Annotated in this window: 42 protein-coding genes and 1 pseudogene; 37 read left to right on the forward strand and 6 right to left on the reverse strand. The window is 41.9% G+C overall.

Features of this window, described 5'->3' with window-relative positions; translation table 11 throughout:
- Positions 1-476 precede the first annotated feature (476 nt).
- The 14 genes from P343_RS34820 to P343_RS34885 all read left to right on the forward strand — a co-directional run bounded on the left by P343_RS34820 (position 477) and on the right by P343_RS34885 (position 16,125).
- Positions 477-2,297: an ABC transporter substrate-binding protein gene (locus P343_RS34820; RefSeq protein ID WP_023511545.1), complete on the forward strand. Its 1,821-nt coding sequence runs from the start codon at positions 477-479 to the stop codon at positions 2,295-2,297.
- 67 nt (positions 2,298-2,364) lie between these two features.
- The gene (locus tag P343_RS34825) at positions 2,365-3,357 is read left to right on the forward strand and encodes an ABC transporter permease (RefSeq protein ID WP_023511546.1); all 993 of its coding nucleotides are present in this window, start codon (positions 2,365-2,367) and stop codon (positions 3,355-3,357) included.
- Between the two features lie 7 nt (positions 3,358-3,364).
- The gene (locus P343_RS34830; RefSeq protein ID WP_023511547.1) at positions 3,365-4,282 is read left to right on the forward strand and encodes an ABC transporter permease; all 918 of its coding nucleotides are present in this window, start codon (positions 3,365-3,367) and stop codon (positions 4,280-4,282) included.
- A gap of 1 nt (position 4,283) precedes the next feature.
- Positions 4,284-5,309 (forward strand): ABC transporter ATP-binding protein, encoded by a 1,026-nt coding sequence (locus tag P343_RS34835; RefSeq protein ID WP_023511548.1) that lies wholly within the window; start codon positions 4,284-4,286, stop codon positions 5,307-5,309.
- Positions 5,302-6,312, forward strand: a complete 1,011-nt coding sequence (locus P343_RS34840; RefSeq protein WP_023511549.1) for an ABC transporter ATP-binding protein — start codon at positions 5,302-5,304, stop codon at positions 6,310-6,312. The genes P343_RS34835 and P343_RS34840 overlap by 8 nt, the downstream gene beginning before the upstream one ends.
- A 52-nt stretch (positions 6,313-6,364) precedes the next feature.
- Positions 6,365-7,228, forward strand: a complete 864-nt coding sequence (locus P343_RS34845; protein ID WP_236620372.1) for a MurR/RpiR family transcriptional regulator — start codon at positions 6,365-6,367, stop codon at positions 7,226-7,228.
- An 11-nt stretch (positions 7,229-7,239) separates the two neighbouring features.
- Complete coding sequence (locus P343_RS34850; protein WP_023511551.1) at positions 7,240-8,298, forward strand: serine hydrolase domain-containing protein; 1,059 nt, start codon at positions 7,240-7,242, stop codon at positions 8,296-8,298.
- Positions 8,299-8,346: 48 nt separating this feature from the next.
- Entirely contained in the window at positions 8,347-9,525 is a 1,179-nt protein-coding gene (gene anmK, locus P343_RS34855) for an anhydro-N-acetylmuramic acid kinase AnmK (RefSeq protein ID WP_023511552.1), read from the forward strand.
- 5 nt (positions 9,526-9,530) lie between these two features.
- Complete coding sequence (locus tag P343_RS34860; protein WP_023511553.1) at positions 9,531-10,505, forward strand: GNAT family N-acetyltransferase; 975 nt, start codon at positions 9,531-9,533, stop codon at positions 10,503-10,505.
- A 123-nt stretch (positions 10,506-10,628) separates the two neighbouring features.
- On the forward strand, positions 10,629-11,534 hold the full coding sequence (murQ, locus tag P343_RS34865) for an N-acetylmuramic acid 6-phosphate etherase (RefSeq protein WP_023511554.1): 906 nt from the start codon (positions 10,629-10,631) through the stop codon (positions 11,532-11,534).
- A 30-nt stretch (positions 11,535-11,564) separates the two neighbouring features.
- Positions 11,565-12,515 carry an N-acetylglucosamine kinase gene (locus tag P343_RS34870; protein WP_023511555.1) on the forward strand — a complete coding sequence of 317 codons (951 nt, stop codon included), beginning with the start codon at positions 11,565-11,567 and terminating at the stop codon, positions 12,513-12,515.
- Between the two features lie 32 nt (positions 12,516-12,547).
- Entirely contained in the window at positions 12,548-13,693 is a 1,146-nt protein-coding gene (locus tag P343_RS34875; protein ID WP_023511556.1) for an exo-beta-N-acetylmuramidase NamZ family protein, read from the forward strand.
- Entirely contained in the window at positions 13,617-15,347 is a 1,731-nt protein-coding gene (gene nagZ, locus P343_RS34880; RefSeq protein WP_152525328.1) for a beta-N-acetylhexosaminidase, read from the forward strand. Before P343_RS34875 ends, nagZ begins: the two co-directional genes overlap by 77 nt.
- Positions 15,348-15,555: 208 nt before the next feature.
- Positions 15,556-16,125, forward strand: a complete 570-nt coding sequence (locus P343_RS34885) for an LOG family protein (protein WP_023511558.1) — start codon at positions 15,556-15,558, stop codon at positions 16,123-16,125.
- 227 nt (positions 16,126-16,352) lie between these two features.
- Here P343_RS34885 and pflA read toward each other — a convergent pair whose 3' ends face one another.
- Both pflA and pflB read right to left on the reverse strand, forming a co-directional pair.
- Complete coding sequence (gene pflA / locus P343_RS34890; RefSeq protein WP_023511559.1) at positions 16,353-17,114, reverse strand: pyruvate formate-lyase-activating protein; 762 nt, start codon at positions 17,112-17,114, stop codon at positions 16,353-16,355.
- 53 nt (positions 17,115-17,167) lie between these two features.
- A complete protein-coding gene (gene pflB / locus P343_RS34895; protein ID WP_023511560.1) occupies positions 17,168-19,423 on the reverse strand; it encodes a formate C-acetyltransferase in 2,256 nt (751 codons plus the stop codon).
- 228 nt (positions 19,424-19,651) lie between these two features.
- Between pflB and P343_RS34900 the strand changes: the two genes are divergently transcribed.
- Entirely contained in the window at positions 19,652-19,963 is a 312-nt protein-coding gene (locus tag P343_RS34900; RefSeq protein WP_023511561.1) for a TFIIB-type zinc ribbon-containing protein, read from the forward strand.
- A gap of 138 nt (positions 19,964-20,101) precedes the next feature.
- Positions 20,102-20,803, forward strand: a complete 702-nt coding sequence (locus P343_RS34905; RefSeq protein ID WP_023511562.1) for a type 1 glutamine amidotransferase — start codon at positions 20,102-20,104, stop codon at positions 20,801-20,803.
- Here the strand turns inward: P343_RS34905 and P343_RS0119265 are convergent, their stop codons facing one another.
- Both P343_RS0119265 and P343_RS34910 read right to left on the reverse strand, forming a co-directional pair.
- Positions 20,804-21,640 (reverse strand): Cof-type HAD-IIB family hydrolase, encoded by an 837-nt coding sequence (locus P343_RS0119265; RefSeq protein ID WP_031264234.1) that lies wholly within the window; start codon positions 21,638-21,640, stop codon positions 20,804-20,806. It lies immediately after the preceding gene.
- Between the two features lie 50 nt (positions 21,641-21,690).
- The gene (locus P343_RS34910) at positions 21,691-22,452 is read right to left on the reverse strand and encodes a DeoR/GlpR family DNA-binding transcription regulator (protein WP_023511563.1); all 762 of its coding nucleotides are present in this window, start codon (positions 22,450-22,452) and stop codon (positions 21,691-21,693) included.
- 409 nt (positions 22,453-22,861) lie between these two features.
- On the opposite strand from P343_RS34910, the gene P343_RS34915 reads away from it, so the two are divergent.
- The 19 genes and pseudogenes from P343_RS34915 (at position 22,862) to P343_RS35000 (ending at position 45,063) form a co-directional block, all read left to right on the forward strand.
- Positions 22,862-25,693: a sigma-54-dependent transcriptional regulator gene (locus tag P343_RS34915; protein ID WP_023511564.1), complete on the forward strand. Its 2,832-nt coding sequence runs from the start codon at positions 22,862-22,864 to the stop codon at positions 25,691-25,693.
- A 219-nt stretch (positions 25,694-25,912) separates the two neighbouring features.
- A complete protein-coding gene (locus P343_RS34920) occupies positions 25,913-28,765 on the forward strand; it encodes a sigma-54-dependent transcriptional regulator (protein WP_023511565.1) in 2,853 nt (950 codons plus the stop codon).
- Between the two features lie 282 nt (positions 28,766-29,047).
- A complete protein-coding gene (locus tag P343_RS34925) occupies positions 29,048-29,545 on the forward strand; it encodes a PTS sugar transporter subunit IIB (RefSeq protein WP_023511566.1) in 498 nt (165 codons plus the stop codon).
- A gap of 187 nt (positions 29,546-29,732) precedes the next feature.
- Positions 29,733-30,704 carry a PTS sugar transporter subunit IIB gene (locus P343_RS34930; protein WP_023511567.1) on the forward strand — a complete coding sequence of 324 codons (972 nt, stop codon included), beginning with the start codon at positions 29,733-29,735 and terminating at the stop codon, positions 30,702-30,704.
- Positions 30,705-30,737: 33 nt separating this feature from the next.
- Complete coding sequence (locus P343_RS34935) at positions 30,738-31,544, forward strand: PTS mannose/fructose/sorbose transporter subunit IIC (RefSeq protein ID WP_023511568.1); 807 nt, start codon at positions 30,738-30,740, stop codon at positions 31,542-31,544.
- A 19-nt stretch (positions 31,545-31,563) separates the two neighbouring features.
- Complete coding sequence (locus P343_RS34940) at positions 31,564-32,475, forward strand: PTS system mannose/fructose/sorbose family transporter subunit IID (protein WP_023511569.1); 912 nt, start codon at positions 31,564-31,566, stop codon at positions 32,473-32,475.
- 237 nt (positions 32,476-32,712) lie between these two features.
- Positions 32,713-33,096: a DUF956 family protein gene (locus tag P343_RS34945; RefSeq protein WP_023511570.1), complete on the forward strand. Its 384-nt coding sequence runs from the start codon at positions 32,713-32,715 to the stop codon at positions 33,094-33,096.
- A 168-nt stretch (positions 33,097-33,264) separates the two neighbouring features.
- A pseudogene (locus tag P343_RS37845) lies at positions 33,265-33,393 on the forward strand (PTS mannose transporter subunit IID); the annotation flags it as partial.
- Between the two features lie 53 nt (positions 33,394-33,446).
- On the forward strand, positions 33,447-33,905 hold the full coding sequence (locus P343_RS34950) for a DUF986 family protein (RefSeq protein WP_023511571.1): 459 nt from the start codon (positions 33,447-33,449) through the stop codon (positions 33,903-33,905).
- Between the two features lie 609 nt (positions 33,906-34,514).
- Positions 34,515-34,715 (forward strand): cold-shock protein, encoded by a 201-nt coding sequence (locus P343_RS34955; protein WP_023511572.1) that lies wholly within the window; start codon positions 34,515-34,517, stop codon positions 34,713-34,715.
- 144 nt (positions 34,716-34,859) lie between these two features.
- On the forward strand, positions 34,860-35,405 hold the full coding sequence (locus P343_RS34960) for a beta-class carbonic anhydrase (RefSeq protein WP_023511573.1): 546 nt from the start codon (positions 34,860-34,862) through the stop codon (positions 35,403-35,405).
- A gap of 269 nt (positions 35,406-35,674) precedes the next feature.
- A complete protein-coding gene (locus P343_RS34965) occupies positions 35,675-35,869 on the forward strand; it encodes an alpha/beta-type small acid-soluble spore protein (RefSeq protein ID WP_023511575.1) in 195 nt (64 codons plus the stop codon).
- A 186-nt stretch (positions 35,870-36,055) separates the two neighbouring features.
- Complete coding sequence (locus P343_RS34970; RefSeq protein WP_023511576.1) at positions 36,056-36,892, forward strand: Cof-type HAD-IIB family hydrolase; 837 nt, start codon at positions 36,056-36,058, stop codon at positions 36,890-36,892.
- Between the two features lie 148 nt (positions 36,893-37,040).
- Positions 37,041-38,276: a metallophosphoesterase family protein gene (locus P343_RS34975; protein ID WP_023511577.1), complete on the forward strand. Its 1,236-nt coding sequence runs from the start codon at positions 37,041-37,043 to the stop codon at positions 38,274-38,276.
- A gap of 64 nt (positions 38,277-38,340) precedes the next feature.
- A complete protein-coding gene (locus tag P343_RS34980; RefSeq protein WP_023511578.1) occupies positions 38,341-41,145 on the forward strand; it encodes an ATP-binding protein in 2,805 nt (934 codons plus the stop codon).
- Positions 41,146-41,526: 381 nt separating this feature from the next.
- Positions 41,527-42,204, forward strand: a complete 678-nt coding sequence (locus tag P343_RS34985; RefSeq protein WP_023511579.1) for a response regulator transcription factor — start codon at positions 41,527-41,529, stop codon at positions 42,202-42,204.
- A complete protein-coding gene (locus tag P343_RS34990; protein ID WP_023511580.1) occupies positions 42,201-43,604 on the forward strand; it encodes a HAMP domain-containing sensor histidine kinase in 1,404 nt (467 codons plus the stop codon). Before P343_RS34985 ends, P343_RS34990 begins: the two co-directional genes overlap by 4 nt.
- A gap of 83 nt (positions 43,605-43,687) precedes the next feature.
- Positions 43,688-44,683, forward strand: a complete 996-nt coding sequence (yhaM, locus tag P343_RS34995) for a 3'-5' exoribonuclease YhaM (RefSeq protein ID WP_023511581.1) — start codon at positions 43,688-43,690, stop codon at positions 44,681-44,683.
- An 86-nt stretch (positions 44,684-44,769) separates the two neighbouring features.
- The gene (locus tag P343_RS35000; protein ID WP_023511582.1) at positions 44,770-45,063 is read left to right on the forward strand and encodes a sporulation YhaL family protein; all 294 of its coding nucleotides are present in this window, start codon (positions 44,770-44,772) and stop codon (positions 45,061-45,063) included.
- Positions 45,064-45,177: 114 nt separating this feature from the next.
- On the opposite strand, the gene P343_RS35005 is transcribed toward P343_RS35000, so the two are convergent.
- On the reverse strand, positions 45,178-46,059 hold the full coding sequence (locus tag P343_RS35005; protein ID WP_023511583.1) for a peptidylprolyl isomerase: 882 nt from the start codon (positions 46,057-46,059) through the stop codon (positions 45,178-45,180).
- A 506-nt stretch (positions 46,060-46,565) separates the two neighbouring features.
- Here P343_RS35005 and P343_RS35010 point away from each other — a divergent pair.
- Positions 46,566-47,162 (forward strand): YpmS family protein, encoded by a 597-nt coding sequence (locus P343_RS35010; protein WP_023511584.1) that lies wholly within the window; start codon positions 46,566-46,568, stop codon positions 47,160-47,162.
- A 121-nt stretch (positions 47,163-47,283) separates the two neighbouring features.
- Positions 47,284-48,516, forward strand: a complete 1,233-nt coding sequence (locus tag P343_RS35015; RefSeq protein WP_023511585.1) for an aminopeptidase — start codon at positions 47,284-47,286, stop codon at positions 48,514-48,516.
- Positions 48,517-48,588: 72 nt separating this feature from the next.
- Here the strand turns inward: P343_RS35015 and P343_RS35020 are convergent, their stop codons facing one another.
- The gene (locus P343_RS35020; RefSeq protein WP_023511586.1) at positions 48,589-48,993 is read right to left on the reverse strand and encodes a YtxH domain-containing protein; all 405 of its coding nucleotides are present in this window, start codon (positions 48,991-48,993) and stop codon (positions 48,589-48,591) included.
- Between the last annotated feature and the right edge of the window lie 178 nt (positions 48,994-49,171).

Genomic DNA, 49,171 nt, shown 5'->3' on the forward strand with positions numbered 1-49,171 from the left:
TTGGTCACTTTAATGATAACACCGGATTTTATAATGGTGTTTTATTCCTCCAACCTAGCTGGCTAATTTGATTTTACAACTGGCCATCTAATAACATATTGATAAATTTTATAGAATGTCAAATGGTTATCCTCCGAACTATTCTATTATAGTTTCGGAGGATTTTTTTTGTATAAAGGTATAAACTTTTTTGCGCGGTATAAAGTTTTAAGTGATTCTGATTAATTTAAAAAAATATGTCAGATAAAGTGACAATTTCATGGACAAAAAATTTTTAGAAAACTAAAATAAATTCATCGGATGAAATTATATTTTACAAATATTAATTTTATCTAGCATAAAATATTATCTATTTTTGCAATTTTTTTAGAATTCACAAGAGAAAAATTCAGTCATTTTCTTGGGGGTGATACATAATTTTTGTTGTTGACCGATCCATTGCACGGTGTCTTTAAAAAAAGGAGGATGAACAAGAATTGAAGGTAATTAAACGTCTTACTATTTTAATGCTTATAGCATTACTGGCTATCTCAATGACTGCATGTGGCGGTACGACTTCAAATATGAGTGGATCAAAATTCACGACTGTTTATTATTACCATCCAATTTCTCCCGGTGCACCTAAAAACCCTTATAATGCCACGGGAAATTCATTCACAAGTTTTGACAAAATGCAGCTAGCCTGGTCAGCAAATTCTGCCACAGACCTGAACAAATTCTATCCAGGTTTGGCAGAAAAATGGAGCGCGAATTCGGACGGAACAACTGCAACTGTCGAAATTCAGCCGAAAGCAAAGTGGTCCAATGGGAAGCCTGTAACTGCTAATGATGTTAAGACATCCATGGCTATTGCATTTACACAAGGCACTGCACAATCATTCTCATTGGGATCGGTTAAAGTCCTGTCTCAGAAAAAAGTAGAGCTAAGTCAATTGCCTGGAGCAAAATATAATATGTTCCTACATGATTTGCTACAGCAGACAGTTGTTCCCGACTTTCAGTACGGCAAACTACTGCCTAAGAATATCTGGGCATTGATTGATCAGTCTTTGTACAGTGGTAAAGATAAAGCCAAAGCCGCTCAGGCAAAGAAAGCTCAGGAACAGATTACAAAACTTGGAAAAAGTATTACTACATTCGCACCAAAAACAGATATTTCCGCAGGTCCTTTCGTTTTGAAACGCTTGAATCCCGGCGAAGCTTATTTGGTTAAAAATAAGTACTTCTACGCGAGTGAAAAAGTGAAAGTTGGCAGCGTTTCTCTAAGAAATTATACCGGAAACCAACAGATCTGGAATTACCTCACTTCCGGTCAGCTAGACGCAGCGCCGTTCACGGCAATGCCTCAAAACGTTCTGGACAATATTGTTAAGACAAAAGGTAACCAGAAAGTAGTCTCACCAACTTATGTTGCCGCGTCCCTGGCATTTGACCAGAAATTCTATCCTTACGGCAATGTCAATGTTCGCAAAGCTCTTGCTTACGTCATTGACCGAAAAGCTGTACAGAAAGTAGCAGAGCCAGTTGTTGGAAAGCCATCTAAATACACAGACGGCATTGTAGATAGTGTGGCTGGAAAATGGATCGATGCGTCAACGCGTTCGAAAATGGATACCTACGATCTTAATCTGAAAAAGGCAACAGCTATGCTTCAAAAAGAAGGATTTAAGAAAACCAATGGTAAATGGGTTATGCCTAATGGAAAGCCTTGGACGATGGATATCTATGTTGTTAACGGATTTAGTGACTGGATTCAAGGCGGTAAAGTAATTTCGAGTCAGCTGACCAATTTCGGAATTGATGCGAAACCGACGATCGTTAGCAGCTTTGCACAGTATCAGGCTGATTTGGCGGCTCAGAAATATGCAGTAGGTTTCTGGCTGGATTCACTTGGAGCAAGCATGTATACATCGTTTGGCAGAATTTATGGTATGCCAGACGGATATAACGTAGTCGGTGGAAAACTTACTTATTCCGATCAGAAAGATAAAACAAAGGGAAATTGGGTTGGTATTCCACAAAATCTTAAATTATCTGCAGGTGAAAAAGTCAATCCTGGTAAACTAACCTATCAGTTGAATCAGATGAAGGTTGACGAGCAGCGTCCGAATGTCCAGAAGCTGGCGCTAGCAACCAATGAATATGTTCCGCTCATCGAAATCTGGGATTATATCCATGTTCAATTCGTAAACAATAACAGATTTACCAACTTCCCAGTCAAAGACGAAGGCTTAATGAATAACATGCCAGGCGTGTGGATGTCGATGGGCTATGTCACACCCAAATCTTCAAAATAATCTCAAGTAAGGGATAGACGCGAAATATTGAAAAAAAGACTAGATGAAAAGGGGGGTGCAGGATTTCATGAAAGATTTTTTAATCCGCCTTGTATGGCGGATTTTTTCTGGCATTTTAATGGTTTTGGCCGTCGCTTCCTTAACTTTTTTCCTTGTACGTATGATGCCTGGTGATCCGGTTAATGCTCAATATAATCAGCTGATCATGCAGGGGATGACACCTGTCCAAGCGGAGAATCAGGTTAAGGTGATGTACGGTTTTATCCCTAAGGAGCCTGTTGGTCAGCAATTTGTCAACTATATTTTGAACCTTTTACACTTCGATTTTGGGCAGTCCATCTCCTATGAAGGCGTTAGTGTATCGCATATTATTGTGAGTGCGGCACCTTGGACACTGGTTCTCGTATTTACAGGCTTAATCGCAAGTTTCCTTATCGGAGTTTTGGCGGGAGTCATCGCTGCCATCAAACGTTCATCACCATTTGGCACATCATTAACGGTTTCCGGCTCCTTACTACATGGCATTCCCCAATTTGTTATGGGGCTGCTGCTTGCCTATTTGTTCACAACACTATGGCCGCTTCTGCCTTTTGGTGCACCATACGATTCATCAATTGATCCGGGATTTAACTGGCCGTTTATCTCGTCGCTTTTCAGTCACGCCGTTCTTCCGGTTTTTACTTATGCGTTATCTAGCTATGGAGGTTGGCTACTGACCATGAAATCGAGTGTTATAACAGTACTTGGTGATGATTTCATCCTGGCTTCGGAGATCAGGGGACTGAAGGCTTCGACACGAGTCGGTTATATCGCTCACAATGCAATCCTTCCGCTGTTCACACTATTTACTTTATCAATCGGATTTATGTTCGGTGGATCGGTTTTTATTGAAAATATCTTCGATTATCCTGGATTGGGAAATTTGCTACTTAAGTCTATTGATACAAGAGACTATCCATTAATGAGCGGAGCTTTCTTGTTGATCACCATTGCGGTTATTCTATCGAATATTATTACGGATTTTCTCTATTCGATTGTCGATCCCCGCATAAGGAGGTAAGTCCTGTATGGGAACAACGAGTACAATGAAATCTATTAAACAATTTAATCCTAAAGCCTATCAGAGGCAGTCTTTCTGGAGGGCTGCATGGAAGGCAATCTCTAGAAAGCCAGGTCGGTTGGTCGGCTTCATCATTATTGTTATCTTTACGTTGATGGCGATCGTTGGACCCTATCTTTTTCCAAAAGAGCTCCCGATCGATCCTAATGCAATTTATGCGCCGCTCAGCTGGAAATACCCGCTCGGAACGGATTTCGAGGGCACCAGCAATCTGGCACTGATCATTACCGGTGCAAGATATGTATTGCTAGCGGCAGCGCTCGGCGCACTGTTTACTGTCGTCTTTGGGACTGTTTTGGGTCTTGTTGCCGGCTATTTTCTCGGTTGGTCGGATTCAGTGATCATGCGCATCACAGACTTTTTTCTGACGGTTCCTTCTTTTCCGCTACTGGTCGTTCTGTCAACAGTCTGGAATTTCGGGCATCCGCTCGCAATGGGCTTTATTCTTGGAATAACGGGCTGGGGAGGAATGGCAAGAGCTGTACGATCACAGACACTGTCTCTTCGTGAACGGGGATTTATCGAGGCAGCCAGAGGTCTTGGCCTTTCACCCTTCTATATACTTTTCAGGGAGATCCTTCCTAATGTTAGTTCCTATATTGGCATGAACCTGCTGACATCAATCACCGGCTGCATTTACGCGGAAGTCGGACTGTTCTTCCTGGGTGTCGTGCCATTCCATGTTAATAATTGGGGGGTTATGCTGAATATGGCTGTTTTTTCCGCCGGGGCTATGTCTAGTCCAAGTGCATTGCCCTATCTGCTTTCCCCTCTTCTTGCCTTGCTGATTTTAACACTTGGCATTGTTCTATTCTTAGATGCGGTTGATGAAATGTTCAACCCACGTTTAAGGGAGGATGCTTAAAATGACAAATGCCTCATCGGCAAATATGGAGAACGTAATTGAAGAAAAAAATCAAGACATGGCAATCAGCGCTAGAAATATTAATGTCGTTTATTCGACCCCCACAGGTCAGATTCCAGCTGTCCGAAATGTTGACATCGATTTACCCAAGGGAAGCATTACCGGAATTATCGGAGAATCTGGTTCAGGTAAGTCGACTCTGATCATGGCGATTATGAATGCAGTGACGAAACCAGGGAAAATTGAGAGCGGGTCGGTCATTCTAGATGGCAAGGAAGATATGTTGAAATTGAGCACCGAGCAGCAGAGAAAAATCCGAGGAAAGAAAATCGGGTTTGTTTTTCAAGCGGCTCAAAATTCATTGAATCCGCTTCGAAGAGTTGGTCAGCAGATCCTAGACTTGGGACGATCGCATGATGTGAAAGATTTAAGAGCGCTGATAAAGTACGCAAAAGAATTATTGATGCGTCTAGGATTAGATGCAGATCGAGTGCTGGCTTCGTATCAGCATGAATTGTCTGGCGGGATGAGGCAACGTGTCGGAATCATGTTTGCACTTGTTCTGAATGCGGATATCGTATTCCTGGATGAATCGACGACAGCTCTGGATATGCTCTCTCAAGCATCAGTGCTCGAAATCATCCGTGAACTTCAAAAGGAAAAAAAACTAACGATTGCACTCGTTTCTCATGATATTGGTGTCATTGCTGACCTTTCCGAGCGAATTGAAATTTTCTACGCAGGGGAGATTGTAGAAGAAGGAAAAACGGATGATGTTTTAGCAAATCCTCAACATCCGTATACGAGAGGCTTGATTCGCGCTATTCCGAAAATCTCGGGAGATATCGACTCCGCAGAGCCTTTGAAAGGTGCATCACCAGATTACAAGACCTATCAGCAGCCCGGCTGTCTTTTCTATGATCGCTGTCCGATCAGAACGGATGAATGCCTGAAAAAAAGGCCGGATCTGACTCATATTGGCAAATCTCACAAGGTTGCCTGTTTTAGGGTGGGTGTCCATGATTGAAATTAAAAATCTAGAAAAGTATTTCACAATTAAAGCGAAATTTTCTGATCGAAAGATAGTGCACGCAGTTCGTCGCGCCAGCTTAACGATTCCCGATGGTGGGGCGGTTTCTCTAATTGGCGAATCAGGTTGCGGGAAAACAACAATAGGCCGGATGCTTTGCGGGATGGAAACGCCGAGTGAAGGAACCATTATCATTAATGGGCAGGACATTTCCAAATTGAGACGAGGGGCACGAGCTCGACTGCTTCAAAAAATACAACTGATTCATCAGGACCCCTATCAGGCCTTGAATCCAACACATACGATTCAGCAGATGATGTCTGCGACTTTGAAAAAAATGGCGAGACAAAAGAAGAAGGGAGCTGAATGGATCAGTCAGCGTACGAATGAGCTGCTCAAACTAGTGGGACTCGATCCTTCAACGATTTTGTTTAAATATCCGCACATGCTGTCCGGTGGGCAGAAACAGCGGGTGATCATCGCTAGAGCACTAACCGTTGAACCGGAAATGCTAGTCGCCGATGAAGTCGTTTCAATGATTGACGTGTCTTTGCGGCTTGGAATTTTAAAACTACTACGCAGTCTAAGAGAAAAGTTTAATATTTCTATATTATTTATTACACATGACATTGCATCGGCACGTTACCTGGGGAGCAATACAGAACTGTATGTGGTCTATAAAGGAATGATTATTGAAAAAGGTCTGACCGAGCAGGTAATTCGTCAACCTCACCATCCCTATACACAAGCATTATTAAGTGCAATGCCGATTCTGAAAGGCATCGAAAAGCCGGGGAAAGATCGCTTTGTTTTGACCTCGCAGTTCCGGCAAAGTGAAGAAGAGCAGGTAGGATGCCTTTTTGCCGATCGTTGTCCGTTCAGTCAACCGATTTGCAGTGAAAAACGGCCGGAACTCATCTCACAGGGAAACAGTACAGACGCTTATGCATGTTTCTTTCCAGAAATACGTGATGTAGCTGCAGTTTCGGTTGACCATTAAACATACTTTTATTCCTTTAAATACTGGTATGGAACATAAATAATAAAAGGTGATGACCATGTTAAGAGGCGGACTCTCAAGACTTAAGGAATCTTATCGGGCACTTAATCCATCAGAGCAAAAAGCGGCAAAATTTACTCTAGATTATCCTGACCAAATGGTTCAAATGACTGTGAGTGAGCTGGCAGCAGCGAGCGGATCAAGTCAGTCAGCGATCATTCGTTTATGCAAAACACTTAATTTAAAGGGCTATCAGGAGTTGAAATTATGTGTTGCCGGAGATTTACAGGATTCATCGTCCAATGGCGATGAATATAAAGAAATTAATCCGGGCAGTGATTTGAGCACCATCGTTACTTCTGTATCGAATAACAATATTTACTCAATTAACGAAACACTCAAAGTTCTCGATATTCAAAAGCTCCAAAAAGCAATTGACTTAATTGAGGGTGCGCGCCGCATAGATTTCTTTGGATCAGGCGCTTCTCAGCTCGTCGCATGTGATGCGCAGATAAAATTTATGCGAATTGGTAAAGCCTGCACAGCTTACGCTGACAATCATTTGCAGTTGACATCGGCCTGCACTTTGACAAGTGATGATGTCGCTGTCGCCTTTTCCAACTCTGGCGAAACTCTTCAAACAGTCGAATGCATTAAAGCTGCTAAGAATTCAGGTGCAATGACCATTGGCATCACACGTTACGGAAACAATACACTTGGACAGCTAGTCGATGTCCATATCGGAATTGCTTCTTCAGAATCTGATGTACGGAGTGCTGCGACTTCATCACGAATTGTCCAGTTGAACATTGTGGATATTATTTATCTCTCCATTGCCGGACATCAATATGAATCATCCTTGAAATATCTCAATCGATCATTGGGCGCGATCAAAAATAGTTTTCGGGTCAAGTAGGTGGCAAAAAGATGAGTGAGAACAACCGGTCTTTTAAATTACTAGATAAATTTTTACATGAGATGGTTGAAGCACATCAGATTCCCGGTGCTGTCTATGCCATACTCGATAAAAATGGAACACTCGTTGAAAATGCAGTGGGTTTTTCTCATAAAGATAAAAAAATACCGATGACGATGGACACGTTGTTTGATTTGGCTTCTCTTACCAAAGTCTGTGCAACTTTGCCGAGCATCTTTTTGTTGATTGAAAAAGGCAGAATCGATATTGATGATCCCATTCAGATGTTCTTTCCTGCATCAGTGAACAGTGAGCTTACTCTCAGAGATTTACTTACACATACTAGCGGATTTCCACCGTCGTTTCCGTTTTATCAATACAGATGGACGAAAGAAGAAATCTTGAATTACATTCTTTCAATAAATGCTGAACCCGGAAAGCACACTGTTTATAGTGATCTTAATTTTATTCTATTGGGCTTTCTTGTAGAAAAACTTACGTACCAGCCACTGGATGTTTTTACGGAGGAAAGTGTGTACCGACCATTGGGCATGACTCATACCTGCTTTAATCCCCAGGCGGATTTGCAGTACATTGCGCCAACGGAATGGCTTCCGGATGCTAATAAGTTTCAGTGGGGAGAGGTGCATGATGAAAATGCGCATTACATGGGAGGAGTATCCGGTCATGCAGGCCTGTTTTCAAATCTTCATGATTTGAAGATTTATGTTCACATGCTGATGAATGAAGGCAAGACGGAACACGGGAATTATTTTATATCACCCGCGACGCTTCTGGCTAGTCGTAAAAACTATACAAAGCATTTGGAATATAACCGTGGACTTGGCTGGCAGCTTGCCGATGACCGTTATTCTCCTGGAGGTTATTATGTTTCGGATCAAGGTTATGGCCACACTGGGTTTACCGGTACTTCTTTCTGGATCGATCCGGAAAGTGATCTTGGTTTTATTTTACTAAGTAACAGAGTGCACATCAGCCGTCAAATTAATATGAATCGCATCCGGAGAATAGTTAATAATCTCGCAATGTCTGAGTTGGCCAAAAAATAAAGCCTGAAATAGATAAATGTCTCTAAATCTAAGCACAGGGGTGTGAAAATGGTTGATAAATATGTTGTCGGCTTGATGTCCGGAACATCAGCTGATGGAATTGACTCGGTGCTCACAAGAATTAAAGATTCAGGAGATCAGACTGAGCTCGAGGTTCTGGATTTTGAGACGATACCATATACGCAGGAGATGCAGAAAAAAATATTTACAGCAATGGACCCTGACCGGTCGAGTTCTCCCTTGATCTGTAGCTTGAATTTCGAACTAGGGTATTGTTTTGCTGATGCGGTGAAGTCATTGTGCCGCCATGCTCACTTTTCAATCGACAGAGTGGATCTTATTGGTTCTCATGGCCAGACTATATATCATATTCCGGATTCAGACGAAACTTATCACGCCTCAACCTTGCAAATTGGTGAACCTGCTGTTATCTCATACGAGACGCGCACACCTGTAGCTTCAAACTTCCGCGTCATGGATATGGCGGCGGGAGGACAAGGCGCACCTCTGATTCCTTATGTGGACTATTTATTGTTCAGAAATCTTGAACGAACCATTGCCCTGTTGAATATTGGAGGTATTTCGAATATCACGGTTCTCCCAAAAAGAGGAAACTTGCGGAGTGTTCAGGCCTTTGATATGGGTCCTGGAAATATGATTATCGATGAACTTGTCCGAAAGTTCTATGGCAGACCCTATGACCGAAATGGAAACTTTGCGAAAAGGGGTAAAGTGATCAAGCAGATTTTGAAAACATTGATGAATGATTCGTATTTTGCAAAAAAACCGCCAAAATCCACTGGACGCGAACGTTATGGAAAACAGTATGCGGAATGGATGGTGGAGAATTGGCACGATCAAAATTCCGATGACTTGATTGCCACTGCAACCTGTTTTACCGCAAAGGCTATCTTCAAAAATTATCAGGATTTTATTCAATCTAAAAACCCAGTTGACGAGATATGGGTGAGTGGGGGAGGCAGTCATAATCCAGTCTTAATAGGGTGGCTGCAAACGATGTTACCAGATGTCACGATCAAAACCTTTGAAAGTAATCGGTTAAATGCTGATGCAAAAGAGGCAGCCGCTTTCGCTGTGCTGGCAAATGAAATGGTGCATCAGCAGCCAGCAAATGTTCCCACCGCGACCGGTGCAAAAGAACAATTGATATTGGGAAACTATACTCCCTTTACTGGAATGAAAAACAGAATACTAATCGGAGGATGAAATCGATGTATTATGTGCCGATCACGCGAAATCGCGCGAACGATATCGTGCATCTCTGGAATCAGGAAATAGGTGATGAATTTCCCTTAAGGAAGGAGCTTCTGATTCAGAACAGTTATGAAGACACCAATGTATTAGCTGCTGGTTCCTGCTTGGCAGTCGATGAAAGCGGCAATCTTATCGGATTTATCATTACAAAAAAATATCAGGAAGCCATTGACGTCGGATTTAATAGTGAGCTTGGATGGATTCAAGTCCTGCTCGTTAAGACTGAAAATAGGAACAGAGGAATCGGTACAGAACTTTTGAGAAGAGCCGAGGATGCACTTGAGAAGCGCGGTGCAAAGAAAATTATACTTGGCAAAGATGTCTGGCATTATTTTCCCGGCATTCCTGATCATTACGTTCAAGTCAAACAGTGGTTTGTTTCCAGAAATTATCATTTCGATGGAAGAGAATACGACCTATTGACTGAAACACCGGTTCTGCAGATTCCAGAGGTTAAGGAAGCACGGTTCTTGCTTTTAAATAATAAAAATGATCAAGGTTTGTTGCTTGATTTTCTGCATCGATGCTTTCCGGGACGTTGGGAATATGAAGCTATTAAATATTTTGAGATGGGCGGCGATGGGAGAGAATTTGTCATCCTGAAGAACGATGTACAAGTCATTGGTTTCTGTAGGATTAACGATCACCTCTCCCGTCAAATCGCCCAGAACGTCTATTGGTCTCCTCTATTTACAGATGGGCTAGGTGGAATGGGTCCTCTGGGAATTGACGCGGCAGAACGCGGAAAAGGATATGGCATTGCTCTTGTGCAAGCGGGAATCGCTTATCTCAGTAGACGCGGTCTGAAACATTTTATTATTGATTGGACACAGTTAATAGACTTTTACAAAAAAGTAGGCGCACATCCTTGGAAGTCCTATGCTACTTACTTCAAATCATTAGAGAATGAAAAAGTAGCAGGAGTCCGGTGAATCTGAGAAAAATATATTGATCAAGGTGATACTCAAATGCAGGACTTGTTTACAGGTTTTTGGCGTGATGATAAAGCAGTTATTCAATAATCGCAAATTGCAGTTTTAAAAAGGATGGTTTGAATGCTGGATAAACTGACGACAGAGGCACGAAATAAAAAAACAACCAATCTAGATATGATGACGGTTCATGAAATGTTAAGCAGCATGAATCAGGAAGATCAGAGTGTGCCTCAAGCAGTTTCAAGAGAATTGGGGAAAATTGAACAGGTTGTGAAATCTGCAATTCACGCTTTTCAATCTGGTGGACGACTCATCTATATGGGTGCGGGGACAAGTGGAAGGCTTGGCGTGTTGGATGCTGTTGAGTGTGTCCCAACTTTCAGTTCTTCTCCAGACAGAGTTGTCGGTCTGATTGCCGGAGGGAACAAGGCACTTACTGAAGCGGTTGAAGGGGCTGAGGATAATGAAACGATGGGTTCTGGAGATTTGGCTGCATTAGATCTTACCGAGAATGATTTGGTTGTGGGAGTCGCGGCTAGCGGAAGGACACCATACGTGATCGGCGGTTTGAAGTATGCTCAGAAAATTGGTGCTTCCACAGCAAGTCTTAGCTGCAATCGCTATGCCGAAATCAGCAAATATTCGAATATGGCGATCGAGATAGAAACAGGGCCGGAAGTACTGACTGGATCCACACGACTTAAAGCGGGTACTGCTCAAAAATTAGTTTTGAACATGATTTCTACTGCTTCTATGATCGGTCTAGGAAAAGCTTATGAAAATTTGATGGTAGATGTACAACCGAATAACGAAAAACTTGTTGAGCGTTCGAAAAAGATCATTATGGAAGCAACAGGTACGGATCTGAAGACTGCGGAGAATGTATATTTTAATGCACATCAGAATGTTAAAGCGGCGATCCTCATGATACTGCTTGGTTGCTCTCTAGATGAGGCACTGGAACGTTTAAAGCACGCGAATGGATTTATCAGGAAGGCAGTTGTCGCGAATAACAAATGCGAATAATCTCTTAATTTATCTGAAAGAGGTTTGGAAATGGATAATTATTATATAGCCATTGATGGCGGTGGGACAAAAACTGACGCGGTAATATTTTCAACTGGTGGGCAACTAATCAACAGAGTTATTGGTGCTGGAACCAATCCGAATGGAATGGATTTTAATCAGGTAACTGAGCATTTTCGGAAACTTTTCTCAGAACTCATGTCTGTGAAGAAGCCGGTATCGATTGCCGGTTGTTATGCCGGATTATCTGGTTCTGATCATCCGGCGTTAACCCGCAAATTGGCAAATGCTATAAAGGACGCTTGCCCTGTAAAAATCAGTCATCTGCAGGTTGGAAACGATGCGATGAACGCTTTGTGGAGCGGCACAGATGGGAGGCCAGGACTCGTTGTGATTGCAGGAACCGGTTCAATCGCTTTTGGTATTCTTGACAATGGAAAATATTTTCGAATGGGTGGCTGGGGCTATCTGTTCGGTGACGAAGGAAGCGGTTATGCGATCGGACGTGAAACAGTTCGGCGTGTGCTGATGGTCTATGATGGGCGTGAAAGAGAAACAACTTTAATTTCAGCGCTTACCCGGTATTTTCATGTGCAATCCATTAATGATATTGTGCCGATTGTCTACCAATCATCCAAAGATGTTATTGCTGGATTAGTTCCGATTGTGGCAAGTGAAGCGGAACAAGGGGATTGCTTGGCTGAACACATTCTATTTGAGGCAGCGCAAGACCTAATTTCTCTTATTCAAAACGGAATGTCCAAATTTGAATCAGTGCCTGAAACGGTGCTTGTCGGTGGTGTATGGAACAGCCGGATCATTCGTGAAAAAGTTTGTTCTGGAATCTCTGCCCCATTTATTTTTCCTGACTATCCTCCTGTGTACGGATCAATTGCGAAATGCGTTAATGAGTGGGAATATCAGAATGAAGGGCTTTTGGATTCGCTAAAAAAGCAGCTCATCAAAGGTAAACCTGCATAACTAAAAAAAATCAATAAATGAGAGGCGTAAAAATGATTCAATTAGGTATTGAAACATTGCTGCGGGACCAAATAGCACTGCTAAAGGGAAAGCGGGTCGGTTTGCTTACTAATATGACTGGACTGGACAGCAGACTGTGTCCGACCATCGATCTACTCATGGCTCAGCCGGATATTCATTTGTCGGCTTTATTTGGACCGGAACACGGTGTTCGAGGAGACGGTCAGGAAGGCTTGCCAATTGAATCATATACGGATCCGCTGACTCATCTACCAGTTTATAGCCTTTACGGTAATACCCGGAAACCAAGCAAAGCGATGCTGAAGAACATCGATTGCATCGTCATTGATTTGCAAGACATTGGTGTGCGATATTATACTTTTATTTCAACTATGAGTTTAGTAATGGAAGCATGTATGGAAGAATCAAAGGAGGTCGTGGTTCTCGACCGGCCTAATCCGGTAAACGGTCTAAACCGGGAAGGGAATATTCTTGATAAGTCACTTTCTTCATTTGTTGGAATGCATCCTCTCCCAAATCGTCATGGATTGACAATCGGCGAGCTCTCACTGCTTTATAAACATGAATTCGGAATTAACTGTTCGTTGACTGTAGTACCGATGAAGAGATGGAGTCGGACGATGTACTTCCGGGAGACCGGTTTATGCTGGGTTCAGCCTTCACCAAACGCTACGGGAGAAGCGATGGCTGTCCTCTATCCTGGGATGTGCCTTATTGAAGGCACGACGCTTTCTGAAGGAAGAGGAACGACACGTCCATTTGAAGTGATTGGTGCCCCGTATATGAATGGTTCGGAAATTGCTGACAAATTCAACCAACTCGGCTTGAAGGGAGTACTTGCACGGCCAACAAGTTTTGTACCCTATTATTCAAAATACAAAGGGAAGCTTTGCCGAGGAATTCAAATACATATTACTGATATTAGTAAGGTTCAGTCTTATAAGATAGGTCTTTACACATTAGGACTGGTCGCCGAAATGTATCCATCTGAGTTTTCGTTTCTCGGAAATGGTAATCGATGCACTTTCAATCTGTTGGCAGGAAATACGAAGATCAGGCAGAAAATATTGGAAAATAATTTTGACGATTTCTTTGAACAATGTCAAGCGGAATGCGATCAGTTCAGCGAACATGTCCTGCCTTATTTATTGTATTAGTTCCATTAAACAAAGACTATTTAAAAAGACACTTTTTAATGGGGTGATTCCAATTACTTTTCAAAATAGAGATCTCATTCAAAACATAGGTCAACTGATGGTTTTTGGCTTTTATGGAAAGAAGATGACACCTGAATTAAAGCAATTTATCAATAAAAACAAGTTAGGAAACATTATTCTTTTTTCAAGAAATATGGATGACCAGTTGCAGATCCGTCAGTTAACGATGGAACTTCAGGGGGAGGCAAAAAGGGCTGGGCATAAACATCCACTGTTAATTTGTACGGATCAGGAAAATGGCGCAGTACGGCGCCTGGGCTCTGGCTCGACTGAATTTCCCGGATCGATGCTTATCGGAGCTACATATTCAACAGCAAATGCATTCGAAATTTCTAGAATGACGGCGGAAGAATTAAAGAGTGTCGGCATTAACTGGAATCTAGCTCCTGTTGTAGATGTCAATAATAATCCCGCAAATCCAGTTATCTGCACGCGTTCGTTTGGAGAAGATCCTCAAGTGGTTGCTGAAATGGGAGAAGCATTTATGCGAGGAATGCAGTCAGAGGGTATCGTATCGACACTGAAACATTTTCCCGGACACGGAGATACGGGAGTTGATTCCCACTTGGATCTTCCTGTCATCCCCCATAATTTGGAAAGACTGGAATCGGTTGAACTCGTTCCGTTCAGAAAATGTATCAAGGCAGGTACTGATGTGATCATGAGCGCACATGTTTATTTTCCTGCTATTGAAAAACAATATGGACTACCGGCTACACTCTCCAAAGCAGTTCTGACTGGACTATTGAGAGAACGCCTTCACTTTCAGGGAGTTATAACGACGGATTGTTTGGAGATGAAAGCCATCGATGATCGGTTCGGTACCGCTCAGGGCGCCGTTATGGCATTCCAGGCCGGAGCAGATTTTGCCATGGTTTCACATACGTTTGAGAAGCAGAAGGAGACACTGGAAGCTGTAACTAGTGCTCTTGAAAACGGAAAAATCGATACACAATCAGTTAGAAATTCGATGGAAAGAATTGATAGACTGAAGGATAAATATCTAGATTGGGGTCAGGCCCTGAAAAAGGAGGTCATTTCAGTTGAAAAAGGAGAAGAACATTGGACGACTGCAGAAAAAGTGTACCATGAAGGGATCACATTATTAACTAACAAACAGGATCTGCTTCCTCTTTCAGACAGAAAAAATTCAAAAACTCTGTTTCTGTATAGTGGAATGGTCTTTGCAGCGAAGGTAGAGGATCAGAAAGATCAAATATCGGTCTTTGAGTCAATCGTTAAGTCTGTACACACTGAATCAGAAGTTGCCAAAATCGAGGATCCATCGTTCAATGTTCTTTTGAAAAATGTGATCTCTACCACTGAAAGCTACCAGGCCGTTGTCCTATTAACAGTTTCGATTACGAAAGGAAGCAGCCAAATTGACTTATTGACACAGCTGAAGAAAACCTGCAATTGTCCGATTATTGTTATTGCCGCAAAAAGTCCTTATGATCTTCGCTTATTACCACAGGCAGATGGTTATATCTGTACTTATGATTTTAATCCGCTGTCCCTTAAAATCGCAATTCGCACACTGTTTGGATTGGATAAGGTGTATGGCAGACTACCGATTAGTTTGAATAACACATAAATGGTGTATGAAGTAGAACATCTCGTTAGATTTTTGAGAGTCACACCAGCACGCCTAGTTATTAACATGATTTGTTAAGTTACCGATTAATTTAGAAAATGACCTTAGATCATCTTTTTCTTAAATATGAATCAACTTTTTTAAAAATAGTCACCTTCAAATTTATGCTATAGTGGTTATATAGTATTGAATCAGAAGGGGAATAGAAATGAAACGAATTGCAGTTTACTGTGGTGCTAGTAAAGGAAAGAATCCGATTTATGAAGCATATGCGGTCCAACTTGCCAACTGGATTACTAACAATCATTTTGAGTTGGTGTATGGAGGCGGTAAGGTAGGCTTAATGGGTATTGTCGCTGATACAGTGCTGGACAATGGAGGAAAAGCAACTGGAGTGATTCCTCAATTTCTTGTTGATCGAGAAATTGCCCATGATCGGTTGAGCCGGCTAGTCGTTGTTGATGATATGGATGAACGAAAAAAGGCAATGATGGATTTATCCGATTGCTGCATTGCATTGCCTGGAGGGCCAGGAACTCTTGAGGAAATTTCCGAAGCTATATCCTGGGCACGACTTGGAGAGAATGAAAGCCCGTGTATTTTCCTTAATGTGAATGGTTATTATGACTTAATCAGTCGCTTTTTTGATCAAATGGTTGAAGAAGGATTTCTTTCGGGAGAGGACCGGAATAAGATTCTTATTTCTGATTCGTTTGATGAAATTATGGCGTTTATCGATGCTTATGTTCCGCCGCATGTAAGAAATTATATAAAGTAAAACTTGGCGAAGCGAAGTCTTTAATGTTGGCTGAACTTCCGCAGGATGCGGTGGCTTTCGCGTTGCCTACAGGACGTACGCGTTGTTAGTGAAAGTTCCTCTTTTGTTACACTTATACTAGACTCCGCTAATCTTTTATATTTTATCTTTTCCTTTTTGTACAAGATAAGTCGCTTGCGCATAGAAAAAGAGCACCTCTCAGAATGTTCTGCGAGATGCTCTATTTTTTATTGCGGTATTGCTACAAGCGGCTCTGCTATATTTTGCTGGATCAGCTGAGCGGCCCGTTTAACTTCTTCGTCTGAGGGCGGTTCAATTCCTTCAAGCGGATAATCAAGCCCCATTGCCTCCCACTTGTAGACACCCATTTTATGATAGGGCAGCAGTTCTACACGTTCGACATTACTCAGCGTGTTGATGAACGCTCCGAGTTCTGTTAAATCTTCTTCTGAATCAGTAATGGTTGGAACGAGTACATGTCTGATCCAAACTGGAATTTGTTTCTCTGATAAAAGCTTAGCAAATGCCAGAATGTGCTTGTTTGGTTGACCAGTCAGCCATTTATGGCGTTCTGAATTGATTTCTTTAAGATCCAAAAGCACAAGATCTGTATAGTTTGCAAGCTCATCAAATTGCTTGTGGAAGAAGGGAGCATCCACATAACAGCAACCGGATGTGTCGAGAGCGGTATGAACGCCGATTGCCCTGCATGCCTTGAATAATTCAATAAGAAAAGGCATTTGAAGGAGTGCTTCTCCGCCGCTAACCGTAATTCCGCCACCTGAAGACTGGATGAACGGCAAATAGTCTTTCAGTTCGCCGACAATTTGATCAACGCTGATCTGTTGCCCCGTGCCAACCGCACGTGTATCGACATTATGGCAGTACTTGCAGCGGAGCGGGCAGCCCTGGGTAAAGACGACAAATCGGATGCCGGGTCCGTCTACTGTGCCAAATGATTCAATGGAGTGAATATTGCCAAGAACCATTGGAGGCACCTCCCTTCTGAAACGGATCATGATCTAAACTATGCCAACACGGTTCAAATTGATTTATGGAATGTACGATGAAGAACCTCCAGCTGTTGTTCACGTGTAAGCTTGATGAAGTTGACGGCGTATCCGGAGACACGAATGGTCAACTGCGGATACTTTTCAGGATGATCCATCGCATCAATCAGTGTCTCGCGATTAAACACATTGATATTAATATGATGACCCCCTTTTACTGCATAGCCGTCAAGCATAGCATCCAGATTGGCTTCACGAACGACCTCATCTTTTCCCAAAGCCTGAGGAACGATGGAGAACGTGTTGGAAATACCATCCAGAGAATAACGATATGGCAGTTTGGCTACGGATGACAGAGATGCAAGGGCTCCTTTGCTATCGCGGCCGTGCATTGGGTTTGCACCCGGCGCAAATGCTTCACCGCGCAGACGGCCATCTGGGGTGCTACCCGTTTTCTTTCCATAAACGACATTCGATGTGATCGTCAGAATCGACAATGTCTGTACTGAGTCACGGTATGTGTCAACTGTTTTCAGTTTGTTCATAAACCGCTCAACCAGATCAACAGCTATGGAATCGACGCGATCATCGTTATTGCCGTATTTAGGGAAATCCCCTTCAATAGTAAATCCGGTTGCGATGCCGTCTTCATCACGCTGTACATGTACCTTTGCATATTTAATCGCGCTTAAAGAGTCCGCTGCAACACTGAGTCCGGCAATACCTGTAGCCATCGTTCGCAGAATATGCGTATCATGCAGCGCCATTTCGCTACGTTCATAGGAATACTTGTCGTGCATATAGTGGATCACGTTCAGTGTATTAATATAGAGATCAGAGAGCCAATCCATCATCTTATCAAATTTGTCCAAGACTTCATCATAGTCCAGAATATCACTTGTGATCGGAGCCAAGGCAGGTGCAACCTGAACCTTTTTAACTTCGTCTACGCCACCGTTAATCGCATAGAGCAAAGTTTTTGCGAGATTGGCACGGGCACCGAAGAACTGCATCTGTTTTCCAATTCGCATTGCCGACACGCAGCATGCGATGCCATAATCATCGCCATATTCAACACGCATCAGATCGTCATTTTCATATTGAATCGCGCTGGTTTTAATTGAGATCTTTGCACAATATTTTTTAAAAGCCTTCGGAAGTTGGTTTGACCAAAGTACCGTCAGGTTTGGTTCAGGTGCCGGTCCGAGATTTTCCAGTGTATGCAGGAAACGGAACGAGTTTTTAGTTACTAAGGTTCGGCCATCGACAGACATTCCGCCAATGGATTCGGTTACCCAAGTAGGATCGCCGCTGAACAATTCGTTATAATCCGGTGTGCGTGCAAATTTTACGAGACGAAGCTTCATGACAAAATGATCGACGAGTTCTTGTGCTTCTTCTTCGGTCAATACATGGTTTGCTAAATCACGTTCAATATAAATATCAAGGAACGAAGAGGTTCGACCAAGGCTCATTGCAGCTCCGTTCTGTTCTTTGACAGCTGCAAGATAACCGAAATACAGCCACTGGAAGGCTTCCTGAGCATTTGTAGCCGGTTTGGAAATATCGAAGCCATAGCTTGCGGCCATTTTCTTAATATCTTCTAGGGCGCGAATCTGTTCAGTCAGCTCTTCTCTCAAACGCATGACGTCTTCGCTCATTTTACTTCCTGTGCTTTTTTTATCAATTTTCTTTTGTTCAATGAGAAAATCGATACCATAAAGTGCAACGCGTCTGTAATCACCGATAATTCGTCCGCGGCCGTACGCGTCAGGAAGTCCGGTGATAATACCGACGTGGCGTGCGAGTTTCATCTCATCTGTATAGGCGTCAAATACACCTTGGTTATGTGTTTTTCTGTACTCAGTAAAAATGTGTTCAACTTCATCACTCATTTTAAAGCCGTAGGATTCACACGCTTGTTGTGCCATGCGAATACCGCCAAAAGGCATCAATGATCGTTTAAAAGGCTCATCGGTCTGCACGCCGACGACTTTTTCAATCGATTTATTTAGATAACCAGGTCCATGAGATGTGATGGTAGAGACAATTTCGGTGTCCATGTCCAGCACACCGCCATTTTTCCGTTCCTTTTCGGAAAGCTCCAAAACCTGTTTCCATAAAAGTTCGGTATTCTTGGTAGGGCCGGCAAGGAAAGACTCATCTTGTGTATATGCATGTATGTTCTTCATGATAAAGTCACGAACGTCAATTTCATTCTTCCAAATACCCTCTACGAATCCGTCCCATGCGGATCCGTATTTGCTTCCTTCTACAACTGCTTCCATGTCGTTCATCTCCTCAATTAAATAGTCGACTGTTTGAACGCATTATCCTTGAGCACACTTTAATTATATAATATCAGATGTAACCGCTTACACTTCAATTGTGACTTTTTTGTTAATGTTATATAGGTGTATAAGTGGCAATTTTGTGAATGGGGGAAGCAGTCAAAAGAACGAACTATACATTTTTTTGGTAAAATGAAATTAAGCCAAAAGTGGAGGAGTGGTTCAATGTTTTGCCCAGTATGTGAGGACGTCCGCATGAAGGAAGTCGAGAGAGACGGTGTTCTGATTGATATTTGTCCAAGCTGCAAAGGTGTTTGGCTTGACCGGGGCGAACTTGACAAAATATCGAGCAGAGTGAAGGAAGTCCGCCGCCCGTTTAATGATTGGTATGAACGCGAAGAAGATGATCGAAAAAGGTACAATGACCGTGACTATAAAGAAGATTCGTATTATGATAAAAGACAAAATGGTGACGATTATCCCCGCAAAAAAAAGAAAAAATCGGTAATGGATATGCTAGGAGACATGTTTGATTAACGCACAAATAAATGGATAGATGGTTTGGAATGCAATAAAGGTCTGAGAAGGAGACGCTTCGCACTCTTTTTCGGACTTTATTCTTTATCACATGAGATATTACGTATTTCAAAAGCAGAGATTCAGGGAGATGGCAAAATGCATGTGCATTATTTTCAACACGTTTCGTTCGAACAACCGGGCAGCATTGTGGAATGGTGTCAAGCGCGTGGGCATTTGTTAACCGGTACTCAATTTTATAAGAATGAATTACATTCACCCGATTTCGACACAATTGATTTGCTGGTGATCATGGGTGGACCAATGAACATTTATGAGGAAGAGGAATCTCCATGGCTAAACATGGAAAAGCAGTGGATCAAGCAAGCGATTACGTTGAAAAAGCCTATACTAGGTATCTGTCTGGGTGCCCAATTACTTGCGGACAGTCTTGGAGCAAAAGTATATCCTGGAAAAGAAAAAGAGATCGGATGGTTTCCGATCACACGTACAAGCAAATATGAGCAACCTTTTCAATATATACCAAAACAAATGAACGTCTTTCATTGGCATGGAGATACTTTTGATCTCCCGGAAAACGCAGTGCGCATTGCCTCAAGCAAAGCCTGTCAGAATCAGGCGTTTATCTATGAGAAGTATGTGATCGGTCTGCAGTTTCATCTTGAAGTTGGTGAAGAGAATATTCGTGACATCATTGATCACTCAAGAAATGAATTGACGCAAGGGCGCTATATTCAAGCTGTTCCAGATATGTGCGGACGATTTGGCTTGATCCAGCAGAACAAGGCAATACTTTTTCAATTCATGGATCAATGGATGAACAGTCTAATTATTAAATAGTTAATGAATGCTGCCAACAATACCGAATCTTTCCAAGGCTGCTTGAATCCCATCTTGATCATTAGACAGTGTTACGAAATCAGCGGCTCCTTTTACTTGGCTGGGAGCGTTGTCCATAGCGACACCAATACCGGCAAATCGCAGCATATCTAGGTCGTTAAAATTGTCTCCAAAAGCAATGGTTTCTTCACGGCGAACATTATATTCTTTCATAAGCAGATTCATTGCACCTGCTTTACCCACATCTTTTGCCATAATTTCGAGATAGGTTGGCTTTGACTTGAACACGGATACCTCTAGCTTTAACGAAAGTAGTGACTCGTACAACTGATCGATTTTTTCTGGTTCACCCATGCACAGCACTTTATGAATTGGCGCGAATTCAACGTCCATGTCGTCATCCTGAAACGTGCACAAAGTCGCCGCTGTTCCGGCGATCTGGCGTTCCTGTTCGATCCATGGATTGTTTGGTTCTTGTACCAGCCATTGGTCGAAGCTGTAGGCGGAAAAACTGATATTCGGAAAGCGTTTGCATATATGTTGATGAATGGTGAGCACTGTTTCGGTATCCATGGTTATGGTTAACAATGGTTGGCTTGCTGAACCGGTTTGCTGTGGCCTCACAATAAGTGCTCCACTATAGCAAACGATTGGGTTGGACAAACCAAGCTGCTGCTGCAAGGGCAAAATGCCACCGGGCATACGTGCGGACACGAGAATAAATGGAAGCTGGTGCCTTGCACAAGATTTGATCGCCTTAATTGTTTTCTCTGTGATGACATGTTTTGAATTGATGAGTGTCCCGTCAATATCACTGAAAATCATTTTAACAGACATGTGCGTTCTCTCCTTTATAAAAAATTCAAAATCATTCTGTCTATTTTTGTTTATTGAGCAATTAGAATTTGTGTCCCGTTTTCCACAGCAATGCTCTCCATGGCGTCAGGCAATCGCTGATCCGTGATGATCAGATCGATGCTGCTCCAATTTATCGATTTGAATCGGCTTTTGCGGCTGAATTTTTTGCGTTCGGCAAGAACAACCGTACACTCTGAACGCGAGGACACCAAATTGCTAATCCAAGCATCTTCCTGGTCATCATAATAGATGCCGTCTTCAGTAATTGCTGCGGTACCGAGAAACGCGCAATCAAAATGAATCGCTTCAATTTGCTTCATACTTTCTAAACCAAAGAAGAATCGATTGCTTGCATTTAAACGCCCTCCAAATAGGTGGATCTCCGCCTTTGATTGGTGGGATAAGAGTTCAGCAACATCCAGTGATTGAGTGAAAACAGTGACTTCCGTATCGATCTGCCGTGCCATACAGGAAATAGTGGTTGAGGCATTTAAAAAGTAGCAGCCGTTTTCATGCAGCAAAGAAACTGCTTTTTTTCCAATGCTCATTTTTTCTTCAGAATAAGCTTGAAGACGATCTCGGTAAGCCAGAATTTCATTGTGTAAATCAGGTAATGCAATACCTCCGTGCGTCCGAATTGCGGCACCTTGATCTACAAGTTTTACGATGTCTCGACGTGCCGTATCTCGGGAAACCTCATAGCGTTCGCAGATGTCTACAACTGACATGCTGCGGTGTTCCTTCAAATAAGCAAGAATGGATACAAGGCGTTCTTCCTGATAAATGATCATCATCTCCTATAGAGGGTGTTCGAAAAGTCTGGGAAAAATTACCGGCGAATTTCTGTGTCAACTTGCTTCTCCGCTCCTCACGTATTATTTGCATACGCTCTGGTGCTCAAATCTGCGTTTCCTTGACCTTCTTGGTCCTTTTTGTCCTCCTTTTCGAACAATTTTATATAAGTAATTATAAGTAATATCAACTGATTATTCAATGATATATAATTATATGTAGTTTATTTTTATTTAAATATAAGTGTATTAACTGCTTGTTATATTTTTAATACACTCTTAATAAGGTATGATAAAATAACAATGAAAACGTTTTGATCAACGATCAGCAGCTTGATGAGTTGCAGCCTAAAAGACGATGTATGAACGATTGGTCAGCAGGCAGCACAACATTCATGGAGGATAGGCTATGAAAAGAATCGATCGTGTGTATCAATTATTGGAAGAAAAATGTGATGCATTGACAAAAGCACAGCTTCTTGAGGAAGAGGGATTTTCAGCAAACGATTTAGCCGATGATCTCGACATGTTGAGAAATAATGTCAGCCTCGAATTGAATAATCTCGTCCGGATCGGGAAAGTGATCAAAATTAAAAAACGTCCGGTACTTTACATTCCCCGTGATACGGTTCAGAAGAATTATGGAAATTTGGTTGACCACATCATTTTGGACATTTCATCATTAAAGGATCTGTATTTGGGGCGAGAAAAAGCGACGATCAACGAAAATGAAGATCCCTTTAATTTAATGATTGGTGCTGACGGAAGTTTAAAAAAGATTGTAAGCCAGGCAAAGGCGGCTGTCGTCTATCCACCACGCGGGTTACATACGCTTATTCTCGGACCAACCGGATCCGGAAAAACACTGTTTGCACACATGATGCACAACTATGCTAAATATATGGAAAGAATGGATAAAGACTCACCGTTCATTGTGTTTAACTGTGCAGACTACTATAACAATCCTCAATTATTGATCTCACAAATTTTTGGGCATACAAAGGGCGCATTCACTGGGGCTGACCGTGACAAGAAAGGTCTCGTTGAAAAAGCGGACGGAGGCATGCTGTTCCTTGATGAAGTACACCGGCTCCCGCCTGAAGGCCAAGAAATGATCTTCTATTTCATGGATACCGGCCGTTACAACAGGCTCGGCGAAACAGAAAAGCGCAGGGAATCAAAGGTTTTGATTATCGCTGCAACAACTGAGGATCCATCATCTTCTTTCTTGAACACATTTTTACGACGCATTCCTATAACAATCACTATGCCTTCCTTCCATGAACGGCATACAAAGGAAAAAATTGAATTAACCAAATATCTGTTGTCCAAAGAAGCAAAACGAATTCACAAAGGGATTAAAGTGAATGAAGATGTGATCAAAGCATTGATCGGAAGTGTGACCTTCGGGAATGTCGGCCAATTAAAATCAAATATCCAATTTGTCTGTGCCCAAGGCTTTCTGGAAAGCATGGAGAGCGATTATGTCAATCTCTATGTGAAAATGCTACCTCAAGAAATGAAAGAAGGACTTAGCCTTATTTCCAGAAATGTTAAAGAAAATGAGGAAATTTCGAATTATGTAGGGAAAGTAACAGTGATTACCGGAGAAGGCAGCAAGGAGCTTGTCGATGATGATGTCTATGAGCTTCCTTTTGATATGTATAAGATTATCCAGGATAAATCAAATTTACTCAAACAGGAAAATGTTGACCCAGCCGAGATTAACCGGTTTGTTGCGACGGATATTAAGCTTCATATTAAATGCTTCTATCAGCAAGTGACAAAAAGCCCGAATATGAAGCTGGCGAAACTGGTTGACAAGCGTGTCATGAACTTGTCCGAAGAACTGCGCTCCCTTGCAGAAAGTATGCTCAACAAAACCTTTAATGATAAATTTCTTTACTTTCTCAGTCTTCATATTGACGGCTATCTTAAGCGGAAAAACCGCACGAAACTTACTGCACCACCTTCACATGGGCGCCTGATTGAGGAAAGTGAAATCGAGTATCAGGTTGCACTCAAAATGAAAGAAATGATCGAAGAAAAATTGAATGTCAGCCTTCCGAAAATTGAAGTCATGTATTTGGCTATTCTTCTTGTTTCGGCTAATGAATTGAACCAAAAAGGGAAAGTAGGCATCATTGTCGCGACGCATGGAAACAGCACAGCATCATCAATGGTTAACGTTACTAAGGAGCTGCTGGGTGATTACAATATCATGGCTGTCGATATGCCTTTAGATATCAGCTTTAAGGTAATTCTTGAAGAAATTGTAGCAGCGGTTAAAAAAATTGATCGCGGAGAAGGCGTCCTGATGCTTGTAGATATGGGCTCACTCTATTATTTTGAAGATAAAATCAGGGAACAAGCCGGCATTCCGGTCAAAGCCATTGATATGGTGTCAACGCCGATGGTGCTCGATGCAGTACGTAAAGCGAACTTCTTGGACATGGATTTAAACGCCATTTATAACTCTTTGAAAAACCCTGATCCCGGGGCAGAAAATGTATTGAAGAGCCCGAATTCTGAGCACAAAGATAAGCCAAAAGCCATCCTGACGATTTGTTCAAGTGGGGAAGGAACGGCAAAGAAAATAGAAGAAATGATCAAGACGTTTATTGGTGATGTGACCGAAGAAACGATTAAAATTATTCCTATGTCAATCATTAATCTGAATCAGAACGTTCAGGAATTGCAGAAAAAGTATACAATCCTTTGTTCCATCGGTGTCACAAAGCCGAAAATCAGAGCTCCCTTCATTTCACTTGAACACTTTATAGAAGGAGAAGGTCAGAAAATAATCGAGCAGGCGATTGTAAATAAACATTTGCGTATTAATAATGGTCAATCCGACGCCATCATTCGGGGTCTATGCGAAGATAGCCTAAAAATGATGCTGACCTATCTTAACCCATACCGAGCGATTACAACTTTGCTCCATTTTTGTGAGAGTTTGCAAAAAGAGTGGGAAGTTCACTTCAAAAATACAATGACCCTGCGTATTGTGGTACACTGCGCGTTTGCTCTTGAACGAACGATTACAAATGAAAACCTTCAATATAAAGAGCCAATTACTGATGAAAAGAGAAAACTGCTGGGCAAAGTGAAAAAGGCTTCAGCTGTGATCGAAAAAGAAATGAATCTGACGCTGCCGGATGAAGAACTCTGTTACGTAGTGGATTTGTTGCAAGATGAATTTTCTGATCCGTTAGAAACGCAAAGCAGAGTACTAAGATGAAGGTTCGTCATCTATGTGTATCATTCATAGTGATTTTGTCCCTAAGTTATTAAATTCACGCGCTGAGCTAATTTATGAAAAAAACGATATGAGTGAATATGTATAGAAATTGATATTTTGAAAATGTATAAGTTGAAATAAAATCCTGTATTGGAGATAATGAATCCGCTTACTTTTTTGCTTGTGATACACAATATAGTTAAAAAAGGAGGGCATATAATGTCACGGCGTGAAAAAGTTTTAACGTATATGGAAAAGCACGCACTCAGTATGGATCAAGGTGTGACAACGAGTGAAATTTCCGAAGCGATCGGTGTGCTTCGCCCGAATGTTAGCAAGGAGTTAAATCAGCTTGTCAGAGAGGGAAGGATAAAGAAGTTAAATGGTCGACCGGTTCACTATGTCGTGAATCATGCAGTCGGGAAACGTAAAATTAAGATGGAGCAGAAACCCAACATTGGGTTTGCAGGGGATGCTCGTATCAGTGATCACAACATTAAAGAGAAATCTGCTGCACATAAGAACGAAGTGGATGCTTTTGAGAACATGATTGGCAATCGTGATAGCCTAAAGAATCAAGTCGAGCAGGCCAAAGCAGCATTGCTTTATCCACCGCACGGACTGAATACACTGATCATTGGGCCGACAGGATCCGGTAAGACGTATTTTGCTAATAAAATGTACCATTTTGCATTAGATAAGGAGATCATCTCCAAAAAGGGATTTACCACATTCAATTGTGCAGATTACGCACACAATCCGCAGTTGTTGATGTCGCATTTGTTTGGCTACGTCAAGGGAGCTTTTACTGGTGCCAACAGTGATAAAGATGGTCTGATTCAAGAAGCTGATGGCGGAATGCTTTTTCTTGATGAAGTCCATCGTCTGCCGCCTGAGGGGCAAGAAATGATTTTTTATTTTATGGATCATGGAACATACAGCCGTTTAGGCGAAACGACCAAAGTTCATCATGCGGACGTCAGACTTGTTTACGCAACAACTGAAGACCCGGAAAGTTCATTGTTGCAGACTTTTGTCCGTCGTATCCCGATCATCATTCAGCTGCCGGACTTTAAACAAAGAAGTGCACGTGAAAAATTACAATTATTAGAACAATTATTAACACTTGAAGCAAATCGGATTCATAAAAATATTCGTTTAAATGAAGATGTCGTTCAAGCACTGCTGGGAAGTGTTACATACGGTAATGTTGGGCAATTGAAATCTAATATTCAATTAGTGTGTGCTCAAGGCTTTTTGAATAGCATGCATAATAAAAATGAAATAACCCTGCTTTTTAGCCAGTTGCCGCCAAATATCAAAGATGGACTTTCCAATTTGGCTGACAATCGGAAAGAACTGGGGAATCTGAGTCGCTTGTTGGAACCGACGATGGTGATCAAGCCCAATGCTAAGCGCGGTCTGCCCGACATTGACAGCTATGAACTGCCTTATAATTTGTATGAAATCATTGGCGATAAAGCTACGCTACTGAAAGACGAAGGATTGGACCAAACAGCGATCAATAACTTCATTATGACGGATATTAATCTGCATTTAAAATCTTTTTATCGGCAAGGGAATCTGGAAAAAACGTTCAGCAGTCTGAATGAGATCGTTGATCAAGAAATTATTGACTTAACCAAGCAGATCCAACGCCTGCTTCAGGAAAGAGAGAATTATCCAGTCAGGGATAATTTCATTTACGCGATGAGTTTACATATCAGCTCTTTTATTAAGCGGGTCCAGTCAGGAAAACCGTTACGCAGTATTTCATCTGATTTGATTTCAATGGTCCATGATTATCCTGATGAACTCAAGATTGCGGAACACGTTAAAGTATTGATCGAGGATCATTATCGTTTTCCCGTTCCTGAATCTGAAGTGTATTACATGGCGATCCTTTTAGTCTCGTTAAAATCAGAACCTAAAGCCGGAAAAGTTGGAATCGTTGTGGCAGCCCATGGGAACAGTACCGCATCCTCAATGGTGCAAGTGGTTTCGCAACTGCTGTCTGTCGATAATATCGCCGCATATGATATGCCGCTTGAAATGAGTCCTAAAGTCGCATTGGATGGCATTGCATTACAAGCAAAAAATATCGATCAGGGCAACGGGGTTTTACTATTGGTCGATATGGGGTCTCTGAGCACATTTAGCAGTAAACTGACAGAGAAAACGAATGTTCATGTCAAAACGATCGATATGGTGACGACAGCGATGGTGCTTGAAGCAGCTCGTAAAACAGCACTGATCGATAGTGATCTTGAAACAGTATATCGGGAATTGCGTGAATTTAATGGCTATTCTCGAACGATTAATAAGGTCCAGAAAAAAAAGAATGATGTTCAGAAAATATCAGATCAAAGAGAGAAGGCTATTATTGCGATTTGTTCGACGGGTGAAGGAACAGCTCAGAGAATTAAAGACCTGTTAGATAAGATATTGGTCGACAATCTGATTGATGATATCACAGTGATCACAGTTTCGGTCGTGAATATGAAAGAACAAATTGCTAAAATCCAGCAAAAATATCAAATCGTAGCCACGACCGGTGTTGTGAATCCCCAACTTGCTGTTCCATTCGTTTCACTAGAAAATTTATTGCAGGGTGGAGGCGAGAGTTTTGTCAGTCTGATCGAAGAAATAAACAATCATACTGTACGTGAAGCAGAGGCTCTGGAACATTCGGAGTTATTAACGGAAGAAATGAGTCAGAACTATTTGGGACAGTACTTTACATTCATTAATCCCGAAAAAATCGCAAAAATATTGTGGAGTTATTGCGATTTTATTCAGCAGCGCAGTAAGCTCAACATGTCCAATGCCTTCAAAGTTAGTTTGATTATGCATATGGCAGGAGCAATTGAGCGTTATCTGACACGCTCAGAAATGAATGTTGATGATGATCAACTAGCTAGCGTCAGATTGGAGAAACTGTACCCGATCGTGAAACAGGCGAATAAGGTTCTGCACGACACGATTAATATCGATCTTTCAGAGGCTGAAGTGTATTATATCGTCGAAATATTTAATACAGAAAAAGAAAAAAACGATACACAAAATAAATGATACACAACTAAGTGTGTCATTTATTTTTTTTTATTAGTGGAAAAATCCTGTTATTCCGGCTCTTTTATACGATACACAAAAATTGGCATGTAATTTGCTTATGATGTTGTGTAGGGATTTTCTGAGAGATTTTATACTCTTCGTGGTTTGAAACCCAAATCATGAAAGCGCTACAGAGTAATCAGAAACTACGAACGCGTGGTGAGCGTGGATTACTTACTCGGAAAAGGTGGAGAGTGATATTAGTTATTTTGCTCGCACTTGCAATGTTGGTGGGTTGTCATGACGATGGATGTTCGTTTATTACGTATTGACAGTCGTTTACTACATGGGCAAGTGACTACGAATTGGGCGAAAGCCATCCACGTTAATCGCATCTTAGTTGTATCTGATCGTGTGGCGCGCGATCTGACACGCAAGACATTGATCGTGCAAGCTGCACCTCCTGGAATTAGGACGCATGTCGTTACGTTGGAGAAAATGATAAGAATCTATCATGATCCGCGTTTTAACGTTTTAAAACCTATGATTCTGGTTGAGAACGCAGTTGACGCAAGATGCATTGTCGAAGGTGGCATAAGGGTTGATTCGATCAATATTGGTGCGATTAGCTTTGACAATACGCGAGTCATGGTTACCGATGCAATCGCTGTTAATGCGGCCGATGTGGAGGCTTTCAAGTGGTTTCATGATCATGGGATTAAGCTTGATGTCCGCAAGGTTTCCAATGATAGTTCAAAAAATCTTTGGAAAGCGCTTTCTGAAAAGGGCTTGGTGTAGATCAAATGATTTTTAAATTTTCTGCTCTACTTAATTGTGTATTTCCTTAAACATGAAGGGGGGTGAGAAGTGTTTCATCACGACGAATCGATCCAGTATGTTGTTTCGATTTTTTGAAAGCGATGACAGAACTGGATGCTTAAGTAATGTACTAAAGTGCAAATATTGACATAGGAGGTATTAAACGATGGTAGGTATTATCCTAGCAAGCCACGGCGATTTTGCTGAAGGCATTTTCCAATCCGGCTCAATGATTTTTGGAAAGCAGGAGAATGTCCAAACGGTTACCTTAATGCCCAACGAAGGTCCCGACGACGTTAAGACAAAACTGAAAAAAGCGATTGCATCTTTGGACGATCAAGAGGAAGTTCTGTTCTTAGTCGATCTTTGGGGCGGAACACCGTTCAATCAAGTCAACAGCTTGTTTGAAGCACACAAAGATAAATGGGCAATCGTTGCCGGTATGAACTTACCGATGGTGATCGAAGCGTATGCTTCGCGCTTATCCATGAACACAGCACGTGAAATTGCGGCGCATATTTCGCGCACAGCAAAAGAGGGGGTCAAAATCAGACCTGAAGAATTAGAACCGGCAAAAGCAACGGCTTCAGCTCCTGCCCAGCAGGTAAAGAAAGGTACTCCCGGTACATTTAAATACGTGTTGGCACGTGTTGACTCCCGTTTGCTTCACGGTCAGGTCGCAACTGCATGGGCCAAAACGACCCAACCAACGCGTATCATCGTCGTATCCGACGCGGTAGCTGAGGATGATCTTCGTAAAAAATTAATCCAACAAGCGGCGCCGCCGGGGGTCAAAGCACACGTTGTTCCTGTCGCTCAAATGATCAAACTGGCAAAGGATGATCAGCATTTTGGTGGTGAACGCGCGCTGCTTCTTTTCGAAAATCCGCAGGATGTGGTGAGAGCGGTTAAGGGCGGTGTTCCATTGACGACCATCAATGTAGGTTCTATGGCACACTCACCAGGTAAAGTTCAACCGAATAAGGTGCTCGCCTTTAACCAAGATGATATTGATGCTTTCGCTAAGTTAAGAGAAGCCGGTTTGGCCTTCGATGTACGTAAGGTGCCAAACGATTCAAAAGGTGACATGAACGAAATTCTCAAGAAAGCTCAAGATGAGTTAAACAAATTAAGATAATAATTATTCAGGAGAAAGGGAGGATTAACAATCATGGATTTGAACATTATTCAAATTATATTAGTCGTTCTCGTGGCATTTTTAGCGGGTATGGAAGGAATTCTGGATGAATTTCACTTTCACCAACCAGTCATTGCATGTACGTTAATCGGCTTAGTGACAGGAAATTTAGTACCATGTCTTATCCTTGGCGGTACGCTACAAATGATTGCCCTAGGTTGGGCAAATATCGGTGCCGCTGTAGCGCCTGATGCTGCGCTAGCATCTGTTGCCTCTGCAATTATTTTAGTTCTTAGTGGGCAAGGCAATGCTGGTGTATCTTCTGCAATCGCGATTGCTATCCCGCTTGCCGTTGCAGGTTTGTTATTAACCATCATCTGCCGTACGATTGCAACAGCTTTTGTGCACTTTATGGATGCTGCAGCTAATGAAGGAAGCTTCAAAAAAGTTGAACTATGGCACATCAGCGCGATCTGCATGCAAGGGGTACGTATCGCCATCCCGGCAGCATTGATTTTAGCAGTTGGTGCGGGTCCAGTTAGAGGGTTACTTGCAGCGATGCCAACTTGGTTGACAAGTGGTTTAGCGATTGGCGGTGGCATGGTCGTTGCCGTTGGTTATGCAATGGTTATCAACATGATGGCAACAAAAGAAGTATGGCCATTCTTTGCCATTGGTTTCGTACTCGCGACTGTAACACAAATCACATTGATCGGTCTTGGTGCTATCGGTGTAGCTATTGCCCTTATCTATCTGGCGCTTTCCAAGCAAGGCGGCTCAGGTAATGGCGGAAATTCAAACACCGGTGATCCACTAGGCGACATTATTGATAATTACTAAGAAGGAGGGAGAAATAAAAATGGCACAAGAATTGAGATTATCAAAAAAGGATCGTATTTCTGTTTGGTGGCGCTCAACTTTCCTTCAAGGTTCTTGGAACTATGAACGTATGCAAAATGGCGGTTGGGCCTATACAATGATTCCGGCAATCAAAAAACTATACAAAACTAAGGAAGACCGTACGGCTGCACTTAAACGTCACCTAGAGTTCTTTAATACTCACCCTTATGTCGCTTCACCAATTATTGGTGTAACTTTAGCACTTGAAGAAGAACGTGCAAATGGTGCGCCAGTTGACGACGTAGCCATTCAAGGGGTTAAAATAGGCATGATGGGGCCGTTAGCAGGTATCGGTGATCCGGCTTTCTGGTTCACGGTAAAACCAATACTTGGTGCATTAGCAGCTTCTCTTGCGATGACCGGTAACATTCTCGGACCAATTATTTATTTCTTTGGATGGAATATTATTCGTATGGCATTCATGTGGTCTACGCAGGAATTTGGCTACAAAGCGGGTTCTAAAATTACTGACGACTTATCTGGTGGATTGCTTCAGGATATTACTAAAGGTGCATCAATCCTTGGTATGTTCATCCTGGGTGCATTAGTTAACCGTTGGGTATCAATAAAATTCACGCCAGTTGTATCTTCAGTTAAGCTTGACAAGGGTGCTTTTATTGATTGGAGCAATTTACCGTCCGGCGCGGCAGGAATTAAATCAGCGTTGGAACAACAAGCTTCCGGTCTTTCATTGGCAGCACAAAAAGTAACGACGTTACAAAACAACTTGGATAGTTTAATTCCCGGTTTAGCTGCATTGGCGTTAACGCTTCTTTGCATGTGGTTGCTTAAGAAGAAAGTTTCTCCAATCATTATGATTCTTGGGTTGTTCGTGGTTGGTATCGCCTTGCACTTACTAAACGTGATGTAATAGCTAATATTTTAGCCTGGGTATATATTTATTCATTGAGTCATTAAATTGAGTATAAATCCTGCATCCCAGGAGTTGTATGCCAATAATTGAGCCTGATTCCTCTTAAGTTAAGGATTTCAGGCTTTATCTATATGTTTTCTAACTAACCGCTTGAGCATGCCCGATCAAAATTGTTTGGTCGATGGAAAAAAAGTATAATGAATGAGTATAGCGAAAGGGAATGGAGCAAAGAAAATGGTTCAATCAATGAATACAAAAGTCGATTTTGTAGGGGATGCCACTTCTTTTATTGGGCTTGCTGATTATGGCAAAATCATGATTGGCGACAAAGGGTTTGAGTTTTATAATGACCGAGATGCTCGAAAAAACATTCAAATCCCTTGGGATGACGTCGATTATGTCGTTGCTTCAGTGATGTTTAAAGGGAAGTGGATTCCTCGCTATGCCATACGAACGAAAAAAAATGGAGCGTACTCTTTTTCTTCTAAGAATCCTAAGGAAGTTTTGCGTGCCGTGCGAAAATACGTGAAACCGGAACGAATGGTTCGGTCGCTGACGTTCTTTCAAGTGGTCAAGCGCGGACTAAAAGCCAAGTTCGGTCGAAAAAGAAGTAATTAGTATCCTGTACGTTTAAATTGTTAGAAAATCACGTTTCATTTGCTGCTCTCCATCTGAACGAACAGTCGTTTTGCAAACGGCTGTTTTTTTAGCTTGAATTGTCAAACTAAGTGCAACACCTAATTATAAAAAGCCTCGAAAGGAGTTTTCCTTCACAAACACGTTCTGCATCTTGGCTTTAGATGGTGGGGCATTTCTTAGGAGTATAAAAAAGGTGTCGATGTTGTCTTGGATATGGGAGGCGGCTTGCTTCAGAAATTAACCGAAAGCGCTTCAATTCCTGGTTTTTTTAATATGTAGATCGTTTAAACTTGGTAATAGATGAAAGCACATAAAGTGGGGGGAGACACATGACTTTGATAATCGCTTTTTTATGCCTGATATTAGCGGGATTGCTGGCTTATATTTTTTACGACGGCATCCTTGTTCGCGTACTAAAGGGGAAAACAGTTCTATCCGTACGTCTTCGTAAGCGGAATTATCTGGACCAACTGATTCTTGCAGTTTTGCTTGCCATTATATTTATTTCCAATACTGTCAGAGGCGAAAATAACGCTGTAATGAATAGTGTGCTCATATTATTGGTGATCACCTTGCTGTACAACACGCTTATTCACGCGCCAAGTGCTCGTTTTAAGGCGGATGGATTCTTTTACGGTTTGGAATTCACAAAGTATGATCGAGTAAAGAACATGAAATTATCTGAGGATGGCGTCTTGGTTGTGGATACCCAACGTCGACGGATACTGCTATATGCCCGGAAAATTGAAGATCTGGAAAAAATTTTAAATGTATTTGTGGAACATTAAAGAATACGGATTTAGGACAATGAGCAGAAATTATGATCATCCTCTTTAACCCGTGCCAAAGTAAAGGCATGGGTTAAGTACTTTCTTCAGTTGACTTTTTGAATGATAACATCTATACTAAAGTAGACCTAATGTGAATGACAAGATTTTTTGTGACCTGTCATGAATATACTATCGTTTTATTGTTAATACTTTGCAACAGATGGTATGAAAGCAGATTGAACTTTGCGCTGAATCATACTGGCTCGGTCAGAGGAACCGTAAGGATGAAAGAGAGGTAGGGCTTTCGTTGTTTCGGCGCCAGAAAAGCCGATTGATGTTTTTGTTTTGGAATGTTTATATTAGGTCTAAAATTTATGATGGTACGTATGATAAAGGGTGACATTTATAATTCACGTGTTATAAAAGGATTATCAATGTGTTTGTACTTTTTTATTGATACTTTTTATAATATGTGAATTTTTTATTTCTGCGGGATGGCCCCGTTCAGTGAAGGATTTATATCTGTAGCTACAGGGAAAAGATACGCCAGATAAAACATGCGCATATATCAAATTAAAAGTGCGTTCAAATGATTTGAACATCCACTTATATTAGGAGGTTTTCTTTTTGAAAACAGGTACAGTAAAATGGTTTAACAGTGACAAGGGTTTTGGATTTATCGAAGTTCCAGGCGAAAATGACGTATTCGTTCATTTCAGCGCAATCCAAACTGACGGATTCAAGACACTTGACGAAGGTCAAGCAGTTGAATTCGAAGTTGTCGAAGGCAACCGTGGACCACAAGCAGCTAACGTTACAAAGCTGTAATTAATTATTTAGAAAAAACCGTTTCCCATTTGGGAGGCGGTTTTTTGCTTAAATTGAAATTTTTTTAAGCATGTCATTGGATTCATTTTGCATTTTCTTTTATGATTAAGTGTGACGTTTATACTTGACTTGGGGGAAATAAATATGTCACAGCTGGAAGAAATGCTGGCTTATAACCAACAATTTGTTAAGAATCAGTCCTACCGTCCATTCGAGGCACCTAGCCGCCCGACGAAGAAGATGACCATTGTATCATGCATGGATTGTCGATTAATTGAGCTGCTTCCAAAAGCATTGAATGTAAAGAACGGCGATGCCATCATGTTAAAATCTGCAGGCGGCATGGTTGAATCTCCATATAGCAACACCATGAAAAGTATTCTTGTTTCACTCTATGAGCTAGGTTCTGAAGCAGTATACATCATCGGACACACCGATTGTGGCATGCACGGACTTCACGCGCATAAAATGATTGACGATATTAAGAAACGCGGCGTGGCCGATCAGAAATTTGCCGAGGTTCTTGAACAGGGTGTGGATCTCGATCAGTGGCTGAATGGGTTTCAATCCGTCGAGGATGAAGTACAAAAGAGTGTGTCGATTGTAAAAAACCATCCACTGCTTCCTGAAGGAACACCGGTGATCGGACTCGTCATCGATCCGAAAACCGGCGAAATTACTCCTGTTTAAAAATCCTTTCCTCCCTTATCGAGGGTGTTCGAAAAAGTCTGGAAAAAATTACCGGCGAATCTCTGTGTCAACTTGCTTTTCCGCTCCTCACGTATTATTTGCATACGCTCTGGTGCTCAAAGCTGCGTTTCCTTGACCTTCTTGGTCCTTTTTGTCCTCCTTTTCGAACTGACTCTAATATAGAATCGTTTCCTAGAAATTTCCAAGTGAGGTTTCGAATATAGAAAACGATTACAGAGCAAAATAGGTTTGTAAGGGAGGTGAAACACATGGCAAATTCAAATCAGTTAGTTGTGCCAGGTGTACAGCAAGCTATTGATCAAATGAAAGCAGAAATCGCGAGTGAATTTGGTGTCAACCTTGGACCGGACACAACATCAAGAGCAAATGGTTCGGTTGGTGGAGAAATTACAAAACGTTTGGTAGCGCAGGCTCAATCTCAATTCGGCGGCTACCAGAAATAATCCGAATGGATATGAATGACTGAACGATAGAAGAGGAACGGCTTCCCGCCGTTCCTCTTTTCATAGATCTAAAAAGTGGTATTACTTAAGGGAACAAGCAGATGCCTGGTTCTATTTTTGTTCTCCATTTCATAAGCTGTTGACAGGAATGAAGGACTGAAATGGATTCCGAAGAGGGGGATAACCTTGGTATATCGCTTACTTGCACTGGACATCGATGGAACCCTGTTGAGCAGTAATAACCGGCTTGATCGGCAGACAAAGGATGCCATTCAGTATGCACAGAAGAAAGGTGTCATTGTTACACTTGTCTCAGAACGTCACTTTCACTCTGCGGCAAAAGTTGCTCGAGCGTTGCGGTTGACACAACCGATTATCACGCACAATGGTGCATTTGTTTCTTCTTCCATGGATGATCCGGTTTACACGAGCAAAATTGATCATAGTGTGTTGATGCAGCTAGCTGAATTTCTAGAAACTTATCCATGCCAAATTCAGATGTCCCATGAACGGCTGTCAATAAGCAATCGGCCTCATCAAAAAAATCTGATCGCAAAAATGACGATTGGAATGAATGAGCCGCTTTTTTACCCAGTTACTTATGTAGACTCCCTCAGTCAGTACCTTCTGGAAAATTACGAAGGCGCTACAGATGTGAAGGTTAAACTGGATGACAAGAAAGTGATGGATGATCTAGAAAAAGCAATAAGTGACTATTTTCCATCCCTAGATGCCTGGCGAACGGCTCCGGACAGCTTAACGTTGGTCCGTCAAGGAACTTCCAAATTTAACGGGTTGCTTTTCTTTGCCGGACAGCTTGGTATTCCGCTCCATGAGATTGTTGCGGTTGGAGACAGCCTTCAGGACGCGGAAATGATCGAGAAGGCCGGACTCGGTGTTGCCATGAGAAATGCGCCTGCGGAAGTGAAAGCGAAAGCGGATTGGCTGACACGTTCAAATGATATGGATGGTGTCGCCTATGTTGTTCGTGAAGTGTTCAGAAAACAGATACGTGTTCATTAACGGATGTAAGTAAACGGCAGCCTTTTTCGGGCTGTTTTTTTTGCTTCCATTTAGGACAAGCATTACTATGAATTTGTTTGAATAATTGAGAACGTGTGATCGGTTGTGATAAAATAAATACAAACAGTTGGCGGAGGGAGGAAAAGCAATGATTCGGTTTGTACACACCGCCGATTTGCATCTAGACCGCCCATTCGAAGGACTTACAAAGCTTCCAAACGCACTGTACCAACGAACAGCAGCCAGTACATTTACGGCATTCAGCACGCTGATTGATACCACCATTCATGAAGGTGCAGATTTTCTCATTATTGCTGGTGATGTGTTTGACAATAGCCATCGCAGCATCAAAGCGCAACGTTATTTTATTAGTGAAATGAAACGTCTACAGGTGGCATCGATTCCTGTTTTTCTGACTTATGGCAATCACGACTTTATCAATAAATCATGGAATCATTTGAAACTGCCTGACAATGTCCATGTATTCCCTGTGAGCCCAGCTATGATTCCATTACATACAGCAAGTGGCCAATGTGTTCATCTCTATGGTTTTAGCTACAAGCAAAGATGGATCAGCGCTGATATGTCGGCTCAATATACACGGACTGGTCATGCTGACTTTCATATTGCCATACTTCATGGTGAACAGAGTTCAGGAGAGACAGAAGGATCATACGCACCGTTTACGATACAAGGATTATCTGAAAAACGATTTGATTACTGGGCTCTGGGACATATTCACAAGAGGCAACAACTGGCTTTTCCACTGCCGATTTGGTATCCGGGCGATATACAAGGGCTCTCGTTTAAAGAATCAGAATTAGGACAAAAGGGTGCTTCAATCGTAGAATTGGATGAAAATGGAGCTCACGTCCGATTTTTTTCAACCGCGGATGTTGGTTGGAATTGTGCATCTCTTGCTTTCTCCGGCCCTATAACCGCTGAAGCATTGGAAGAATCCATGAATCAACTTAAAGAAGAACAAAGGGAAAGACATCATGGCGCTTTTATCCGACTCAGTTTTACGTTTACTGCTTCCGGATTAGAACGATATGAAGCTGAAGAAATGGTGCGGGAAATGATTGAAGCGATTAATGAAGAAGAGATGGATCAACCGGATTTTATTTGGTTCATTCCGGGAAACTGTTCATTCCGAACGGTTTGGGATAAGAAGCAAATCATCGATAGCCCACATTTTGTCGGTGATCTTTTCCGGTTAATTGAACGGACAGAGAATGTAAGTTTGGCGACGGATTTGCTCTATCAGCACCACTCCGGAAGACGTTACTTAGCGGCGCTCACTCAATCTGATCTTGAGGAGATTAAAGTTGAAAGTGAGCAGCTGCTTGCTGAAGCCCTCTTGTCGCCGGAAACGGACATTTAGCAGATAAGCGGAAATTCACAAGGAGGTGTACGGCACGGTTTTTGTAGTAAGCCGTTCTTGATGCATGAAAATAAAAACTTTGGATATCAAACAATTTGGGCGTTTTGAACAAAAAAAAATCATGTTGCCGGCATCTCCTTTTGTCATTGTCTATGGAGAAAACGAAGCGGGCAAATCGACAATGATGCATTTCATTCTGAGCCAGCTGTTCGGATTTCCACAAAAAAAAGCGCTTGAAAAATGGAGAGACAAGCATCATTCCACTTTGTTCGGCGGATCAATGACGTTTGCAGCAGATGACGGAAATACATATAGGCTGGAACGGATTCTGGATGAAGAGGCTAGGCTCTCTTCAGAAACCGGTACATCCACGGACTTGCGCACGCTATTGCGTGGTATCGACCGTATGCTTTACCAGAATGTTTTTTGTTTTGATCTGGAAGGCCTTCAAGATATTGATAAAAAGAATCCTTCAGACATGAATGATCTTCTGCTTGGAGCAGGGATGATTGGCAGCGGAACGCTTGGCAAGCTAGAGTTGGCTTTGGAAAAAAAATGCGGACAATTATTCAAAAAGAGCGGAAAAAAGCCGCAATTGAATCGACTTTTTTCTGACCTTAGTTCGTGTTCTTCAGAACTAAAAACGTGGGAAAAGAAGCTGGATACTTTTCAAGTATTGAAAGAGAAAATTAAAACCAATAACGAACAACTGGCTGGTCTGGAATTGCAGAAAAAAGAGCTTCAGCAAACATTTCAAATGTGGACAGCCTTTTCTGCAGCGCGACCATTGCTGATGACTTTGCGCACGTTGGAAAATGAAAGGAAAAGATTGGGACTGTTGCAGCCATTTCCCCAAAATGGAAAAGAAATGTTTGAAGATAGCCGCAAAATGCTGATCTCTTTAAAGAAAGAGCTTCGCGATTTAAATGAACAGATTGATCATTTGGATGATTCAATCCAAATGATCCGTATCGATGCGCAATGGAGTGAGGAAGAACCTGCACTCCTCCGTCTTTTTCGTTCTGCAGCGAACGATGAGCAGAATGGAAAGGAGCGGCGCAGATTAGAGGATGAACTTCGCGAACATCGTGCTGCGTACAGACAACTATGTGATCAGCTTGGGGAGGACTGGACAAGCGAAAAAATTAGGCAGGCATCCTCAGAATTTACTTTGGACCAGCAATTAAAAAATAAATTGAACCGCTGGAAGAAAAGTTTAGCGAGAAAACAAGAGGCGGCTAGAGATCTTGACTCTATGAATGAAAAAATTGCTTTTCTTGAAAAACGTTTGAAAGACTTGAGTGGTGATCATGGGGCAATTGGAAGTCGTGTGAAAGAGAGGAGCGGGGGTAGTGGTTCCCGAGTGATAGTCGCATGCATCATTGCTCTGGTTCTGACGATCACTATGACATTGATGTCTGCACTTCTGATTACTCCACTAGCAGGTGTTCCTGTGTTCATCATTGGTTTGGCGATGGCAGGCGGTATTTTTTTCGTCACTGGATCACGCAAAGAAAACCGTAAGGGTATGGAACAGTTTCACCACATACTGGATGACCGGCAATCTGCCGAAGCTTCGCTGACTGTAGACCAATTGAGGTCAGCGAAAACCGCTTTGGATCAGAAGAGAGAAGATGTCCGTTCCTGCACAATTTCATGTGAGGAGGAGAAGCGAAACATTCAATTATGGTTACGGGAACGCGGATATAGCATTGACGATTTAGATTGGGCTGAGGAGACTGTCCGTCTTGTTGGTCAGGCTCAGGAGAAGTGCCGAAAGATAGATACGTTAAACGATCAGTTGCGTCATTTAATTAAGTCGCATGAAAATTTTGAAAATGAGTGTTTGGAACTTGCGAAAAAGTTAGGCATGCCAGGTGGGGATGCGACTTATTTAGAAAAGCAATATCATCTAGTGACTGAACGGATACGACAAAGGCAAGAATTGAGTAAGCAGAGATTAATTTATGTGAAGCAAAGAGAGCGATTCAGCAACCGGATTGAGGCCCTCATCCATGAACAGAAAAAACTCTTTAATCAGGCACAGGTTGAAGATGAACAGCAGTTCTTCAAAGCAGCAGAATACGCTGTACGCGTGGATGAACTGACAAAACAAATTCAAGCATGCAGAATCCAATTGCTTGAATTGACAGGATCGGAAAAGCGTTTGCAGTATTACTTTTCCTATTTGGATGAAAATAAATGGGAAGGCCTAACTGAACTGGACTTCAAAAACCATATCTCGGAATTGGAAGCTGATTTGAAAACGATTCGCGATCAAGTGTCGAAAGATCAGGCAAGCTGTGAGAGTATGGAGGAAAATGACTCCTATCGTGAGATGCTGGACCGTTATCACACGTTGCTTACGGAAGCGAATCTAACAGCAAAGGACTGGGCGGTTTACGAGACTGCGTTGTGGGCGATTCAGAAGGCGAAAGAGCAGTATAGGGAGCAGCGCTTGCCTAAAGTGATGAAGGAAGCATTGCATTACTTCCAATATGTTACCGATGGACGTTATGAAACGCTTCAACTCGGTGATGATGGCTTCATCGCCGGACGTTCCGACGGCCGACGTTTTTCGGCTGCTGAATTAAGCAGGGGCACAGCGGAGCAGCTGTATCTTTCACTCCGTTTAGCGCTTATGGGCGTGTTTAGTGGTGATGAGACGTTGCCATTGATTATTGATGATGGTTTTGTGAATTTTGATCATGAACGATCAGAAAAGGTGTATCGGTTACTCGAGAAGGTATCAGAGAAACGACAAGTCATTCTGCTGACTTGTCATATCAACGCATATATGAAAGAACATCCTGAAAGCATCCTCAGGCTCCAAGATAACATGAATGAGTCTTTAGGCTCGACAATCTAATAGGGTGGTCTTTGTCCTCCTTTTCGAACAGATTCTAGTAGAGGGAGTTCGAAAAGTCCGGGAAAAATTACTGGCGAATCTCTGTGTCAACTTGCTTTTCTGCTCCTCACGTATTATTCTCATACGCTGCGGTGCTCAAAACTGCGTTTCCTTGATCTTCTTGGTCCTTTTTGTCCTCCTTTTCAAACAGATTCTAGTAAAAAGGGCATTTTTTTGTGAAATTTGTTTCATTTATCTTAATGAAATTAGTCTCATGCTATAATTTAATTATTTATTAGTTCTGTTTCATGATTCTGTTGAGGCTGAAACATTGGGCACTGAATCCTTTAGCGGAACTACATAGTTATTTTAATAAAAGACTCATATAAGGATGATTTCTCTATGAATGAAACACTCTTTAAAATTAACCTCGTTGAGGATGAAGAAAGTCTGGCATCTATTCTCAAGGCGTATATGGAGAATGAAGGATGGGATGTTTCTGTTTTTCATACGGCTGAAGAGGCTATGAATTATTTGCATAATGGCGTACATTTGTGGATTCTGGATATTATGTTGCCAGGCATGTCCGGTTATGATTTAATCAAGAAAATTAAAGAGAACCACTCTGAACAGCCCGTCATTTTTATTTCGGCAAGGGATCAGGATCTTGACAAAATTCTTGGGCTTGAGCTAGGGAGTGATGATTATCTTGCTAAGCCTTTTCTTCCTAAGGAACTTGTGATTCGCGTGAAGAAATTGCTGCATCGTGTGTATGGAGCAGGTATCCATGAGAATAGAATGGTCATCTCTAAATATCAGCTTGATGTCGTTCGACGCAAGGTATTTGATGAAGAGAATCAGTTAATTGAACTGACAACTAAAGAATTTGATGTTCTGCTTTACCTGGTGGAAAATGTTAATGTCGCCAAATCACGACAGGATATTCTCACTGAGGTATGGGGGCAGGACTATGTTGGGTCCGACAGAGCAGTGGATGATGTTGTTCGACGTATTCGCAGAAAAATGGCACGCTTGTCGCTCGAGACAGTCTATGGGTCTGGATACAGGATCGTCTCATGAAATTGCCGATAAAAATGACGCTGACCAAGCGTATATGGCTGTCCTTCGCACTGCTTGAATGCATTATCGGCTTAATTATAATCAGTGTGTACCCGTACTCGATCCAAAGCACGTTAAAAGAAAATACTTATCGAACGATCGAAGTGCAACAGATGCTGAACTTTCAAGCACTTACCGGAGGTTACGGAGTGGACAACCCCGGAACACAGGTTCATGATCAAGATTCAACAAGTTCAATCTGGACTTTAATGGTAAATAATCAATTTCAGACGATCATTGGCCATGCTCCTTCAGACCGTTCTGTGCTTGTACAAATGAAACAACAGATCAAATCTCAAAAAAGTGAATTAGCTCGCTATGAATTAAAGATAAACGATTCGACCCTTTATTTTGTCGCTAGGCGTTTCAGAATAAATTCAGTAAACGGTTATCTAATTTCCTACATGTGGGATACCTATAATAATGAATTGAAAGATAGTTTGTGGAATCGCCTGATCTTTACTTTTGCGATGGCAAGCATTCTTAGCTTGTTTCTTGCTTTTTGGCTAGCACGTTATCTGAAACGACCGCTTGATATCTTAGGCAGGCGGTTTAAAGAAATTTCACGATTGAATTGGGAAAAGCCGTTCGAATGGAAAGGCGATGTAGAGTACGAACGGCTCTCTGCGCAATTCGAGGAAATGCGGCTCAACTTGATCCAATATGATAAATCCCAGAAAGTGTTTCTCCAGCAGGCCTCTCATGAATTGAAAACACCGATTATGATCGTGCAAAGTTATGCGCAATCTGTTAAGGACGGTATTTATCCAAAAGGCGGATTGGATGATTCCATGGATATTATCATCCGTGAAGCTCAGCAGATGGAGAAACGCGTACGAAAACTACTGTATTTTACTCGTTTCGATTCACTTGGCGATCAACAAATGCGTTACTCGAGGATCCGCTTTGGCGATCTTGCGGGATTAGTGCGTAAAAGGCTGATGGCCCAGCGACCAGATATAGATATTCACGTCGGTGGTGAAGAGACGATGATTTACGCCGATCAGGAACAACTGCAGACCGTTTTGGAAAATCTGGTCGAAAATGCACTGCGTTATGCGATTCACAATATATGGATGGAAGCTGATGGAAGCAGTACGCTTCATTCAGTAATTTCTGTAAAGAATGATGGTCCTTCGATTCCGGAAGATGAAAGGAAAGCGATGTTCGAACCGTTCCAAAAAGGCGAAAAAGGACAGTTTGGATTAGGGCTCGCGATTGTCAAACGGATCGTTAATAATCATCATGGGTTTATCCGTGTGATAAACATTGAAGACGGGGTTGCGTTTCAAATGACATTACCTGCCCCGCCTCCGCAGAAACAAAATGGAGAATCTGATAAAATAATTGGAAAGGACTAATTGTCAGAAACGATCTGACAGTTGACTCCTTAAATGCATGAAAGAATGGCGGCCTTGAAAGGCCATTTTGAAGGGAAGGGTTCATGTTGAAGGGAATCGCGTTTTACAAAGAAGGCGAGCATGTTCATGAATACCTGTTGATAAAGAGCGTGACTAAAGGACTGGCGAGTAATGGCAAGCCTTTTCTTACGATTATGCTTCAGGACAAGACGGGCGATATTGAGTCAAAGCTATGGGGCAGCACACCTGAAGATGAAAGTAATTATGTTCCGGGAGTTGTCGTTTTGGCGGAAGGAGACGTCACCACATTCAGAGGAAGAAATCAGTTCAAGATCCGAACGATTCGTCCTGCGTCGGATCATGACCCGATTAATAAAGCAGATCTCGTGATGGCCGCTCCGTTATCCATTGATGAATTGAATGAAAAGATCACTCAATATCTATTTGAGATAAAGAATCCGGTCATTCAGAGGCTGACTCGCGCGCTTTTAAAAAAGCACCATCACGATTTTTTTGAATACCCAGCTGCTGTAAGCATTCATCATAATTTCCTTTCCGGATTAGCCTATCATGTTTGCTGTATGCTGGACATGGCGAAGGCAGTCGTCAACTTATACCCGGAAATCGATAAAGACTTGCTGTATGCCGGCATTATTATTCATGATATGGGAAAGCTGGAAGAGTTATCAGGTGTGACGGCGACAAGCTACACATTGACAGGAAATCTGCTTGGCCATATCTCCATCATGATTGACAAGATTGGCAAGATAGCGGATGAGTTGGGGATTGGCGATAAAGAAGAAGTTCTGCTGCTGCAGCACATGGTACTCAGCCACCATGAAAATCCAGAATGGGGAAGCCCGAAGCCTCCGCTCTTTAAAGAAGCGGAAATTCTGCATATTCTTGATGATATGGATGCTAAAATAAATGTCATGACCCGCGCGGTTAGAAAGACACGTCCAGGCGAATTCTCTGAGCGTATTTTCGCTATGAACAACCGTTCGCTGTACCGTCCATCTTTTGACACCAATGATTTAGAAGAAACATCACAGCATATCCACGAAGACAACACAAATTAATCTGGTCTAACAGTCCCGCCTCATGCATACAGTAACAGTGCGAATGAAAAAATGGACAAACGTCATGTACGTTGGGAGGCGGGAACATGAAACAAGCCAGACGTTCATTAATTGTTGTTGCGTTACTTTTCCTGCTCTTCATGCTGCAGCAATTCGGTTTGATTGATCCGGTGATTAATAAACTAGAAAGTATCGCTTGGTGGGTTTATTTAGTGGTTGCCGGTATTATTTTCAGCGGATATCAAGCATTCAGCATATCCAGGCAGGACAAAGAAGTAGATGAAGAGTGGGTCGAACAGCAAGGCAATGTTTATATGAAAAGAATGGATGCGGAGAAAAAGCGGCGTCAAAGCAGAAAAAATCCGAAAGCTATGCAATAAGCATGGCCTTCGGATTTTTATTTTTCCAGAGAAAAAAACTTCTATCAACCTCAAAAAATTATCAATAAAAAAAGATCCAATCGAAAATTTTAATCTTCGATTGAATCTTTTGGATTACTGTTGAGTTGTCGTTGTAGCTGCTGAGTTATCGAACAAGTCTTTAAAATCTTTATCTTTGACTTGGACATTGTTATTTTTAATTAATGTTTTCATGACTTGGTCTTGTGATTTTTCCTTGCTAGCAAGGTATGCTTCCTTGACAGAAGACTTCAGATCATTATAAGCATCTTTCTTACCTTCAAGTTTGATAATGTGATATCCGCCATCTGTACTTGAGTAAACGAGAGGGCTGATTTGTCCAACCTTCAGTTTCATTGCTGCATTACTGAATTCAGGGACCATGGTTGATTGCTTGAACCAGCCAAGCTCGCCGCCTTTGGTTTTTGAACCTGTGTCTATCGAGTATTTCTTAGCTAGAGCAGCGAAATCGGAGCCGCTTTGAGCTTTCTTCAGAACAGATTGAGCGGTTTTTTTGTCTTTAATAAGAATGTGGCTAGCCTTAAGTTCTGTCAGCTGAATCTTATTTTTATTGTAATAATCTTTAAGCGCCTTATCGTTTACCTTAATACCCGCCTGCTGTGCTTTTGTCATCATCAGTGAGTCTTTGATCTGACGTCTGAACTGAGCTTCAGTCAGCTTATTTTGGGCAAGAGCTTGTTTGAATTGGTCTTCAGTAGAGAATGTTTTCCGAACTTGATCATATTTTGCGTCTACAGCTTTCTTCGACACATTGTAATTCTTCTCAAGAAGTTTCTCATAAACCAAATTCTGAAGAACTTGATCACCATTTGTCTTCTTCAGTTCATTGTAAAATTCTTCTTTAGTAATATTACCGCTTTTTGTTTTAACAACTGCGGCATTATCTCCGCCATTACCGCATGCTCCAAGGCTTGCGAGTACAATAACGGCAGCTAGAACCATCATTAGCTTCTTCAATACGTCCACTCCTAATTTAAATTGTTCCACATTACAACAGTATTTCGCAGATACTTGCGGTTATCCGTCGCATAGCACAAGAATATTTTTTTCCCATGCTAAGTGGAAATCAGCTTGTCAACACTGTACATTCTAACTGATAAGAGCCCTGATTGTCGAGTTGCGGAAGAACCATCCACTTATATTTCGCTAAATTCCGCCAAATTAAGAAATCATTTAAATCAAATAATTGTTAAATCGCTATGTGAAGCGAATTGTTAAGGGCCAGCATTTTACTCAGAGAGTGCTTTTCTCTATCTTGGTTGATGATTCATGATCAATGATTTAATAGTTAACAGACTAATTTAGCAGGGCTTTTGTTTTAAGAAATCATACAATCACTTGTCCATTGGTTCGCACAAAATACGAAATGCGCTATAATAAGAAAATTACAGGACGAGTTAAAATAAGCAAAATTCAGGTGCGCCTATTTAATATAGTGGAAGAAAAGGAGAGGGAGAAGAACAGTGAATTTAGGAAATCATTCTAGGAAGAAAAATATTTGGAAAATCGCTTTTTTATCATTTCTACTTTTAGAGGTGTTAGCAATTGGTGTGATTTTGGCGATGATTACAAATGGTTTCTCATCAAAAGACGGGGCATTGCCACGGACTGACCGGACTCAGGGACAAGCAATTTTTTCCGTGCAAGCCAACAAACAACAGCTCGAAAATATGATAAATGATCAAATTGATTCAAACCAAAATAAACGCCTTTCCTATCATGTCAATATTGGAGACCAGCTTGTGCTTAATGGCAAGTACAAGCTCTTATTTACTGCGATTCCTTTTTCATTAACCTTTACACCGGGTGTTCAGAATGGGGATGTTGTGCTTAAGGAGACGAATGTGAAACTAGGCAGTTTGCCGCTTCCGGATAAACAAGTGCTGAGCTTCTTGAAAAGCGGCTCGGATTTTCCAAAATGGGTAGTAATTCAACCGAACAAGCGCCAAATCTATATTAATCTGACCCAAGTTCAAGTTCAGCAAGGACTCTATCTACGCGCGGAAACGATTAATCTGCCGCACAATGATGTCACATTTAGTGTTCATCAGAAAAAATAAATAGAGGATTCAAATGATTTGATGACAACGTTTGCATTTATGCCTGCGGTAAGTGTTAGAATAGACTTGGAAGAAAATGCGGATTGCTTAAGCATGTGAACCATAAATGGGGGCGTTCATTTTGAAAACCTTTGCTCAGAAACTGGAAAAGTATGCAGAACTAGCCGTAAAAGTTGGCGCAAATGTTCAGAAAGGCCAGGAAGTGCTGATCAAAGCGCCGATTGAAGCAGGAGAACTCGTTCGGATTGTTACCGAAAAGGCTTATCAGGCCGGAGCGAAGCGTGTGTATTATAACTGGACGGATGATCATTTGGATCAATTGCGGTTGAACTACACATCAGAAGAGGTCATTGCTGAATATCCGGTTTGGAAGGCGAATAAGCTTGAAGATTTGGTGAAACGTGGTGCCGCTTGTATTGATATCAAGACAACAGGCATCGGTATCATGGACACGATTGATCCGAAGAAGGCGGCGCTGGATCAGGAAACGATGTGGCGGGCGCTGAATACTTATTATGATTACCGCATGTCCGACCGTGTCAGCTGGACGATTTTGATCTATCCGACTGTTGAGTGGGCAAAAAAACTGTTTCCAGGGAAAATCAGAGAGCTGGCACTTGCCGATCTGTGGGATGTCATTTTTAAAATGACACGGATTGATTGCGAAGATCCCATTCAGGCTTGGGAAGACCATAAAGCCACTCTTGCTGAAAAAATCACCTTACTGAATAAGAAGAAATACAAAAAATTGCATTATAAAGCGCCGGGTACAGATCTGGAGATCGCCTTTGATTCTGCTTATCACTGGGATGGAGGAGCTGCGATAAACAGTGCAGGCACGACGTTTGTCCCAAACATTCCGACCGAAGAAGTTTACACACTTCCTCTAAAAACAGGTGTCAATGGAACGGTTATGGCGACACGTCCTCTTGTTTATGGCGGTAAATTGATTGAGAAACTTTCAGTCGCTTTTGAGAATGGACGCATTACCCGTGTCAATGCGAAGGAAGGCGAAGAATTGATCAATCATCTTCTCGCTACTGATGAAGGCGCACACTATTTAGGTGAGGTTGCTCTTGTTCCAAATGATTCGCCTATATCGAAATCCGGACTCGTTTTCTATACGACCTTGTTTGATGAAAATGCTTCTTGCCACCTCGCGATAGGAAAGGCATATCCAACGTGTTTGGATGGAGGAACACAAATGTCTGCTGATGAACTCAAGGCACATGGAGCAAACGATAGTCTCATTCATGTCGATTTTATGATCGGTTCCGATCAGTTGGATATTGACGGAGAAAATGCCAATGGTGAATGGGAACCCGTTTTCCGAAACGGAATTTGGGCATTCTAAGGTGATTTGGAGATATAAAAGGCGCCCGTATCTGATGAAATAATGATCAGGTACAGGCGCCTTTTTTTACGATTACAACGATGGCGGAGTTTCTTCTTCACCTGGCTTCTTCTCAGGGGACTCTTCCGTGAGTTTATTGGCCAGCTTTTCTTTTGCGGCTTCTAATTGGACCACATTATTTTTGATTTTTGTCAAATAAGGCTGCACATCTTCTTTCCATTCTTGCAGAAGATTGCCAAGGTCAGATACGGCTGACTTTAGCACCGGTACGCTTTCATCTTTTAAAGCGATGACACGGTCTTTCACGATGCTCAAATTATTCGCCGCATCTTTTAGTGGTTGCTGGATGGAGAGTGCTCGTTCCTTTATATCACTTCTGATTTCTTCGCCTCTTTTTGGCGTGGTCAATAAGACAATAGTCCCGCCGACAATTCCACCGACAACAGCGCCGATCGTGTAAGAGAAAAATTTTCCCATTCCTTTCACCTCTTCACAATAATATGCGTTCTTAACTACCTCTATTATACCCTAGACTGGTGAGCTTATCACTTGATTGTGAAATTGATAATAAGAAACATACTAACCTTAATGGTGCAGAAAGTACGACGGTACTCTTCTGCACCACTTTTGTTTTATAGTGGGAGTGAAGCATCAG

It is taken from the genome of Sporolactobacillus laevolacticus DSM 442, assembly GCF_000497245.1.
Classification (GTDB): Bacteria; Bacillota; Bacilli; order Bacillales; family Sporolactobacillaceae; genus Sporolactobacillus; species Sporolactobacillus laevolacticus.

Excerpts from the sequence above, each read along its gene's own strand:
- P343_RS34825 (WP_023511546.1), top strand. The coding sequence starts at position 2,365 with ATGAAAGATTTTTTAATCCGCCTTGTATGGCGGATTTTTTCTGGCATT.
- P343_RS34830 (WP_023511547.1), top strand. The coding sequence starts at position 3,365 with ATGGGAACAACGAGTACAATGAAATCTATTAAACAATTTAATCCTAAA.
- P343_RS34835 (WP_023511548.1), top strand. The coding sequence starts at position 4,284 with ATGACAAATGCCTCATCGGCAAATATGGAGAACGTAATTGAAGAAAAA.
- P343_RS34840 (WP_023511549.1), top strand. The coding sequence starts at position 5,302 with ATGATTGAAATTAAAAATCTAGAAAAGTATTTCACAATTAAAGCGAAA.
- P343_RS34845 (WP_236620372.1), top strand. The coding sequence starts at position 6,365 with ATGACCATGTTAAGAGGCGGACTCTCAAGACTTAAGGAATCTTATCGG.
- P343_RS34850 (WP_023511551.1), top strand. The coding sequence starts at position 7,240 with ATGAGTGAGAACAACCGGTCTTTTAAATTACTAGATAAATTTTTACAT.
- anmK (WP_023511552.1), top strand. The coding sequence starts at position 8,347 with ATGGTTGATAAATATGTTGTCGGCTTGATGTCCGGAACATCAGCTGAT.
- P343_RS34860 (WP_023511553.1), top strand. The coding sequence starts at position 9,531 with ATGTATTATGTGCCGATCACGCGAAATCGCGCGAACGATATCGTGCAT.
- murQ (WP_023511554.1), top strand. The coding sequence starts at position 10,629 with ATGCTGGATAAACTGACGACAGAGGCACGAAATAAAAAAACAACCAAT.
- P343_RS34870 (WP_023511555.1), top strand. The coding sequence starts at position 11,565 with ATGGATAATTATTATATAGCCATTGATGGCGGTGGGACAAAAACTGAC.
- P343_RS34875 (WP_023511556.1), top strand. The coding sequence starts at position 12,548 with ATGATTCAATTAGGTATTGAAACATTGCTGCGGGACCAAATAGCACTG.
- P343_RS34885 (WP_023511558.1), top strand. The coding sequence starts at position 15,556 with ATGAAACGAATTGCAGTTTACTGTGGTGCTAGTAAAGGAAAGAATCCG.
- pflA (WP_023511559.1), bottom strand. The coding sequence starts at position 17,114 with ATGGTTCTTGGCAATATTCACTCCATTGAATCATTTGGCACAGTAGAC.
- pflB (WP_023511560.1), bottom strand. The coding sequence starts at position 19,423 with ATGGAAGCAGTTGTAGAAGGAAGCAAATACGGATCCGCATGGGACGGA.
- P343_RS34900 (WP_023511561.1), top strand. The coding sequence starts at position 19,652 with ATGTTTTGCCCAGTATGTGAGGACGTCCGCATGAAGGAAGTCGAGAGA.
- P343_RS34905 (WP_023511562.1), top strand. The coding sequence starts at position 20,102 with ATGCATGTGCATTATTTTCAACACGTTTCGTTCGAACAACCGGGCAGC.
- P343_RS0119265 (WP_031264234.1), bottom strand. The coding sequence starts at position 21,640 with ATGTCTGTTAAAATGATTTTCAGTGATATTGACGGGACACTCATCAAT.
- P343_RS34910 (WP_023511563.1), bottom strand. The coding sequence starts at position 22,452 with ATGATCATTTATCAGGAAGAACGCCTTGTATCCATTCTTGCTTATTTG.
- P343_RS34915 (WP_023511564.1), top strand. The coding sequence starts at position 22,862 with ATGAAAAGAATCGATCGTGTGTATCAATTATTGGAAGAAAAATGTGAT.
- P343_RS34920 (WP_023511565.1), top strand. The coding sequence starts at position 25,913 with ATGTCACGGCGTGAAAAAGTTTTAACGTATATGGAAAAGCACGCACTC.
- P343_RS34925 (WP_023511566.1), top strand. The coding sequence starts at position 29,048 with ATGACGATGGATGTTCGTTTATTACGTATTGACAGTCGTTTACTACAT.
- P343_RS34930 (WP_023511567.1), top strand. The coding sequence starts at position 29,733 with ATGGTAGGTATTATCCTAGCAAGCCACGGCGATTTTGCTGAAGGCATT.
- P343_RS34935 (WP_023511568.1), top strand. The coding sequence starts at position 30,738 with ATGGATTTGAACATTATTCAAATTATATTAGTCGTTCTCGTGGCATTT.
- P343_RS34940 (WP_023511569.1), top strand. The coding sequence starts at position 31,564 with ATGGCACAAGAATTGAGATTATCAAAAAAGGATCGTATTTCTGTTTGG.
- P343_RS34945 (WP_023511570.1), top strand. The coding sequence starts at position 32,713 with ATGGTTCAATCAATGAATACAAAAGTCGATTTTGTAGGGGATGCCACT.
- P343_RS34950 (WP_023511571.1), top strand. The coding sequence starts at position 33,447 with ATGACTTTGATAATCGCTTTTTTATGCCTGATATTAGCGGGATTGCTG.
- P343_RS34960 (WP_023511573.1), top strand. The coding sequence starts at position 34,860 with ATGTCACAGCTGGAAGAAATGCTGGCTTATAACCAACAATTTGTTAAG.
- P343_RS34965 (WP_023511575.1), top strand. The coding sequence starts at position 35,675 with ATGGCAAATTCAAATCAGTTAGTTGTGCCAGGTGTACAGCAAGCTATT.
- P343_RS34975 (WP_023511577.1), top strand. The coding sequence starts at position 37,041 with ATGATTCGGTTTGTACACACCGCCGATTTGCATCTAGACCGCCCATTC.
- P343_RS34980 (WP_023511578.1), top strand. The coding sequence starts at position 38,341 with ATGAAAATAAAAACTTTGGATATCAAACAATTTGGGCGTTTTGAACAA.
- P343_RS34985 (WP_023511579.1), top strand. The coding sequence starts at position 41,527 with ATGAATGAAACACTCTTTAAAATTAACCTCGTTGAGGATGAAGAAAGT.
- P343_RS34990 (WP_023511580.1), top strand. The coding sequence starts at position 42,201 with ATGAAATTGCCGATAAAAATGACGCTGACCAAGCGTATATGGCTGTCC.
- yhaM (WP_023511581.1), top strand. The coding sequence starts at position 43,688 with ATGTTGAAGGGAATCGCGTTTTACAAAGAAGGCGAGCATGTTCATGAA.
- P343_RS35000 (WP_023511582.1), top strand. The coding sequence starts at position 44,770 with ATGAAACAAGCCAGACGTTCATTAATTGTTGTTGCGTTACTTTTCCTG.
- P343_RS35020 (WP_023511586.1), bottom strand. The coding sequence starts at position 48,993 with ATGGGAAAATTTTTCTCTTACACGATCGGCGCTGTTGTCGGTGGAATT.